This is a genomic window from Pseudomonas sp. GYB4201, from assembly GCF_056312595.1.
The window spans coordinates 57,208-113,608 of record NZ_JBWGIG010000010.1; the positions used below are offsets into that span (position 1 = coordinate 57,208).

Consider the following 56,401-nt stretch of genomic DNA (forward strand, 5'->3'; position numbering starts at 1 on the left):
CTGCAGGCCGCCCGCCAGCAGGTCCCACTTGGTGCCCAGTTCCCAGGTGCGGCTGGTTTCCGGATCAACCTTATGGGTGCCCTGGGTCACGCCGTAGCCACCGGTGACCAGGCTTTCGGCGGACGGGTTGAAGGAATTGCCATAGGCCAGGTAGATACGGCCGTTGGGCGCCGGCTTGTAGACCAGCCCGGCGCGGTGGCTGAGGAAGCCGTCGCGGGTGTCGTACTGGGTGCGGGTGTTGTCCGGCTTGCGTTCCAGGCTGCTGCCGTCGATCCAGTCCTGGCGCAGGCCCAGCATCAGGTCCCATTGCGGGTGCAGGCTCAAGGTATCCAGGGCGTAAACGCTGGTGGTCTGCAGGCGGTTGCGCAGGCTGGCTTCGCGGGTGCGGCTGGTGGGCCCGGCCCAGTAGCCTGGCGGGTTGGCCAGGTCGTACACGTGGTCGGCGGCCAGCTTGCGGATGTTGTAGTTGCTGGCGTCGCGGCGGTAGCGCTCGAAGGACAGGTCCATGCCGGTCACCAGCGTGTGGCCGATGCCGAAGGTGTCGAAGCGGCTGGTCAGCAGGGTGCTGTTGAGCCACTGGTCGGTGACGATCTCGCGGCCATAGCCCTGGGGCCCGGCAGGCCGGTATTTGCCCGGCGGCAGGCCGTCGCGGTCGACGTGGGAGGCCGACACCACGCCGCTGCGCTGCACCCGCGAGTAGCGCAGGGTGTTCTGCAGCGACAGGGCGTCGCTGAAGTCATGCTCGAACAGCGCGCTGAGACGATCGGTGGTGATCTGGTCCTTGTCCAGGTTGCGCCAGCCGAAATAGGCGTCGCGCTTCACCCCCTCGATCAGCTTGCCCTTGAAGGTGGGCAGGCCGTAGTCGGGCAGGTTGTCATCCCGCTGGTGCAGGTAGCTGAAGGTCAGGCGGGTGTCGTCGCCCAGGCCCAGCAGCACCGAGGGCGCCAGGCCCCAGCGCTCGCGCTCGATCTGCTGGCGGCCGGGTACGTCGTTGCCGTGGGCCATGAGGTTGAGGCGCACGGCGCTGCCGGTGCCCACCCCGGCCAGCGGCTGGTTGGTGTCGAGGGTCAGGCGCCGGTAATGGTTGGTGCCCAGGCCTGCGCCCAGTTCGGTGAAGGCTGCGCCGGCCTGCGGGGTCTTGCTGACCAGGTTGACCGTGCCGCCGGTGGTGCCGGCGCCGCCGAACACCGAGTTGGGGCCCTTGATGACCTCCACCGCCTGCAGGTTGAAGCTGTCGCTTCGGGTGGTCTGTGGGCTGTCGCGCAGGCCGTCGAGCAGCACGTTGTTGGTGGCGTTGAAGCCGCGGATGTTGAGCAGGTCGCCCGAGCCGCCGCCGCCCTCGCCGGCATCAAAGGTGATGCCCGAGACGTTGGACAGCACCTGGCGCAGGCTGAGCGCGTTCTGTTCGCGCATCACCTGCTCGCCGACCACGGTGACGGTCTGTGGGGTGTCCAGCAGCGACTCGGTGAGCTTGCCCGATGCCGAGCGCTCGGCCTTGTAGCGTTGCTGGCGCTCGCGCTCGGCCTCCACCTGCACGCTTTCCAGCTGCACCGGCGCGCCTTCGGCGAACGCCAGCCACGAGCAGGACATCAGTGCCAGGCCGCTGGCGGGCCGGCCCAAAGCCGATCGTTGATGTGCCATGAAATACTTCCTCCCCCAATAATTTGAGGGGGAAGTCTACGGGCGAAAAAGCCGGAAAAACCGTCGCCAAAAAAATCAGGAAACGTCCTACTTTACGTCTGTAGGACGCAAATCCCCACTATTTCAGTGCTTTCTTCGGGTAGATGTCGTAGCGGCTGGACTTGCCTTCCAGGCTGTGGCTGGGCTTCGGCCCTTCGATGCACGGTGCCTTGCGCGGGCGCTTTACCACCACCCGGTGGGTGGCCAGGGCCAGGGCTGCCGCCAGCAGGGCCGGGGCGTCCATGTCGTCACCCACCAGCGGGCGGAACAGGCGCATTTCCTTCTTCACCAGGGCACTTTTCTCACGGTGGGGGAACATGGGGTCCAGGTAGATGACCTGGGGCGGCTCCCCCTGCCATTGGCTGATCAGCTCGATGGAGTTGCCCTTGAGCAGGTGCATGCGGGCGACGATGGCGCCCACCTCGGCATCGCCCTGGGCGCGGGCCAGGCCGTCTTCCAGCAGGGCACCGATGATGGGCTGGCGCTCGATCAGGCTCATCTCGCAGCCCAGGCTGGCGAGCACGAAGGCGTCCTTGCCCAGGCCGGCGGTGGCGTCCAGCACGCGTGGGCGCACGCCCTGCTGGATGCCCACGGCCTTGGCGATCATCTGGCCGCTGCCGCCACCGAACAGCCGGCGGTGGGCCACTGCGCCCTCAACGAAGTCCACGCGCACCGGGCCCGGCGCGTCGGGGCCCAGTTGCTGCAGTTGCAGCCCGGCCTCGGTGGCCTGCAGGGCGAACTCGGCATCCGGCGCATCCAACGGCAGCGCCAGGCGCTGGGCCCATGCCTGGGCCTGGGGTTCAAGGGCGCTGGTGTGCGCCTCGACGCGGATGCATACCGCCGCTTGCTGCTCTGCCATGAAAATTCACTACTCAAAAAAATTTAAAGATCGACCCATTCGGCCGATAAGGAATATGTCAGGTATTTTGCCAGAGCCAGCGCCCTTTAGTGCCATGAGCAACCTTCAAACCACCTCCATTGGCTACATTTCGCCCCACGGCGACTTCAGCCGCCAGAACACCCAGGCATTGGGTGGCATCAGCCACCTGTGGTCGGACTTCTTCGCCCAGGCGATGGCAGACCAGGTGGGTGATGCGGCCGAGGGTAGCCTGGCGTTGCCCAGCCCGGCGGTGGACCCCGAGGTAGAGCCTGCCGGTGGTGGCGACGTGCTGGCGCAGATCACCTCGCAGCGCCTGTGCGACGTGCAGGATACCGAAATAGCCCCGCCCGAGCCGCTGTTCCTGCCCAAGGCCGAGCTTGAAGCCGACCTGCTGCAGAAAGCCGCGCCGCCCTACCCGCCTGAAGAAATCGTGGACCAGCAGAAGCAGCTGGACTTCGACAACGGCTGGGTGCGCCCCGTCGTGATGAACGCCAACCAGCCGCAGCCTGAGCCAGGGCCTGCGCCCGAGCCCAAATCCCTGTTCCTGCCGATCGCCGAGTTCGAGTGGGACCTGGCCGACAAGCATGTGCCGTATGACGCGCAGACGCTGGCCGAGCAGGACAAGCAGTTCGCCTTCGACACCAAGTGGGCGCGGCCGTTGGTGGTGAATAATTTGCGTTTGGCGGCGTGATGGCTGACGGGCGCATGCCAGTGCTTTTGTAGCGCCCTCTAGACCGAGCGCCGCCCGCGCGGCGCATCGCGGGCAAGCCCGGCTCCTACCGTTTGTTTCGGGCCAATTTTTCCTGCAAGGCCGTTACCACCGCGGCACCACCGCAGATTGGCAGCGAACAAACAAGGCGGACCTTCGGATGGCACAGGCATAACTGGCCCGAAACAGATGTAGGAGCCGGGCTTGCCCGCGATGCGCCGCGCGGGCGGCGCGCGGTCTCAAGGGCAGCAACACCCTCAAGACATGCACCTCCCAAATCCTCCGCCCGACAGCTTTTGAAACAACCCCACGGTTGTACCTCATCCCCCGCAGGGATAGGTTACCCCCGTCACTGCACATCAGTGACCGGGTGTGAGAGCCCGCACCGATGAACCCCAACGAAGCTCCAAACAGCTTTGCAAGGCGCCTGTTCGCCTGCAATATGCTCTATGGCGGCAGTGTACGGGCAAGCTCACGCTTGGCCGGGTTGGGGTTTTACCGGTGCTCTCACCCCGTGCACGGCCGCCACCTAATCGTGTGAGAGCGAATGTCGCGGACATCAAACCCCAATCGAGATCACATAATGTCTGATTTAGTACCCGCCCCACCGAAAAACCAACCCATCTTCACCGTCCACCCCAGCCTCCCCACCGAAGAAGTCCTGATGCACGCCGCGCACCTGCTCGACTGCATCGCCAGCACCGCCTACGAACACGCCGACGGCCTCCACGGCCACGAACGCCATCAAGGCATGGCGGTGTACCACCTGGTGGAAATGGCCCGGCCCCTGGTAAACGCGGCCATCGAAGGCCTCAACCCCGAACACCCATAACCCGTAGCAGCTGCCGAAGGCTGCGTCCGGCCACACCGCGGGTTGCGTTTGGGACGCGGCCTGTGGCCGCTGTTACAGCAGGCCCAATTGCTCCGCCACCGGCTCGCGCGGGTGTTCCGGCAGGGCCGGCAGGCCGGGCAGGCGCTGCATCAGCTGCTCATGGAAGCGCCGCGCCAGCAAGGGCGCGCGGTGGTTGTCGGAAGTGTGCAGGAAGATGTAGGGCGTGCGGCCTTCCTCGATCCATTCGGCGATCTTGCCCACCCAGGGCACCAGGAAGCTGTCATTGGCCGGCAGGTCCGGGTGGCCGATGAAGCGCACCTGTGGACACTGGCTGAACGCCGTGGGCCGCGGCGGCACCTTGGGTTTCTTCGCCTGGGCGTCGAGCACGGCGGCGCTCTGGTCGGTGCAGCTGAACAGTGCACGTGGGTCCAGGCAGATACGCTCCACCTGGCGCCCCATCAACAGGCGGTTGAGCACCCGCTCCTCATCACCCCGGGCAAAGAACGCCGGGTGGCGCACTTCAACGGCCACCGGCTGCTGCAACTCATCGATGAACGCCACCAGTTCGGCCAGGCGCTGCGGGCCGAAGGTGGCCGGCAGTTGCAACCAGAACGGCGCCACGCGGCCGCCCAGGGGCTTGAGCAGTTGCACGAAGGATTCAGCGGCCGGCAGCAGGTCGCGCAGGTCGCCGCCGTGGCTGATTTCCCGCGGGAACTTGGCGGTGAAGCGCAGGTGTTCGGGCATGCTGGCGGCCCACTTCGCCACGGTGGCGGGGGCAGGCTGGGCATAGAAGGTGGTGTTGCCTTCCACGGCGTTGAAGACCTGGCCGTACAGCTGCAGGAACGCAGTGGGCTTGGCATCCGCCGGGTACAGGTGGTCGCGCCAGGCCAGCTCGCTCCAGGAAGGACAACCGAGGTAGTACGGCAGCAGGGACACAGTCAGATATGAACGTCCAGCCCCAGCACGTCCGCGTCCCACTCCACGAAGGTGGCGGTGGTGAGGTAGCTGCTCAGGGCGGTGGCCACCCGGCGGCTCATGGAGCGGTGGAAGATCATGTCCTGCGGCCGCGCCGGCAGGTTGCTGACCGCGCCGCCACGGGGGGCGCTGCGCTGGGCAGACGGCTGCACCTCGAAGTCGCCTTCCAGGTCTTCGGCGTCGTCGGCCTGCGCCAGCGCCTTGCGGGGCTTGCGTTTGACTGGGTAGGAACTCGACGAAAAACCGTCTACGCGCATGACTGCTTACTCTGGACCAATGATGGCAATTTAGCGGCACTGATGCGGGTAAGCAAATGCCCTAGTGATAACTAGAGCACAGTTCCCGCAAAAGGTTTCATCTATGCCGCAGATACCCGATGAACTGCCGGTAAAACCGACAGTTAGCGGCGCCATTCGTCGGTCAACGAGCTTTTGGCGTGGCCACTTTGTCACGCAGGTACACCGGCTGCGCCAGGTCGGCGGCAACGGCCTCGCCACGGGCCCAGCCGCCTTGCGCCAGGGTCAGCAGGTCCAGCGCGTGGGGCAGCAGCGTGGCGTCGCAGGCCGACGCTTTCACGGCCAGGCGCTCGCCGTAGCCCCAACCGGTGCCGGCGCCGTACCAGTCGCCCTGGGCGCCAGCCGGCAGCGTCACCAACTCGGGTGCCAGAACGGCTTCGTCGCCCACCAGCTTCATTTCCCCGCCGTCGGCTTGGTAGCAGCCCCAATACACCTCGTCCATGCGCGCGTCGATGGCCGCAGCCACCTGCCGGGCGCCCTGTTCACGCAGCGCGCGCTGGGCCAGCAGGGCCAGGTTGGACACCGGCAGCACCGGGCGGTCGAGGCCGAAGGCCAGGCCCTGGACCACGCCAATGGCGATGCGCACGCCGGTGAAGGCGCCCGGGCCACGGCCAAAGGCGATGGCGTCCACGGCCGACAGGCCAATGCCCGCCTCGCCCAGCAGCGCCTGAATCATGGGCAGCAGCTTTTGCGCGTGCAGGCGCGGGATGACCTCGTAGTGGCTCAGCACCTTGCCATCATGCAGCAGGGCGACAGAGCAGGCTTCGGTAGCGGTATCCAGGGCCAGCAAGGTGGTCATTGCGCGAATCCATCAGAAAAAAGTGCAGCATTATAAACGTCAACGGCCCGCAAGCGGGCCGTCGGTGATCGAATGATTCGATCAGCTCAGGGCAGCCAGCACCTTGGCGGTGATGGAGTCTACCGAACCCACGCCTTCGATGTGGCTGTAGACCGGCTTGCCTTGGGCAGCGGACAGCTTCTGGTAGAAGGCCACCAGCGGCTCGGTCTGCGCGTGGTACACGGACAGGCGATGACGCACGGTTTCTTCGGTGTCGTCCTTGCGCTGGACCAGCTCTTCACCGGTCTCGTCGTCCTTGCCAGCCACTTTCGGCGGGTTGTAGACGATGTGGTAGACGCGGCCCGACCCTTCGTGGACACGGCGGCCGGCGATACGCTGGACGATTTCTTCGTCCTTGACCGCGATTTCAACCACGTGGTCCAGCTCCACGCCAGCGCTCACCAGGGCTTCGGCCTGGGGAATGGTGCGCGGGAAGCCGTCGAAGAGGAAGCCGTTGGCGCAGTCGGCCTGGGCAATACGCTCTTTGACCAGGGCGATGATCAGGTCGTCGGAGACCAGGCCGCCGGCGTCCATCACGCTCTTGGCCTTGATGCCCAGCTCGGTGCCGGCTTTAACGGCGGCACGCAGCATGTCGCCGGTGGAGATTTGCGGAATACCGAACTTTTCGGTGATGAACTTTGCCTGAGTACCTTTGCCGGCCCCGGGAGCTCCCAGCAGAATCACGCGCATCGATATGCTCCTCAACTTTTTATATGGAAATCGTCAGACCCGCCCCAGCGCAGCTAACTGCCTGAAGCCAATCCCAAAATCGGTTGGTGGCCACAAAAACGGCCAAAAGGCTGACCAAGATACACAGCGGCTCAAAGCCACACAAGCCGTCCAAAGCAGGAACAACCTGCGTCCCATGCGCACGCCCCCGGAAGGTGGCGCCCGGTGCAACCGTGACCGGTTGCTAGCCGGGGCCGCCGCCTGGCGCGCTCCCCTCACAGATAGTGGACGCGCCAGGGCACCTGCGCCAGCCTCAGCCGGTGTTGCGCAGACCGGCGGCAATACCCGCCACGGTGACCAGCAACGCCTGTTCCAGAGGGCTGTCCTGCGCCGCCTCCTGGCTGCGCGAACGGGCCAGCAGCTCGGCCTGCAGCAGGTGCAGCGGGTCGAGGTAGGTGTTGCGCAGGCTGATGAATTTCAGCGTCTCGGGGCTGTGGGCCAGCAACTGGGTCTGGCCAGTGAGGCCGAGCACCACCTTGCACGCCTGCGACAATAGGTCGCGCAGGCTCACCCCCAGGGGTTTCAGGGAATCCTGCACCAGGCGTTCGTCATAGAAACGGGCGATGTCGGCGTCGGCCTTGGCCAGCACCATTTCCAACATGTCGATGCGCGTGCGGAAGAACGGCCACTGCTCGCGCATGGTCGCCAGCAGCGGCCCTTCGCCGCGCTCCAGGGCCTTGTTCAGGGCCGCTTCCCAGCCCAGCCAGGCCGGCAGCATCAACCGCGTCTGGGTCCAGCCGAAGATCCACGGGATGGCCCGCAGGCTCTCGATGCCGCCCTGGCGGCGCTTGGCCGGGCGGCTGCCCAGGGGCAGGCGGCCCAACTCCTGTTCGGGGGTGGACTGGCGGAAGTACTCGACGAACTGCGGGTTCTCGCGCACCACGTCGCGGTAGGCCTTGACGCCGTCGGCGGCCAGTTCATCCATCAGCGCGCGCCAGGCCGGTTCCGGCGGCGGTGGCGGCAGCAGCGTGGCCTCCAGCACGGCGGCCAGGTAGAGGTTGAGGTTCTGCTCGGCGATGTCCGGCAGGCCGAACTTGAAGCGGATCATTTCGCCCTGTTCGGTGGTGCGGAAGCGGCCGTTCACCGAACCCGGGGGCTGCGACAGGATGGCCGCATGGGCCGGGCCGCCGCCACGGCCCACGGTGCCGCCGCGGCCGTGGAACAGCACCAGCTCGACGTTCTGTGCATGGCAGATGCGTACCAGGTTTTCCTGCGCGCGGTACTGGGCCCAGGCGGCGGCAGTGGTGCCGGCGTCCTTGGCCGAGTCGGAGTAGCCGATCATCACTTCCTGCGGGCCGTGCAGGCGCGTGCGGTAGCCGGGCAGGTGCAGCAGGCGCTCGATCACCGGGCCGGCGTTGTCCAGGTCGGCCAGGGTCTCGAACAGCGGCACCACGCGCATGGGCCGCAGCACCCCGGCTTCCTTGAGCAGCAGTTGCACGGCCAGCACGTCGGAGGCGGCGCCGGCCATGGAGATCACGTAGGAGCCCAGGGAGGCCGCCGGCGCAGCGGCGATTTCCCGGCAGGTGGCCAGCACTTCGGCGGTGTCTGCCGCCGGCTTGAAATGCGCCGGCAGCAACGGCCGGCGGTTGCCCAGTTCGTGCAGCAGGAAGGTGATGCGCGCTTCCTCGTCCCAGTCGGCGTAGCGGCCCAGGCCCAGGTAGTCGGTGATCTCACTCATGGCCGCGGTGTGCCGGGCCGAGTCCTGACGCACGTCCAGGCGCACCAGGAACAGGCCGAAGGTGACCGCGCGGCGCAGGCAATCCAGCAATGGGCCGTCGGCGATCACGCCCATGCCGCACGCGTGCAGGGACTGGAAGCACAACTGCAGCGGTTCCAGCAGTTCGCGGTTGTTGCTCAGCACCTCGGCGCTGGCCGGCTGCGGCTGCGCCAGTGAGGCGTGGGCCCAGTTGCGGGTGGCACGCAGGCGCTCGCGCAGTTGCTTGAGCAGGGTGCGGTAGGGCTCGGCGGTGTCGCCCACGGCTTCGCGCAAGGCGGCGCTGGCCTGCTGCATGGACAGCTCGCCGGCCAGGTGGTCGACGTCGCGCAGGAACAGGTCGGCGGCCATCCAGCGCGCCAGCAACAGCACTTCGCGGGTAACCGGCGCGGTGACGTTGGGGTTGCCGTCGCGGTCGCCGCCCATCCACGAGGCGAAGCGCACGGGCGCGGCCTCCAGCGGCAGGTGCAGGCCGGTGGCGGCGTGCAGCGCCTGGTCGACCTTGCGCAGGTGGTGCGGGATGGCATGCCACAACGAGTGCTCGATGACCGCAAAGCCCCACTTGGCCTCGTCCACCGGCGTGGGCCGGGTGCGGCGGATTTCCTCGGTGTGCCAGGCCTCGGCGATCAGCCGCTGCAGGCGCTGGCGGATGCCCTCGCGCTCGGCAGCGGTGAGGTCGCGGTGGTCCTGGGCGGCCAGCTGCGCGGCGATGGCGTCGTATTTCTGGATCAATGTGCGGCGTGCCACCTCGGTGGGGTGCGCGGTCAGCACCAGTTCGATGTCCAGGCGCCCCACCTGGCGCGCCAGGGATTCGCCACTGTGGCCGGCCTGCTTGAGGCGTTCAAGCAGTTGCGGCAGCACCACGTTCTCGAACGGCGGCGGCTGGTCGTCGTCGCGGCGGCGGATCAGCTGGTACTGCTCGGCGATGTTGGCCAGGTTGAGGAACTGGTTGAAGGCCCGTGCCACGGGCAGCAGCTCCTGCTCGTCGAGGTCGTTGAGGCGCGAGCTCAGTTGTTCGGTGGCGGTCTTGCCGCTGTCGGGGCCACTGCGGCGGTCGGCCTTGGCGTCGGCGCGGATGCGCTCGATGGTGTCCAGGAACGCCTCGCCGTATTGCTCGCGAATGGTGTTGCCGAGCAACTCGCCCAACAGGTGAACATCTTCGCGCAGGCGCGCATCGATCTCGGTCATTGGCACAGTCTCCTTGATTGTTCTTGGCGTGCCGTCCATCGCGGGGGTTTGTGGCCATGCGAGTGAACAAGCACAGGAAAAACCGCTCTATCCCCAAGAGTGCACAGCGGGCTCGGTTCTGACAAGGGCATTGACCGGCCATGTTCAAAAGGCCGATCGGGGCTACGCTCAACCTATGGACTGATGAAAGAGGTCGACATGAAAATCCGCGAGCTTGCACAACACTGGGAACAGAACGCCAAGGGCCGCCTGAGCCCCACCCGCTACAACATTCAGCTGGACATGGAATCGGCGGCGCGCCTGGCAGCCATCACCGAGATGTACCCCAAGCACCACCCCGAGGAACTGTTGGGCGAGTTGATTGGCGCAGCCCTGGAAGAGCTGGAAACCAGCTTCCCGTATATCAAGGGGCAGAAGGTGATCGCCACCGACGAGGAAGGCGACCCGTTGTACGAAGATGTCGGCCCTACCCCGCGTTTTCTGGCGCTGTCGCGGCGCTACCTGCATGACCTGGCGGCCAAGGCCGACGAACCGCAGCACTGACGCTCTCCCGCGCATCCGGGGCAGCCTGTAGCCGCTGCCGCCAGGCTGCGCGGGCCCTTCCCCACACTGCACCTCTCCTGTGAGGCTTATGGCCAGCGCAGCCTTCGGCAGCGGCTACGGGGTATGCGCGGCGGGTGAAAGCATCCTGTCTGCTGCGTCAGGAATTTCCTGATCTTCACCAAATTCGAGTGAACCAATTAAAAATCGGTTCGGTCCGAACCAATAAGCCATCACAGAAGACCCTTCGATCATGTGGCTCAGGCCTAGCAGTTGGGGCCCGCAAGGAAGATCTGTCATGGGTGAAGTTTTTCAGGAGTTTTCCAATGGAGTTGACACCATGAATACCAGCACAGCCAAACCTCTCAATCACCTGCGTGGGCTGAAACTGGCGGCCCTGGCCATCGGCACCAGCTTCATCCTCGCCGGTTGCGCAGGCAAGCCCCCTACCGAGCAGTACGCGGTCACCCAATCGGCGGTGAACAGCGCGGTCAGCGCTGGCGGCACCGAGTACGCCGCAGTGGAAATGAAGTCTGCCCAGGACAAGTTCAAGCAGGCCGAGATGGCCATGCATGACAAGCACTACACCGAAGCGCGGATGCTCGCCGAACAGGCCGAGTGGGACGCCCGCGTGGCCGAACGCAAGGCCCAGGCCGCCAAGGCGCAGAAGGCCGTGCAGGACGCCCGTGCAGGGGTCCAGGACGTGCGTGAAGAAGGCATGCGCAATACGCAGCAGCCGTGAGCCGTGGCCCAGCCGTCGTCACCCGTATTCGATTAAAGGATGAACACCATGCGTAAACATTTGATGATCCCTGCCCTGCTGGCCGCCAGCGTTGCCCTGGCCGCCTGCGCCACCAAACCCAACCCCAACCTTGAGTCGGCCCGCAGCAACTTCCAGGCCCTGCAAAGCAACCCGCAGGCCAGCCAGGTGGCAGCGCTGGAAACCAAGGACGCCTCGGACTACATGGACAAGGCCGACAAGGCCTTCCTCAACCATGACGACAGCCGCGACGTGGACCAGTTGGCCTACCTGACCAACCAGCGCGTGGAGCTGGCCAAGCAGACCATCGCCCTGCGCACCGCCGAGGCCAACCTGAAGAACGCTGCGGCCCAGCGCACCCAGGCGCGCCTGGATGCCCGTGACGCGCAGATCAAGAAACTGCAGGATAGCCTCAACGCCAAGCAGACCGACCGCGGCACCGTGGTCACCTTCGGCGACGTGCTGTTCGACGTGAACAAGGCCGGGCTGAAGTCCAGCGGCCTGGTGAACGTGAACAAGCTGGCGCAGTTCCTCCAGGAAAACCCAGACCGCAAGGTGATCGTCGAGGGCTACACCGACAGCACTGGCTCCGCGGCCTACAACCAGAGCCTGTCCGACCGCCGCGCCGGTTCGGTGAGCACCGCGCTGGTGAAAATGGGCGTGGACCCAAGCCGCGTGGTCTCCCAGGGTTACGGCAAGGAATACCCGGTAGCCGACAACGGCAGCGTCTCGGGCCGGGCCATGAACCGTCGCGTGGAAGTGACCATTTCCAACGACAATCAGCCGATTGCCCCGCGCAACTCGGTCAGCTCCAGCAACTGACGCTGGCAAGGCTGGCGGCGCCCCTGGCGCCTGCCAGCCGGCCCGTCAGGGCTTGGGCGTGAACCCCGTGGTCAACGGGAAGCCCGGGTGCAGCAACTGGGCGCTGGCAATCACGGCGATCATCACCAGCGCCGTCACCCACTGCCAGGTATCCCAGTCGAACACCCGCGCCACCGCCTGCCACGGCTTGCGCCAGTCCGGGGCCAAGGCCTCGGTATCCGGCTTGAGCCATTGGCGCACGCTCAGCGCCAGCCACCCCGCCACTCCCAGTATGCCCAAATTCAGCCCCACCCAGCCCGTCACCGCCAGCCACGGCACGCCATGGCGGATCAGCAGCGCCTGGCGTTGCGGGTCCAGGCGCTTGGGCAGCCGCTCGCTCAGCCACAGGTCGGGGGCCAGCAGCTCATGGCTGAAGCGCGCCCACAGGCCCATGACGAAGCGCACGATCCACACCACGATCAAACTCACGAACGCGCTGGCCACCACCTGTTCCCACCAGCCCTGCAGGCTGGTCTTGCCGGCCAGGTGGCCGAGCGCCAGGACCAGCATCGCGCCACCCCAGACCTTGGGCAGCTGCCGGGTCTCGAACGGCCGCGGCATCAGCCGCCGCCAGAAGAACGGGTCGCCCGACGGCAGGCGCTCAAGCAGTTGCGGGTACTGGTAGGCGAACTTCATCGACAGGTCATGGCAGGCCTGCCAGTCGGCGTGTTCGAAGGTGCGCACCCACTGGTATTGCTGCCACAGGGTGAGCGGCGTCAGCAGCAGCAACGCGGCCTTTTGCGCCGCGCTCGCCGACTGCCGGGTATCGGTGGCCATGGCTTGCAGTTGCTGGTACCAGGCCTGCTGTTCGCAGCGCTCTACCAGACGGTGCCAGCGCCACTGCGGCTCGGGAATGATGCCCTTGGCCTGGTCCCAGCCGAACAGCCGGCACACCCGTTCGAATAGCGCGCCGCTGATGTCCGGGTCGTCGTCCAGCAGCTCCAGCACCATGGCCTGCAGGTCCAGGCGCCGGTCGAAGGCGGCCAGCCACGGCTGCTGCGCCAGGTGCGTCAGGGCGTCCATGAACGGCCGCTCGTCACCCGCCTGCAGGCTGTGGCCCAAGGCCTGGCAATGGCGCACCATCAGCGAACGCACCAGCGCCTGCTGCTGGGATGGGGTCAGGCGCACCTGCTGGAAGGGCGTGAGCCACTGGCGTTGGCTGATGCCCCAGTCCAGCAATGCGGCCTCGGCGTGGGGGGCCTCCAGGCAGCGTTCGGCCAGGCGTTGCTCAAAGGTCTGGTCGCAGCCTAGTTGCAGCGCCTGTTGCCAACGCTCGGCGAGGTTGTGCGGGGTCAGGTCAAGCAGCAGGCCGTGGGCCTGCACGTCGGCCGACGGCGCTGGCTGGACGACGGCCATGGTCGGCACGGCCACGCTTGGCTCGGGGTGTTCCTGCACGGGAGGCTGTACCCACACGGCGCCCTGCTCGTGCTCATCGTCATCGCTTTCATCGCGCCAACGTGCCAGCTGCAGCGCACGTTCGTAGGCCTCGCGCAGGCGCTGGAAGGCTTCCGCATCCTCGTCAGGGCGGTGCACCTTGAGCAACCGCGCGTACTGGCGCTTGATGCTGCGCTCGTCGGCCTGGTCGTCCAGTTGCAGCACCTGCCAGCAATCCTGGTAAACCTCGCTCATTGCCACAGGCCCCGGTCCACTTCGCTCAGGCGCTCGGTGAGGTCATGGCGCACTTCGCGAATCTGGCGTTCGTCCTGGGTGTCCAGCACCTGCTGGAACTGGCTGGCCCAGTGGTTGATCTGCTGGCGCATGTCACCCAGGCTTTCCTGGTACAGGCGCTCCAGGCGCGCCACCAGCACGGTGTTCACCTGCTGGTCACGCGGGTGCACCTTGAGCTGCGACAGGGCCTGCAGGCGCTGCTGGATTTCCTCGGGGCTGAGGACGCCGGGGTTGTTCTCGATCACCAGGGCATGCTGCTCGCCGGTCAGCGGGATGCTCACCTGGGCTTCGAGAATGCCGTTGTTGTCGTAGGTAAAGCGCACGTCCAGGGTCACTTCGCCGGCCTTGCGCTTGGGCACCGGGATGTCCAGTTCGCCCAGTGCCACGTTGTCCTTCACCAGGCGGCTCTCGCCCTGGAAGATCTTCACCAGCACGTGTTCCTGGTTGTCGGTGAGGGTGTTGACGGTCTTCACCCGGCTCACCGGCACCACGCTGTTGCGCTCGATGATAGGCAGGTAATGCCCGGCTTCCTGGCGCTGGCCCATGGTTTGCGAGACCTCGATGCCCAGGGTGTAGGAACAGACGTCGGTGAGCACCACCTCTTCCAGCGCCGCCGAACGCGCCTTCAGTGCAGCCTGGACGGCGGCGCCGTGGGCCACCACTTCGTCGGGGTTGAGGGTGATGGAAGGGAACCGGCCGAACAGCCCGGCGGCCAGCTTGCGCACCAGCGGCATGCGCGTGGTGCCGCCCACCAGCAGCACTTCGTCGAGGTCGCTGACACGAATGCGCGCATCGCGCAGGGCGCGCTCGATGGGCGCACGCAGGCGCTCCAGCAGCGGCGCGTAAAGGTCGGCCAGTTGTTCTTGAGTGATGGTGTGCAGCCATTCACGGCCGCCCAGGCGCAGCACGAAGTCACTGCTGGCCTGCTGGCCCAGGCTCTTGCGCACCCGTTCGGCTTCGCGGCGCAAGGCCTGGCGCACGTTTTCCAGGGGCGGCAGGTCGGCGTGCTGGCGCACGAAGTGCTCCACCAGCAGGCTGTCGAAATCCTCGCCGCCGAGGAAGTTGTCACCGGCGCTGGCGCGCACCTCCATGACCCCATCGAACAGCTCCAGGATCGAGACGTCGAAGGTGCCGCCGCCCAGGTCGAAGATCAGGAACGAGGTTTCCTTGTCCTTCTGGTGCAGGCCATAGGCGAGCGCGGCGGCGGTGGGTTCGTTGATCAGTTTGTCCACCTTCAGCCCCGCCAGCTCGCCGGCGATGCGCGTGGCTTTGCGCTGGGCGTCGCTGAAATAGGCCGGCACGCTGATCACCGCCTCGGTGACCGGCTCGCCGAAGGCGCGCTCCACGTCTTCCTTGAGGCTCTTGAGCACCAGGGCCGACAGCTCCTCGGGCCGAAACTGGCGCTCGCCCAGGCGCACTTCCTGGGCACTGCCCATGTGGCGCTTGAACAGCGCCGCGGTCCTGGCGCGATGGGTATGCAGGCGCTCTTTCGCGGCCTGCCCCACCAGCACCCGGCCTTCGTCGTCCAGGCCTACCACGCTTGGGGTGAGCACGCTGCCCAGGGCGTTGGGCACCAGTTCCGTGGTGTCGCCGCGCCAGACGGCGATCAGGCTGTGGGTGGTGCCAAGGTCGATGCCGACGATCATGGGCGCAGAACTCCTTTTCCGGGGAAGGCGATGATGGCACTACCGTGGTGGCCACCATGTAAAAATGTGTCCGAATGGTAACGCAATCCACGAAACAGCGGGAGCCGCCCGGTTTTGATCTGCTTTCGATCTGCTTTTGATCTGGCCGTTGATCTTGATTTTGATCTGGCTTTTGATCTGGTTTTTGATCTTGATTGTCTGCCCCGTAAAGCGCCCGGGCCGACTGGAGGCGTCGCTCAACGGGCTGCCCGAAGGGCCGAGGCCGCAGGCCGAAGAGACGGTAACCCGCAGGCTTCTATAGCGGGTGCCGTCTGCCCGTTGAGCGGCGCCGGAAGGAGGGGACCCGTAGCGCAGCGGAGGGCCCAAGCAGGGGCAAGCGTTTTTTGCTTACTTTTTTTGGCGTCTGAAAAAAAGTGAGTCGCCGTAAGGGCGAAACAGTCGGTGGTCGCACCACGAAAATGGATATGTTCGAAATCGCCGAAGCGGGATCCAGAATCCGCGAACATATCCATTACTACGGGTGATGCAAAATCACCTTTTCGGCCTTACGCCGAGTCACTTTTTGACAAACGCCTCAAAAAGTAACCAAAAAAGGCTTGCCCCTGCTTGGTCCCTACGCTTCGCTGCGGGTCCCCTCCCTCCGGCGTCGCCCAAGCGGACGACGGCCCGGAATAGAAGCGCCTCCGGTTCCGTCTTCTTCGGCTACGCCTCAGCCCGCTTGGCCGACGCCTCCAGTCGGCCCTGGCGCTTTATGGGGCACACAATCAAGATCAAAGGCCGCACGGGATCAAGATCAAAGGCGGTCCGCGGCGCGACAGCGGCAGCGGCGCGCGCAGCAGCTACGGTACGGCTGGCGCGCAGTGCACCGCCTGCTTCTGACTGTTGACCAACACCCCACTCAGACCCTTCTGCTGGGTATCAAACAACACCAACACCCCATCAATACACTGCGCCACTTCATTGGCCGGGGTAGCCGAAACCTTGTAATCCTCGCCAGGAATGGTCTTGAGCATGGTGAAGTCACTCAGCAGCAAGGCGTCCTCGGGCTTGGCGAAGTGCAGGTAGCCGTAGTACCACAAGCACCCCACGGTAACGAAAATACTGCCGATGCCGGTCAGGATCATCGGGATGGCGTTGCGTTCGTCACTCATGGGGCGGCTCTTGTTGTTCGGGGTAGTTGGGCACTTCGCCCAGGCGGCGCAGGCCGTTGAAGTGTTGCGGGTCTTGCAGGAAGCGGATCATCACGGTACGCCAGGTGGGGTCGGCGAAGGTCTGCACATGGCCGCCACGGGTCAATTGCAGCACCCGCGGGGGTGGCGCGTGCTTGTACAGTTCCAGGCCGTTGGCCAGGGGCACGATGGGGTCGTCCATGCTCTGGTAGAACAGCATTGGCGTGCCCTTGAGCGCCGCGATGGAGTAGATGGCGCTGTCGCCGTCCGGCACCAGCCACGACAACGGCACCTGCAGCGGCCAGGTCAGCCACGAAGTGCTGAGGGCGAATTGCCCCACCCCGCGGTAGCTGGACGGCACGCCGTCGAACACCAGCGCCTGCAGGCGCTTGAGCTGTTGCGGGTGGCCGGCCAGGTAGTGCACGCCCATGGCGCCGCCCAGGCTCTGGCCCAGCAGCACCAGGGGTTTGCCCTGCACCTCGGGCTGCTGGGCCAGCCAGGTGAACGCCGCATCGATGTCCTGGTAGATGGCCGGCAGGCTCGGCTCGCCCTGGGACAGGCCGTAGCCACGGTAGTCCAGCAGCAGCACCTGGTAGCCCTGTTCCGGCAGCCACCAGCTGCCACCCAGGTGCCAGGCCATGTTGCCGCCGTTGCCGTGCAGGTGCAGCACCGTGCCTTTCACCGGCACGCCGGGTTTGGCCGGCAGCCACCAGCCGTGCAGGCGGGTGCCGTCGGCGGCGGTCAGGGTCACGTCGCGGTAGGCCAGCCCAGCCTTGTCGGGGGCGAACGGCTGGCCCTTTTCCGGGTAGAACAGCAGGCTGCTGCAACCGGCCAGCAGCGCCAGCGCCACCAGGCCGCTACAGAATGTTCGAATAGTCCGCTTCAATGCGATCCAGGCTCAGGTGGTTGAGGAAGTTGGAGAAGCACATCCACGCCGACAGCGCGTTGAGGTCGCGGAACTGCTCGGGCAGGTATTTGGGCGGCGTCACCAGGCCTTCGTCCACCAGTTGGCGCAGGGTGCGCATGTCTTCCAGGGTGGTCTTGCCGCAGAACAGCAGCGGGATCTGCTCCAGCTTGCCCTTGCGCACCGCCAACTGGATGTAGTTGTAGACCATGATGAAGCCCTTCAGGTACGAGAGGTCCTTGGTGAAAGGCAGGCCGGTGGGCGTGGAGCCACGGAACACCCGGCTGGCGTTGCCGTAGCTTTCCGGCAGGCCGAAGCCCTGCTCGCGGAAGAAGTCGAAGATCTGCAGGAAGTCGGCGCCCTCCTCCACCATGTGGATGGCGCGGGTGCGGTTGGTCAGCTTGCGCAGGCGGCTGGGGTAGGAGGCGAAGGCAATCACTTCCATCAGGATCGCCAGGCCTTCCTGGGTCACGGTCGACGAGGGCGGGCCCTTGGACAGGAAGGTGCAGATCGGCTGGTTCAGGCCGTTGAGGGTGGTGCCCACGTGCACCAGGCCTTCGTGCACTTCCAGGGCGCGTACGTCGCGCTCGTTGAACATCGCGTCGCTGCGGATCTTGATGTAGTCGGCGCCTGCCGCGGCGTCGGCGACGATGCCGTCGGACTCGAACACCCGGATGGTTTCCTCGGCCTCGCCGAAGGTGCGATTCAAGCGGCTTTGCAGCATACCCACGGCGTCCTTGGCGGTGAGGGTCTTGGGCTCGTCCTTGAGGTCGCCCCGGCCGTCGATGTTGTTCAGGTAGTCCGACAGCATCAGACCCAGGTCGGCCAGGGTCGGGTCACCGGCGTGGAAGGCATCGGAGGCGGCGCCGTACAGCTCCTGGGAAATCAGGCCGAAATCCTCGGTGCCGCGCGCTTCGAGCATGCGCACCACCATGCGGTATTCCTTGCACATGCGCCGCATGATCTGGCCCACCGGGTTGAACTGCCCCAGCTGGCGAGTGATGTCGCGCTCGATGTTCTGGAATTCCAGCTTCACCGCGCTGGAGTCGAACGACAGCGGGCGGTTCTGGTAGTAGGCGCGGTCCACGGCGGGCATGGCCTTGCCCTTGGCCTTGAGGAAATCCTGGCGGATGGTGTCATCCCATTTCACCGCGTCCAGCACGCGGATGGGTGCCTGGGCCAACACGATACGGTCGGAAAGGCCGCGAATCGTCTGCTGATAATCGTCCACCGGCGACTCCTTGCTATTACTGCGGTTTTGACTTGGCCCGGGTATAGCGGGCTATTTCGACGAACACGTCGGAGTTGGCCGGGTCGTCCAGGTAAGCGAAGACCTGGTCCAGCCCGCTGTCCACCCGCACCCCCTCGCCTTGCGGGGTGTCCAGCCCGGCGCCGCTCAGCGCGTGCTGGGCAATGGCCTGCTGGATGCGCTCGACATCGAGGTTATAGACCACCAGCGCGCCATCGTCGGCCAGCTCGAAGCCTACCAGGGCATACTGACCACCATAATCGGCCGGCATTCGCGCCGAGGCGTACCAGCGGCTGCCATGGCCGGCCACGGTGAAGCCTACCTCATCGCGCGGCTGCCCGGCGGGGGTGCTGATGGCAAGGTAATGGTTGGCGTCCTGGCGCTTGATAGTCAGGGCCAGGTGTTGGCCCCAGGCGGTCCGGCTCACCCAGCGCCCCACCAGCCCGGCTGGCGCGGCCTGGCTTGGCGGCAGCGGGTCCTTGAAGCTGACCAGGCAGCCGCTGAGGAGCAGCGACCACAGGGCGATGAGCAACAGGCGCCAGGCTTTCATCAAGCACTCCTTGGGCGGTGGGGACAGGCGCATTCCTGCGCCTGGGGTCAGGCCGAGGCCAGGACCAGGTGCATGTAGCGGGTGAGGATCGCCAGCATCTCGTCATCGGCCATGGGTGCCTGGCTGTCGAGCAGGCCCTGATATTCCATGCGGCCGATGATGGCCGTCAACACCTTGGCATCCTGGTGCGGCTCGCGCGAGCCCAGCACCTGCAGCAGCTGGCAGGTGCCCTGCAGCAGGATCTGCTGGTGCGAGGTAACCAGTTTTGCCAGCCGCGGGCTGAGCAGCGCTTCCTGGCGGAAGGCCTGCTCGGCCATCAGGTAGTCGCGGCGGGTGAGCAGCTGGCGGTGCACGTACTCGGCGGTCATGCGCGCGATTTCGTCGGCCAGCTGGGCGCGGGACGCCGGGCTGCCGTCGTTGCGCGCCAGGATGTTGCGCAGCAGTTCCTCGGTGCTGGCCCACAGCTTGGCCATGTACGCGGCGCTTCGCTCCACGTACTGGGCGAAGGTGTCGGTGAGCAGGTCTTCGATGTCCTTGAAATAGTAAGTGGTGGCCGACAGCGGCACGCCGGCTTCCGCCGCCACCGCCCGGTGCCGAACCCCGCGTACGCCGTCGCGTACGACAATGCGCATGGCCGCGTCGAGAATCTCCTGACGACGCTGCTCACTTCCCTGGCGGCTGGCCTTGCGACCCTGATACTGCACACTTTCCGCCACTGCTGTCGCTACACCGGCAGCACCTTGTTGAGCCATTGCAGGAGTCACTTCTACTGTCCTCTGTAGTTTTGTGCGCTGTGGTGGCGCGCACCGTAGCCGCTGCCGCAGGCTGCGCTGGCCCTGTGCCTCGCTGGTGATGTTCACCGACCCCCCCCGCCCCCCGCGCCCGGGGGGCGCGGCTACAGGGTTCACCACGTAATCATTGTATTGCGTTGTCTGTGCACCGTGCATAAAAAAGCCGCCCCGGGGGGCGGCTCGTTCAGCTGACTCAGGCCTGCGGACGCATGTGCGGGAACAGGATCACGTCGCGGATCGACGGCGAGTTGGTCAGCAGCATCACCAGGCGGTCGATGCCGATGCCTTCACCGGCCGTTGGCGGCATGCCGTACTCCAGCGCGCGCACGAAGTCGGCGTCGTAGTGCATGGCTTCGTCGTCGCCGGCGTCCTTGTCGGCCACCTGGGCCATGAAGCGCTCGGCCTGGTCTTCCGCGTCGTTCAACTCGGAGTAGGCGTTGGCGATTTCACGGCCGCCGATGAACAGCTCGAAGCGGTCGGTGACGTTGGGGTTGTCGTCGTTGCGACGGGCCAGCGGCGACACTTCGAACGGGTACTGGGTAATGAAGTGCGGCTGCTCCAGCTTGTGCTCGACCAGCTCTTCGAAAATCATCACCTGCAGCTTGCCCAGGCCTTCGAAGCCCAGCACCTTGGCGCCGGCTTTCTTGGCGATTGCGCGGGCCTTGTCGATGTCGTTGAGGTCGTCGGCGGTCAGGTCCGGGTTGTACTTGAGGATCGAGTCGAACACCGACAGGCGCACGAACGGCTCGCCGAAGTGGAACACCTTGTCGCCGTACGGCACGTCGGTGGTGCCCAGCACCAGCTGCGCCAGCTCGCGGAACAGTTCTTCGGTCAGGTCCATGTTGTCTTCATAGTCAGCATGGGCCTGGTAGAACTCGAGCATGGTGAACTCGGGGTTGTGCCGGGTCGAGACGCCTTCGTTGCGGAAGTTGCGGTTGATCTCGAAGACCTTCTCGAAGCCACCCACCACCAGGCGCTTGAGGTACAGCTCCGGCGCGATGCGCAGGAACATGGCCATGTCCAGGGCGTTGTGGTGGGTTTCGAACGGCTTGGCCGCGGCGCCGCCAGGAATGGTCTGCAGCATCGGCGTTTCCACTTCCAGGAAGTCACGCTGCATCAGGAAGCTGCGGATGTGGGCGATGACTTGCGAACGCACGCGGAAAGTCTGGCGCACGTCTTCGTTGACGATCAGGTCAACGTAGCGCTGGCGGTAGCGCTGCTCGGTGTCCGACAGGCCGTGGTGCTTGTCCGGCAGCGGGCGCAGGGACTTGGTCAGCAGGCGCACGTGGGTCATTTCCACGTACAGGTCGCCCTTGCCCGAACGGGCCAGGGTGCCTTCGGCGGCGATGATGTCGCCCATGTCCCAGGTTTTCACCGCGGCCAGGGTGTCTTCGGACAGGGTCTTGCGGTTGACGTAGACCTGGATGCGACCGGTCATGTCCTGGATCACCATGAACGAGCCACGGTTGAGCATGATGCGACCGGCAACCTTGACCGGGATGGCCAGGGCTTCCAGTTCTTCCTTGGTCTTGTCGACGTACTGCTTCTGCAGGTCGGCTGCGTAGCTGTCACGGCGGAAGTCGTTGGGGAAGGCCTGGCCCTTGGCACGCTCGGCAGCAAGCTTTTCCTTGCGCAGGGCGATCAGGGAGTTTTCTTCCTGTTGCAGGGCTTGCGGGTCGAGTTGTTGGTCGCTCATGTCTTGAAAAATTCCATCACGGGGTTGTTGCCCCCGCCTTGCGGCGGGGATCGCGGGCGGTCACGCCCCGAAGGGCGCGCGCCTTACAGGCCTTGCTTGAGGCTGGCCACCAGGTATTCGTCGATGTCGCCGTCCAGTACCTTGTCGCAGTCGCTGCGCTCGATGCTGGTGCGCAGGTCCTTGATGCGCGAGGCATCCAGCACGTAGGAGCGAATCTGGTGCCCCCAGCCGATGTCGGACTTGCTGTCTTCCATGGCCTGGGACGCGGCGTTGCGCTTCTGCACTTCCTGCTCGTAAAGACGGGCCCGCAGCATTTTCATGGCGGTGTCCTTGTTCGCGTGCTGGGAACGTTCGTTCTGGCAGCTGACCACGGTGTTGGTCGGCACGTGGGTGATACGCACCGCGGAGTCCGTGGTGTTAACGTGCTGGCCACCGGCGCCCGAGGAGCGGTAGGTGTCGATGCGCAGGTCCGCCGGGTTGATCTCGATCTCGATGTTGTCGTCGATTTCCGGCGACACGAACACGGCCGAGAACGAGGTGTGGCGGCGGTTGCCGGAGTCGAACGGGCTCTTGCGCACCAGGCGGTGCACGCCGATCTCGGTGCGCAGCCAGCCGAAGGCGTACTCGCCCTTGATGTGCAGGGTAGCGCCCTTGATACCAGCCACTTCACCGGCCGACAGCTCCATGATGGTGGTGTCGAAGCCGCGCTTGTCGGCCCAGCGCAGGTACATGCGCAGCAGGATGTTGGCCCAGTCCTGGGCTTCGGTACCGCCGGAGCCGGCCTGGATGTCCAGGTAGGCGTTGTTGGCGTCCATCTCGCCGCTGAACATGCGGCGGAATTCCAGCTTCTCCAGCGACTCGCGCAGGCGGTCGACTTCCTCGGTCACGTCGGCGACAGCGCCTTCGTCTTCTTCCTCGGCAGCCATCAACAGCAGGTCCTTGGCATCGGCCAGGCCCGCGTTCATTTCATCCAGGGTGTCGACGATCTGCGCCAGCAGCGCGCGCTCGCGGCCCAGGTTCTGGGCGTATTCAGGGTTGTTCCAGACTGCCGGATCTTCAAGCTCGCGGTTGACCTCGGTCAGACGCTCATGCTTTTGATCGTAGTCAAAGATACCCCCGAATGGTTTCGGAGCGCTCGGACAGGTCCTTGATGGTGTTCAGGATCGGGTTGATTTCCATGGCGGGCAGCACTCGTACGTATTGTGTCAAAAGCCGGAGAGTATAACGCACTCGCAGCCCCGAGGCAGCCCGCCGGGCGGGTTTGATAAAGATTGCCTTGTTTCCAAAGCAACCCACCGCGTCGTCTGCGTCGCGACCAAGGTCGGCTCCTACACCGACCGCGTAGGAGCCGACCTTGGTCGCGATGCAGGCAACACGGTGTCAGTCGCTGATGCCGACCTGGTTGCGGCCGTTGTGCTTGGCCTGGTAAAGGCCCTTGTCGGCGGCCGAGATCAGCTGCCGGCAGTGGGAGCCGCCCTGGGGGATCTGGGTGGACAGGCCGATGCTGACGGTCAGGTGCGAGCCTTCGCTGGGGGCGATGTGCGGGATTTTCAGCGCGGCGATGGTCTGCCGCAGCTTTTCCGCCACCAGGCGGGCGCCGCCGGGCGAGGTGTTGGGCAGCACCAGGGCGAATTCCTCACCGCCGTAGCGCGCCGGCAGGTCGGTGGAGCGGCTGCAGCTGTCGCGGATGGCGTCGGCCACGCGGCGCAAGGCTTCGTCGCCGTCCAGGTGGCCGAAGCTGTCGTTGAACGACTTGAAGTAGTCGACGTCGATCATCAGCAGCGACAGCTGGGTCTGGTCGCGCAGGGCGCGGCGCCATTCCAGCTCCAGGTATTCGTCGAAGTGGCGACGGTTGGACAGGCCAGTGAGGCCGTCGGAGTTCATCAGCCGTTGCAGCACCAGGTTGGTGTCCAGCAGCTGCTGCTGGCTGACGCGCAGGGCGCGGTAGGCCTCGTCGCGCTGCAGCAGGGTCTGGTAGGAGCGCGAGTGGTAGCGGATGCGCGCCACCAGCTCGATATTGTCCGGCAGCTTCACCAGGTAGTCGTTGGCACCGGCGGCAAACGCCGCGCTTTTCACCAGCGGGTCTTCCTTGGTGGACAGCACGATGATCGGGATGTCCTTGGTGGCCGGGTGGTTGCGGTAGTCGCGCACCAGGGTCAGGCCGTCCAGGCCGGGCATTACCAGGTCCTGGAGGATCACCGTGGGCTTGAGGCGCACGGCCTGCTCGATGGCATGGTGGGGGTCGGCGCAGAAATGGAAGTCGATGTTGGCTTCGTTGGCCAGCCCCCGCCGCACTGCTTCGCCGATCATGGCCTGGTCGTCGACGAGCAGCACCATGGCCTTGTTCTCGTCGGTGGCCTTGAACTCTTCGATCTGCAAATCAATCATGCGTTGTCACCTGATCGCTGCCTGTACGCTGGCAGGGCTTAATACTCGGGGTCATGGCTGGATAATTTCCATCAGTCTGGGAGCAATCCGCTCCAGGGGGCGGATTTCCACCGCTGCATCAATGGCCGCTGCCGCCTTGGGCATGCCATACACCGCACTGCTTGCCTGGTCCTGGGCGATGGTCAGGAAGTTCTGCTGGCGCAACAGCTTCAGGCCCTGGGCGCCATCGCGGCCCATGCCGGTCAACAGCACGCCAACCGCGTCGCCACGCCAGAAACGCGCCACGCTTTCAAAGAATACGTCGATGGACGGCCGGTAGATCTCGTTCACCGGCTCCTCCGTGTAGGCCAGTGTTCCGTCGCTGAGCAGACGGAGGTGATGATTGGTACCCGCCAGCAATACTACGCCAGGTTGCGGAGGTTCGCCTTCGCGGGCAAGGCGCACGTTGAGGCCGCTGGCCCCGGACAGCCAGTCGGCCATGCCGGCGGCGAACACCTGGTCCACGTGCTGCACTAGCACAATGGCCGCCGAAAAGGTTTTCGGCAAGCCCTTGAGCAATACTTCCAGGGCAGCCGGGCCGCCGGCGGAGGAGCCGATGGCGATCAGCGTCTGCCGTTGCACGCCGGTGCGCAGTGGCGTGGGTACGGCCTTGACCGAGGTGCCGCGCTGGCCGATCAGCCAGCCGATGTTGAGGATCTTGCGCAGCAGCGGCGCCGCCGCCTCGCGCGGGTTGCCAGCACCCACTGCCGGGGTGTCGACCACGTCCAGGGCGCCATGACCCATGGCCTCGAACACCCGGTGCACGTTCTGCTGGCGGTCGACGGTGACGATGACGATGGCGCAGGGGGTGGCGGCCATGATCTGGCGGGTGGCCTCGACGCCGTCCATGACCGGCATGATCAGGTCCATCAGGATCAGGTCGGGCAGCTGTTCGGCGCACTTGGCCACCGCCTCGGCGCCGTTGCCCGCCACCCAGATGATCTGGTGCGCCGGCTCGAACGCCACCGCCCGGCGCAGGGCCTCGACGGCCATGGGCATGTCGTTGACGATGGCGATCTTCATCCCTGGGCACTCCCGATCAGCTCGACCACGGCGTCCAGCAGGGCGTCGTCGTGGAAACTGGCTTTAGCCAGATAGTAGTCGGCCCCGGCGTCCAGGCCACGCCGCCGGTCTTCTTCGCGGTCCTTGTAGGACACCACCATCACCGGCAGTGACTGCAGGCGCGTGTCGCGGCGCACCAGGGTGACCAGCTCGATGCCATCCATGCGCGGCATGTCGATGTCGGTAATCAGCAGGTCGAAGTCCTCGCCGCGCAGGGCGTTCCAGCCGTCCATGCCGTCCACCGCCACGGCCACGTCGTAGCCACGGTGGCTGAGCAGCTTGCGCTGCAGCTCGCGCACGGTCAGCGAGTCGTCCACCACCAGCACGCGCTTGCGCGCTTGTTCCACGCCCGGGCGGTTGCGCCGGTCGATGCGTTCCAGGCGGCCGGTGGTCAGCAGTTTTTCCACCGAGCGCAGCATGTCCTCGACGTCGATGATCAGCACCACCGAGCCGTCGTCCAGCAAGGCCCCGGCGGAAATGTCCTGGACCTTGCCCAGCCGCGCATCCAGCGGCAGCACCACCAGGGTGCGCTCGCCGATGAAACGTTCCACCGCCACGCCATAGATGGCGTCGCGCTCGCGGATCACCACCACCCGCAGCGAGTCCTCGCTGCTTTGCCCGGCCGGGCGCTGCAGCAACTGGCTGGCGGCTACCAGGCCGACGTGGCGGCCCTCGTACCAGAAGTGCTGGCGGCCTTCGAGCTGGACGATGTCCTCGGCCGGCAGGTCGAGGGTGTGTTCAATGTGCGCCAGGGGGAAGGCGTAGGCCTCCTCGCCCACTTCCACCACCAGGCTGCGCACCACCGACAGGGTCAGCGGCACTTCGATGTGGAAACAGCTGCCCTGGCCGCGCACCTGGGTCAGCTCCACCGAGCCGCGCAGCTGGCGCATCATGTGCTGCACCGCGTCCAGGCCGACGCCGCGGCCGGACACTTCGGTGACCTTGTCGCGCAGGCTGAAGCCGGGCAGGAACAGGAAGCTCAGCAGTTCTTCCTCGCTGAGCTGCGCGGCGGTCTCGGCCGGTGACAGTTGGCGGTCGACGATGCTGCGGCGCAGGCGCTCAAGGTCGACGCCGCCGCCGTCGTCAATCAGCTCCAGCACCAGCAACCCGGCCTGGTGCGAGGCGCGCAGCAGCACCCGCCCCTCGGCCGGCTTGCCCGCCAGCAGGCGCTGCTCGGGCGATTCGATGCCGTGGTCGACGGCGTTGCGCAGCAGGTGCGTCAGCGGCGCCTCGAGCTTTTCCAGCACGTCGCGGTCGACCTGGGTCTTCTCACCTTCGATCTCCAGGCGCACCTGCTTGCCCAGCTCGCGGCCCAGGTCACGGACCATGCGCCCCTGCCCGCCCAGCACGTCGGCGAACGGCCGCATGCGGCACGCCAGGGCAGTGTCGTAGAGCAGCTGCGCGCGCTGGCTGGCCTGCCAGCCGAACTCGTCCAGCTCGGCGGTCTGGTGCACCAGCATCTGCTGGGTCTCGCCCAACAGGCCTTGCACCAGGGCCAGGGCTTCGAGCACTTCCTCGGATTGGTGGGTGGCCTGCAGGTGCTCTTTCAGGCCATCCAGGGCACGCTGGCTCTGGCCCTGCATGCGCTTGAGGCGCTGCATGGTGGCCAGGTACGGCTTGAGCCGCTGGGTTTCCACCAGCGATTTGCTGGACAGGTCCAACAGGCTGTTAAGGCGTTCGGCCGTGACCCGCAGCACGCGCTCGCCGCCTTCCACCGGCGCGCCCTTGGCCTTGCGCGGCTCGGGGCTGGCGGGGGCTTCGGCGGCCGCTTCCGGCTCGGGCGGCGGCGCGGCCACCACCGGCTCCGGCGCCGGGGCGGCGGGCCGTGGCGGCGGGGGCACCGCCGAAGGGTCCAGCAACACGGTCATGCGCACCGAATAGGCAGCAATGTCTTCGGTGGTGGGCGCCGTGTCGGGGGTGGCGATGCGCATCAGCAGGTCGGTGCCGTGCAGCAGCGCGTCAATGTGTTCGGGGGTGAGCAGCAGCCGGCCTTCCTGGGCGCTTACCAGGCAGTCTTCCATCACGTGGGCGACGCTGACGCCGGCATCGACGCCGACGATACGCGCAGCGCCCTTGAGCGAGTGCGCGGCGCGCATGCAGGCTTCCAGCTGGTCGGCCTGAGTGGGGTTGCGTTCCAGTTCCAGCAGGCCGGTGCTCAGCACCTGGGTCTGGGCTTCGGCTTCCAGGGCGAAGAGTTCAAGCAGCGAGGCGTCGCGCATCTGGTCCGGGGTCATGTCAGGCTCCGGGCAACGGCGTCCAGCAGTTGGGTTTCGTCCAGCACCCGCACACTACGGCCCTTGAACGGCAACACCGACTCGGTGAAGCGCTTGCCGGCCTGGCCGGCGGCGGGCGAGGCGTTTTCCAGGTCCGCCAGGTCGATGCGGTGGATGCCGTCGACTTCATCCACCGGCACCACCACCGAGCCACCGGCGGCGGCCAGGATCAGCATGCGCGGCATCACCCGCGCCGAGGCCTGGGGGCTGACGCTGACGTCCACCCCCAGCAGTTCGGCCAGGGACAGGCACGCCACCAGCGCCCCACGCACGTTGGCCACGCCCTGCAGCGCCCGCGAGCGCTGGTGCGGCAGCGAATGCACCGGCTGCACCGGGGCGATCTCCACCAGGCAGCGGGTGGCCAGGGCCAGCCATTCCTCGGCCAGGCGGAACACCACCAGCGAGCGCGAGGCCACCTGGCCCAGCTCCTCCAGGGTTTCGCCGCGCACGCTTTCGCGGGCCAGGGAATAGCGGTCCAGCAGGCGCACGGCGGCGCCGGCATAGACCTGGCAGTTACGGCAATGAATATGGTCGGCCAGCAACGGGCACGACTTGTCGCCGTGAATCCCGATCCGGTTCCAGCAATCGTCAATCGCTTCGCCATCCCCCTGGATGACGTTCAGCGAAGCCAGGCCAATCATCGTTTACGCTCACTGTCAGCGGTTCGGTCACTGCGCGCGGCGCGTTCCTGCAGGCGCCTGGCCCCGACGCTGTCGCCCTGGGCGGCCAGCAGCATGGCCAGGTGGGCCAGCGCTTCGGGGTGCTGCGGTTGCAGGTACAGCGCCTTGCGGTAAAAATCCTGGGCCTTGCGCGCATCGCCACCGACGTCGTTGAGCAAACCGAGCCAGTAGTACGCCTGCGCATGCGGCCCCTGATGCTTGAGATACAGCTCGCACGCCTGCATGGCCGCCTGGCTCTTGCCTTCGTTGGCCAGGCTGGCGATCTGTTCGAGCGTCACCTGTACCTGTTTTTCGGCCGCCGGCGCGGCCACTTGAGGCAGCGGCGGGGCAATGAGCGTGGCGCGTGGCCGGGGCGGCATGGCAGCCGGCAGCACACGCGGCGGCGGCGCCACCCACGGCGTCATCGGTTGCGGCTCTGGCGCGGGGTTCTCGTCGCGCACGAAGGCGAACGACTGCGCGATGCCAATGGGGCGCATGCCCAGGCGCGCCAGCAGGCTGCCCTCGGCAGGGCCGATGAACAGGGCGCCGTCCTTGTCGGTCAGGCTCTTGAGCACCTCGAACACGCGCTGCTGGGTTTCCACGTCGAAATAGATCAGCAGGTTGCGGCAGAACACGAAATCGTAGGGCGGCTCGCCCTTGAGCAGCGCCGGGTCGAGCACATTGCCCGGCTGCAGGCGCACCTGCTGGCGCACCCGCTCGCCCAGCCGATAACCGTCCTCTTCCACCTCGAAATAGCGCTCGCGAAAGCCCAGCTCGGCGCCGCGGAACGAGTTGCGCCCGTACAGGCCACGCTGGGCCTTGGCCACCGACAGCGGGCTGATGTCGACGCCGTCGACGCGGAACTGGCTGGCCAGCACGCCGGCGTCAAACAGCGCCATGGCGATGGAATAGGGTTCCTCACCCGTCGAGCAAGGCAGGCTGAGCAGGCGCACCGGGCGGGTGCCCTTGAGCGCCAGCAGCCGCGCCTGCACCAGGCGCGCCAGGGCCGCGAACGACTCGGGGTAGCGCAGGAACCAGGTCTCCGGGACGATCACCGCTTCAATCAAGGCCTGCTGCTCGGTGCCACTGCCCTGCAGCAACTGCCAGTAGGCATCGGCGCTGGTGCAGCCGCTGGCCGTGCGGCGTTGCTGCACGGCGCGCTCGATCAGCGCCGGGCCCACCGACGCCACGTCCAGGCCGATGCGGTCACGCAGGTACTTGAAGAAACGTGGATCGTCGCCCATCAGTCATCCCCATCCTTGAGGCTGGCGGCCAACTGCGGTGCAAACAGCAGCTGGCGCACCTGGTCATCGAGCAGGTCCTGCACGCCTACCCACTGCAGCAGGCCTTGCTCGTCCTCACGCACCGGCCCCAGGTAGGGCGTGTTGGCGTTGGACACCTCGTACGGGCGAAAATCCCGTGGGTCGCAGCGCAAGGTGTTGGTGGCGTGTTCCAGGATCAGCCCCAGGCGCAGGTCCGGGCGCGCGGGGTCGGCACGGTAATGCACCAGCACCAGGCGCGTGCTGGTGCGCTGCGGCGCCGGCTTGCCGAACATCAGCTGGCCGACGTCGATCACCGGCACCACGCGGCCGCGGTGGGCGAAGATGCCCGCCACCCAGGCCGGCGCCTGGGCTACCGCCTTGAGCGGCACGCAGGGCAGCACTTCGCCGATGTCGGTGGCGGCCAGGGCGAAGCGCTCGGCGCCCACCTGGAAAATCAGGAACAGCTTGCCCTGGCAGGTGATGGCCGCCCTGGACGGGCGCAGCGCCTCGCTCATCAGACTTTGAAACGCGACACGCCGCCACGCAGGCCGGTGGCCACCTGGCTGAGCTCGTCGATGGCGAAGCTGGCCTGGCGCAGCGATTCCACGGTCTGGCTGCTGGCGTCGCTGAGTTGCGACAGGGCGTGGTTGATCTGCTCGGCACCGGTGGCCTGGGCCTGCATGCCCTCGTTGACCATCAGCACGCGCGGCGCCAGGGCCTGCACCTGCTGAATGATCTGCGACAGCTGGTCACCCACCTGCTGCACCTCGAACATGCCGCGGCGCACTTCCTCGGAGAACTTGTCCATGCCCATGACCCCGGCGGACACGGCGGACTGGATCTCGCGCACCATCTGCTCGATGTCATAGGTGGCGACCGCGGTCTGGTCGGCCAGGCGACGCACTTCGGTGGCCACCACGGCGAAACCGCGGCCGTATTCGCCGGCTTTTTCCGCTTCGATGGCGGCGTTGAGCGACAGCAGGTTGGTCTGGTCGGCGACCTTGACGATGGTCACCACCACCTGGTTGATGTTGCTGGCCTTCTCGTTGAGGATCGCCAGCTTGGCGTTCACCAGGTCGGCGGCGCCCATCACCTGGTGCATGGTGTCTTCCATGCGCGACAGGCCCTGCTGGCCGGAGCCGGCGAGCATGGACGCAGCGTCGGCGGCCGAGGTGACCTCGGTCATGGTGCGCACCAGGTCGCGGGAGGTGGCGGCGATTTCCCGAGAGGTGGCGCCGATCTCGGTGGTGGTGGCAGCGGTTTCGGTGGCGGTGGCCTGCTGCTGCTTGGAGGTGGCGGCGATCTCTGTCACCGAGGTGGTCACCTGCACCGACGAGCGCTGGGCCTGTGACACCAGGGCGGTGAGTTCGGTCATCATGTCGTTGAAGCCGGTCTCGACCATGCCGAACTCGTCGCGGCGCGACAGGTTCAGGCGCGAGCTGAGGTCACCGGTGCGCATGGTTTCCAGGATGGCGACGATCTTCTGCATCGGTTGCATGATGGCGCGCAGCAGCAACAGGCCGCAGATACCGGCGGCGATGATGGCCAGCACCAGGGCAATGCCCATGGTCAGCTTGGCGTCGCTGACCGCCTGGGAGCTGGCCTGGGAGGCGTGCTCGGCAGAGTCGCGGTTGCGCTCGATGAGATTGTTCAGTTGCTTGCGGCCGGCGATCCAGGCCGGCGTCACCTGGTCGTTGAGCAGGTCCTGGGCCAGGGAGAAGTGCTTCTGGTGGTAGGCGTCGAGCACCTTGGCCAGGGCCTGGTCATAGGCGACGCGCGTCTTCGAGAACTCGTCGAAACTGGCCTTGTCCTCGGCGTCGAACACGGTTTTCTGGTAGTTGCCCATCTGCTCGCTCAAGCGGTCGGCGAAGGCCTTGTACTGGTCCTCGTCGGCCGTGACGAACTCACGCTGGTAGCTCAAGCCCACCAGTTGCTGGGTGTAGACGAAGCTCTCGACCCAGGCGCTGCGGATCATCGAGCTGTAGTAGACGCCGGGGACGCTGTCGGCGCGCACGTTTTCCTGTGCGTCGTCGATGGCCTTGAGGCGCGTATAGGAGGCCACCACCATCAACAGCATGATGGCGATAATCACGGCGAAGCTCGCCAGGATCCGTTGGCGCAATGTCCAGTTCTTCACAGTCATCCCTCGAAAGTGCTACGTCTACCGGCAAATTGGCCGAGTATAGCCCACAGATAACCCTGCTGACTGTGTCGTTTTTGCCTAGGTTTCCATATCTTTTCGACATGATGGCGCGAAGCCACAGATTCCCCGTAGCAGCGGCCGTAGGCCGCGTCCGGTCTCACCGCGGTGTGCCAGGAAAGCCGCGGCGCGCTGGACGCGGCCTGCGGCCGCTGCTACGGGGCCGTTGGGGCCAGGCGCTGGTCGATGGCGGTGATGACGGGGGCGAACACGGCGGCCGGCAGGGCGGCCACGGCTTCGCGGATCTTGGCAAGGAACGCCGGGGTGGCCGTGCGCGTTGCGCGCATGACCCACTGGGCCGCCTCGTCGAGGTTGCCCTGGCGCACCAGCATCGCCGCGTAGCTGCACTGGCCGCGAAAATCCCCGGCCAGGGCCGAGCGCTGGAACCAGTCGAACGCCAGTGCGGCGTTTACCGGGATGCCCCAGCCCTCTTCGTGAAAGCGCCCCACCAGGTTCATGGCCTTGGCGTGGCCGCTGTCGGCGGCGCGCTGGTACCAGGCCAGCGCCTGCGCCATGTCGCGCGGCACGCCGCGGCCCTGGCTGAGCAGGTTGGCGTAGTTGTACTGGCCCCAGTCCAGCCCGCGCTGGGCGGCGGCGCGGTAATGCACCGCCGCCGCGGGCAGGTCCGGGGCACAGCCCCAGCCCAGTTCCAGGCAGCGGCCGACCATGTTCAGCGCCACCAGGTGCCCGCGCCCCGCCGCGATGCGAAACCAGCGCAAGGCCAGCGCCGCGTCGCGCTCGATGCCGTGGCCGTCGAGCAGCGCCTGGCCCAGGTGCGCCTGGGCCTCGGGGTTGCCGGTGGCAGCCTGGTCCAGCAGCAGGCGTGCCACCGCGGTGCGGTCCTGCACGCCCAGGCGCAGGACGGGATCGGCCAGCATCAGAAGCGGTACTCGGCGGTCAGCGTGGCGCCGCGGCCATCACCCGGAATACCGTAGCCACGGCCGTTGTATTCGGTGAAGTAACGCTTGTCGAAGATGTTGGTGACGTTCAGGCGCAGATCGATGTTCTTGTTGACCGCGTGGGTGAACGCCACGTCATGCACCACGTAGTCCGGCAGGGTGGTCTTGGTCGCCGCGCTGGTGACCGAGTCGGCGCCGGTGCCGGTGCCCTGGTAGATGTCCACGGTGTCTTCGTAGCGCACGCCATAGCTGAAGGTGTTGTCGCCCGGCAGCTTCCAGGTGTTCCATAGGCTGATGGTGTGCTTGGGCGTGTTGGCGATGCCGACCGTGCCATCTTCAGAGGTGGCGTTGGCGGCTTTCAGGGTCACGGCGTTCTGGTAGGCATAGCCGGCATAGATCGACCATTTGTCGGTGATGTTGCCCACCACGCCCAGTTCCAGGCCGCGCACGCGCTGCTCGCCGCCCACGTTCAGCGTGGCGCCGGTGTCGTCGTCGGTGTAGGTCAGGCTGCGCTTGGTTTCATACAACGCCGCGGTCAGGCTGAGGTTTTCGTTGAATACATCCCACTTGGTACCCAGCTCGATGGTCTTGCCGCGCTGGGTGCTGTCGCCGGTGCTGGCGCCGGTCTGGGCGATGGCGGTCAGGCTGCTGGGCTGGCGGGCGTTGGCGTAGCTGAGGTAGATGCTGCCCTCTTCCACCGGCTTGTAGACCAGGGCGGTGTGCACGCTGGTGACTTTTTCCGAGTCCGACGAGTTGCCACCGTCCACCCAGGCTGCGGTCTGGCTGCTGCGCGACCAGTTGCTGGTGATGCGCGAGTCGTAGTGGTCCTGGCGGCCGGCCAGGTGCAGTTGCCAGTGGTCGTTGAAGGTCAGGGTGTCGAGCACGTAGAAGGCCTTGTCGACCTGCTCGGCGCCTACTTCGGCGCTGGTGTAGGTGTCAGCCGAGTACGGGTACTTGGACCAGCTGTTGCTCTCGGCCGTGAGGTTGCTCATGGTCGCGGCATCGGCGGCGGTGAGCTTGCCGGTGTCTTCCTGCAGGGTCTGCTTGCTGTACTCGATACCGGTGACCAGGGTGTGGCCGATGCCGAAGGTGTCGAAGCGCAACGTCAGGTTGCTCTGGTCGCTCCAGGTGGCGTTGGTCTGGTCGCGCGACGGGGTGTTGAGGTAGCGACGGTACACACCCTTGTTGGCCATCACGCCCGGCGCCGGGCTGTTGGCGGCGTAGTAGGTGCCACCCGGGGTGGTGACGAAGTAGTCGTGGTCCAGGTGGAAGTAAGTCAGCTGGTTGTCGAAGGTGACGTTGTCGTTGAAGTCATGGGCGAACTTCAGGTTCAGGCGGTGCGACTCGTTGTTTTCCTTGTCCAGGTTGCGCCAGCCCCAGTAGCTGCTCCAGCTGCCCAGGCGGTGCGGGCTGCTGCCGTTGCTGCCGTCGACGGTCGGAATGCCGTAGTCGGTGTTGCCGTTGTCGTGGATGTATTCGTAGGCAATGGTGAAGCGGGTGTCGGTGCCCAGGCCCAGGGACAGCGACGGCGCAAAGCCGTTGCGCTCGCGCTGGATCCAGTCACGGCCGTTCTCGCCGCCCTTGTAGCCCACCACGTTGAGGCGGAAGGCCGCGCCCTCGCCCAGGCCGTCGATGGTGTGGTTGATGTCCAGGGTGCTGCGCTTGTAGTTGGCCGTGCCCACGCCCACGTCCAGGGTGTCGAAGTCCTTCAGCTCCGGGCTCTTGGTGACCATGTTGATGGCCCCGCCAATGGCGCCAACGCCCCAGCCCGAACTGCTGGAACCCTTGAGCACTTCCACCTGTTCGGTGTTGAACAGCTCCGAGCGGGTGTATTTCGCCGGGTCGCGCACGCCGTCGCGGTAGATGTTGCCGTCGGCGCTGAAGCCACGGATGTTGATGCTGTCGCCAACGCCGCCACCGCCCTCGCCCGAGTTGAAGGTAATGCCGGGCACGTTGCGCAGCACGTCCTTGAGGTCCTGGGCGTTCTGCTCTTCCAGCACGCGCTTGGGCACCACGCTGATGCTCTGCGGGGTGTCGCGCAGGGCCTCGGTGAACTTGCTGCCCGAGAGCTTTTCAGTCTGGTAGGGCGCCGTGTTGTCCTGGGGCGCGTCGATGACGGTCTGGTCCAGCTGCAAGGTGTTGGGCACCTGGTCGGCGGCGTAGGTCAGGCTGCTGAGGGTGGCGACGGCCATGCCCAGGGAAACGTCCAGGCGAGGTTGGAGGGTGGATTGACGGCTCATGGGGTTCTCGAAGGAGGGGCCAACGGGTTAAAGTAATTAACAACGATTCTCTTTCGCGCATTGTGCGATAACGCTTCTCAAGTTCTTGTTAAGAAGTTTTTACAATCGTTACATTTCCATGAAATCTGGACCGCCCATGCGCATTCTGGTCATCGAAGACGACCTGGTTATCCTCGAGAACATCACCCGCTACCTCAGCCGCCGCGACTACATCGTCGACTGCGCGGAGAACGGCGCCCAGGGCCTGGAGATGGCCCGCAGCGGCGACTTCGACCTGATCGTGCTCGACCTGATGCTGCCGCGCCTGGACGGCTACAGCCTGTGCCGGCGCCTGCGCGAGGAAGGTGGGCGGCGCATTCCGGTGATCATGGTCACCGCCCGCGACACCCTGGACAACCGCCTGGAAGGCTTCGAGGCCGGCGCCGACGACTACCTGGTGAAGCCCTTCGCCCTTGCCGAGCTGGCCGCGCGGGTGAACGCCGTGCTGCTGCGTGCCGCGCCCCAGCACAAGGCCGTGCTGCAGGTGGCCGACCTGTGCCTGGACACCACCACCCTGGCCCTGAGCCGGGCCGGCCAGCCGCTGAAACTGCCGCCCGCCCCGCTGCGCCTGCTGATGGCGCTGATGCAGGCCAGCCCTGCGGTGGTGGCACGGCGCAAGCTGGAAGAACTGCTATGGAGCGACTCGCCGCCCGACAGCGACAGCCTGCGCACCCACATTCATCAACTGCGCCACGTGGTCGACAAGCCCTTCGCCCTGCCCCTGCTGCGCACCGTGCACGGCATCGGCTACCGGCTGGCCGATGACTGAGCGCCGCCGCCATAGCCTGGGCCGCCGGCTGATCCTGATCTACGGGCTGGTGAGCCTGCTCACCGGCGCGCTGGTGCTGGCCCTGTCGGACCTGAGCCTGAACCGCCTGGAGGTGCGCCTGCAGGAAATCGACATGGGCATCGCCATCCAGCGCGTGCGTGAAGAAATCGCCAGCGGTGGCGCCGGCCGTCCGGGGCGCTTCTTTGTCGGCCAACCAGGCTCGGCGCAGTTTCCCGCCGACCTGCGGCAACTGTCCCCCGGCTTCTACAAGCTGATGCGCGGCCAGCGCCTGTGGCACGTGCGCGTGGTGGACGACGGCGCCCAACGCTACCTGCTAATGCGCGACTACACCGACTACGAACACGGCCTGTCGACCCTGTTGATTGTCGGCGTCACCAGCCTCGGCGGCCTGGTGCTGCTGGCCGTGCTGCTGGGGGTGATCACCACCCGGCGCCTGGTGCGGCCCATCGAGCGCCTGGCCGCGGGCATGAGCGCGCGCACCGCCCTGCCCCCTTCCAGCCGCCTGGCGCCGGACTTCCCGGCCAATGAAATCGGCACCGCCGCCCAGGCCTTCGACGACACCTACAACCACCTGGAACTGGCCCTGCAGCGCGAGCGCCTGTTCACCGCCGACGTCGGCCATGAACTGCGCACACCGATGATGGCAGCGCTGAGCGCCTGCGAGGTGCTGCGCGACGAGGAGCCGCTGAGCCCCGCTGCCGATGCCCAGTTGGCCCAGGTGGAGGCATCGATCAAGGACATGCGCCAGCGCCTGGACACCTACCTGATGCTGGCCCGTGGCGAGGCCGACTGCCTAGGGTTCGCCCACGCCAGCCTGGCCCAGGCGGTGGCTGAACAGGTGCAGCAGGCCTGCCCCCAGGCGCGGCGCCTGCATTTGGCGCTGCTGGTGGAACCCCAGGGCAGCTCGGCCACCCCGCCGGCCTATCCATTGCCGCTGCTGCGCACGGTGCTGGGCAACCTGTTGCGCAACGCCCTGCAGTACGCCGGCACCGGCAGTGAGATTCGCCTGCGGGTGGGCGACAGCTGGGTGGAGGTGCAGGACAACGGCCCCGGCGTGCCCGCCGACCAGCACGAGGCGATTTTCCTGCCCTTCACCCGGGGTGCTCAGCCCAGCGTCGACAACCTCGGCCTGGGCCTGTCACTGGTCAAGCGTATCTGCCTGAACCAGGGCTGGGCCATCAGCGTCGATTCCCCCGAGGGCGGGCCGACATGCTTTCGCCTGGACTGCGCATCGTCCCCAAAACAGAAACAATAAGTTCACCCTCTGGATAATTGTTCCTGAAACGGTTTCGCGGCCACAATGGCCGCGCCTCCCAACCTCAAGGAACGACCCACCATGCGCCCCGTACCCACCTCCCTCGCCCCGGCCCTGAGCTTCAACGGTGGCTTCGTCGACACCGTGGGCTTCCTGGCCCTGCAGGGCCTGTTCACCGCCCACGTCACCGGCAACTTCGTCACCCTGGGGGTGAGCATCGTGCACGGCACCTCGGGGGCGCTGGCGAAATTGCTGGCGTTGCCGGTGTTCGCCATGGTCGTGGGCTTCACCCACCTGGCCGCCACCGCGCTGCACCGGCGCAACCTGGCGTCGCTGCACCTGCTGATGCTGGCGCACACCCTGCTGCTGGCGCTGTTCATGGCCTGCGCGGTCTGCCTGGGGCCGTTCACCGACGGTGATTCGCTGGTGGCACTGCTCACCGGCATGGTCGGCGTGGCGGCCATGGCCATCCAGAACGCGCTGTCGCGCCAGCACCTGAAAGCCGCGCCACCGACCACGCTGATGACCGGCAACGTGACGCAACTGGCGATCGACCTGTTCTCGCTGATCGGCCTGCGCGACCGCGGCGAACGCGACGTGGTGCTGGCGCGCATGGGGCCCATTGGCCGCAACCTGCTGGGCTTCACCGTGGGCTGTATTGGCTCGGCGCTGCTCTACCTGGCCGTGGGGCTGTGGTGCCTGGTGATTCCTGTGGCCGTGGCCGCCTGGGGCTGCGTGATGGTGTACGAAGGCAAGACCGACCTGGCGTAAGCCGTCAGGCGCAGCGCAGGCAATCGCGCCCGGCGGCCTTGGCGGCGTACAGGGCCTGGTCCGCCGCGGCAATCAGGGCATCGGCGCCCGTGCGCGGGGCCATGGCCGCCGCCACGCCCAGGCTGGCCGTCACCCGCGCCCCGGCGCCCAGCACCGGGTGCGCAATGGCCAGCGCGGCCACCGCCTGGCGCAACGCCTCGCCCAAGGCCTGCGCCTGGCCGGCATCGGCGCCCACCTGCAGAATCAGCAGCTCTTCCCCGCCAAAGCGAAACACTAGGGCATCCTGCGCCTGCGCGGCCTGCTGGATAGCCTGGCTGACCTGGGCCAGGCAGGCATCGCCCTGCAGGTGGCCGTAGTTGTCGTTGTAGGCCTTGAAGTGGTCGATATCCAGCAGGATCACCGCCACGCTCACCGGCCTTGCCGCCGCCTCTTCCCACACCTGGGTCATGACTTCGCCCTGATAACGACGGTTGAACAATTGGGTCAGAGCGTCGGTGCGGGCGATGTCCAACAACTGCTCGCGCAGCAGGCGCCCACGCAAGGCAAACAGGTAGCTCAGCCGGCTGGCGCGCTCTTGGAAATACGAGGCCATCAACAGCAGCGCCACCGTGGACACGAACAGCAGCGCATTGGCCTGCCAGATTCTGAAGTCGGCAAAGTCGGCAAGGTAGGTGGTGACCAGCTGGATCGCCAGCATGCACAGCATGGCCACCGAGGCGAAGCGCATGGGCAACTGCTGGATCATGGTGCAGTAGACCATGATCAGCAGCATCCCCAGCTGGTAATGCAGCCGGTACGGGCTGTGGCTGTAGATCATCGCCACCAGCGGTATCAGTGACGACACCACGGTGCCCGCCGCCGCGGCCGTTTCCACGGCCCACCGGCGGGTGAGGCGCTGCCCCAGCACCAGCAAGGCGATGAACAGCGGCGTGACCAGCAGCAGGCGGCCGGCGGCCACGTAGGCGAACATGTCCCGCAGGGTCAGCCAGTCGCTGAGCAGGAACAGGTTGTACACCACCGCGCCGCCGATGCCCACGGCGGTGATGAACTGCAGGCGCTGCCTGACGGTGTCGGCCTGGTAGCGACGCTCCAGCCCATCGCTGAACCGCAGGATGCGCACCCCGGAGGCAATCGTGCGCTCGACTTCGGCCAGGGTTTGCGCGTCGTGTGCTGGGTGGGGAACAGACATTGGGCACCGGGTACGAGTTGAGTCCGACTACCATAGACCAACAGGCAGCCGTTCGAAAAAAAAGATATACACTCGCCCCATCAGCTTTATAGATCCCGTAGCAGCTGCCGCCAGGCTGCGTCCCGTGCGCCAGACGCCGCCTGCGGCAGCTGCTACGGACTTTGCGAGTGCCCTGTCCATGATGACCCTGCGCCAGATCCGCCATTTCATTGCCGTGGCCGAGACCGGTTCGATCTCGGCCGCCGCCCAGGCGGTGTTCATTTCCCAGTCGACGCTTACCCTGGCCATCCAGCAGCTGGAGCAGGAGATCGGCGTCAGCCTGTTCAACCGCCACGCCAAGGGCATGACCCTGACCCACCAGGGCCATCAGTTCCTGCGCCAGGCGCACCTGATCCTGGCCACCGTCGACAACGCCAAGCGCAGCCTGCAGCAGAGCACCGACCAGGTAGCCGGGCAGTTGATCATCGGCGTGACCAGCCTGGTGGCCGGCTATTACCTGGCCGACCTGCTGACCCGCTTCCAGCGCGCCTACCCCAACGTGGAGCTTCGCGTCATGGAAGACGAGCGCCCGTACATCGAGCACCTGCTGGTGAGCGGCGAGATCGACGTGGGGGTGCTGATCGTCTCCAACCTGGAAGACCGTCACGCCCTGCAGACCGAAGTGCTGACCCACTCGCCCCACCGCCTGTGGCTGCCGGCCCAGCACCCGCTGCTGGACCACGACAGCATCACCCTGGCCGACGTGGCCCGCGAGCCGCTGATCCAGCTCAACGTCGACGAGATGGACCGCAACGCCCAACGCCTGTGGACCCACGCCAGCCTGACGCCGCGCATCAGCCTGCGCACCGCCTCCACCGAGGCCGTGCGTAGCCTGGTGGCGGCGGGCCTGGGGGTGTCGATCCAGCCGGACATGACCTACCGGCCCTGGTCGCTGGAAGGCGACATCATCGAGGCACGGCCGCTGGCCGACCTGACCCAGACCCTGGACGTGGGCCTGGCCTGGCGCCGTGGCACCGCGCGGCCGGCGCTGGTGGACCCGTTCCTGACCGTGGCCCGCGAACAACCCAACGCTGGGCGCAGGCTATCGATTTAATCGAATGCTGCATTCAGTATTTAGAATTTGTAGCCCACTCGCCCGCGCACTAGTCTCTAACCACCGAGACAATCCGTGCCCGGGCTGCCTGTATCAAGGAGCCTGCCCGTGAGCCCAAAAGAAAAGAGACCTCGCAAGATGGCCGGCACTTCCCCCCCTACCCTGTGCACCGCACTGCTGATCGACGGCGAGCTCGTCGCGGGGCAAGGCCTGGTGGAACCGATCATCAACCCGGCCACCGCCGAGGTGCTCACCCACATCGCCGAGGCCAGCAGCGAGCAGGTGGAGCACGCCATCATGGCCGCCCACCGTGCCTTCGCCGGCTGGTCGCGCACCACCCCGCAGCAACGCGCCAGCCTGCTGCTGCAGATCGCCGACGCCGTGGCCCGCCAGGCCGACAGCCTGGCGCAGCTGGAAGCGCTGAACTGCGGCAAGCCGCTACACCTGGCGCGCCAGGACGACCTGGCGGCCACCGTCGATGTGTTCCGCTTCTTCGCCGGCGCCGTGCGCTGCCAGACCGGCCAGCTGGCCGGTGAATACGTGCCCGGCTACACCAGCATGGTGCGCCGCGACCCGATTGGCGTGGTGGCGTCCATCGCGCCATGGAACTACCCGATCATGATGGCCGCGTGGAAGATCGCCCCGGCGCTGGCAGCGGGCAACACCCTGGTGTTCAAGCCGTCCGAGCACACGCCGCTGTCGATCCTGGCACTGGCCCCGGCGCTGGCGCAGATCCTCCCGCGCGGGGTGCTGAACATCGTCTGTGGCGGCGGCGAGGGCGTGGGCGGCCACCTGGTCAGCCACGCCAAGGTGCGCATGGTGTCGCTGACCGGCGACATCGTCACCGGCCAGAAAATTCTCCAGGCCGCCTCGAAAACCCTCAAGCGCACCCACCTGGAACTGGGCGGCAAGGCGCCGGTGATCGTCTGCAACGACGCCGACCTGCGCGCCGTGGTCGACGGCGTGCGCAACTACGGCTACTACAACGCCGGCCAGGACTGCACGGCGGCCTGCCGGGTGTACGCCCAGGCGGGCATCCACGACCAGCTGGTGAGCGAACTGGGCGCCGCGGTGGGCAAGCTGCGCTTCGCCGGCAAGCGCGATGCCGACAACGAGCTGGGGCCACTGATCAGCTCGCGCCAGCGCGACCGCGTGGCCAGCTTCGTCGAACGCGCGCTGAGCCAGCCACACATCGAACGCATCACCGGCGCCGCCGTGCATTCGGGCCCCGGCTTCTTCTACCAGCCGACGCTGCTGGCCGGCTGCCGCCAGAATGACGAGATCGTCCAGCGCGAGGTGTTCGGCCCGGTGGTCACCGTCACCCGCTTCGACGAGCTGAGCCAGGCCGTGGACTGGGCCAACGAATCGGAATACGGCCTGGCCTCGTCGGTATGGACCCAGAACCTCGACAAGGCCATGCAGGTGGCCGCGCGCCTGCAGTATGGCTGCACCTGGATCAACAGCCATTTCATGCTGGCCAGCGAAATGCCCCATGGCGGCCTCAAGCGCTCGGGCTACGGCAAGGACCTGTCCAGTGACTCGCTGCAGGACTACAGCGTGGTGCGCCACATCATGGCGCGCCACGGGGAGCACCTCTGACCCGCCAGGCGTTATCACCACTACTCTAATAATCAGCCTCGACGAAGGCCCGCTGCACCGTTCGAACACTGCCCCGACCATAATTTAAAGAAGAGGGATACCATGCACGCGCACAAGACCGCACTGCTCAGCGCCTTGACCACCGCCCTGCTGGCCAGCGCCAGCCTGCAGGCCGCCGAACCGCTCAAGGCGGTGGGTGCCGGTGAAGGGCAACTGGATATCGTTGCCTGGCCGGGCTACATCGAACGGGGCGAGAGCGACAAGAACTACGACTGGGTGACCGGCTTCGAGAAGGAGACCGGCTGCAAGGTCAACGTCAAGACCGCCGCCACCTCGGACGAGATGGTCAGCCTGATGGCCAAGGGCGGCTACGACCTGGTCACCGCCTCGGGCGACGCCTCGTTGCGGCTGATTGCCGGCAAGCGCGTGCAGCCGATCAACACCGCGCTGATCCCCAACTGGAAGAACATCGACCCGCGCCTGAAGGACGGCCCCTGGTACGTGGTCAACAAGCAGACCTACGGCACCCCGTACCAGTGGGGGCCCAACGTGCTGCTGTACAACACCAACGTGTTCAAGACCCCGCCCACCAGCTGGGGCGTGGTGTTCAACGCCCAGGACCTGCCGGACGGCAAGCCCAACAAGGGCCGCGTGCAGGCCTACGACGGCCCGATCTACATCGCCGACGCGGCGCTGTACCTCAAGAGCGCCAAGCCCGAGCTGGGCATCCAGAACCCCTACGAGTTGAACGAAACCCAGTACAAGGCCGTGCTCGACCTGCTGCGCGCCCAGCACGCGCTGGTGCACCGCTATTGGCATGACGCCACGGTGCAGATGAGCGACGTGAAGAACGAAGGCGTGGTGGCCTCCAGCTCCTGGGGCTACATGGTCAACGGCCTGAAGGCCGACAACCAGCCCGTGGCCTCGACCATTCCGCAGGAAGGCGCCACCGGCTGGGCCGACACCACCATGCTGCACGCCGAGGCCGCGCACCCCAACTGCGCCTACAAGTGGATGGACTGGTCGCTGCAACCCAAGGTGCAGGGCGACGTGGCGGCCTGGTTCGGCTCGCTGCCGGCGGTACCGGCGGCGTGCACCAGCAGCGAACTGCTGGGGGCCGAGGGCTGCAAGACCAATGGCGTCGACCAGTTCGACAAGATCGCCTTCTGGAAAACCCCGCAGGCCGAGGGCGGCAAGTTCGTGCCGTATAGCCGCTGGACCCAGGATTACATCGCGATCATGGGCGGCCGTTAATCACGCGCCGTTCCTGACGCGGCCTTCGGCCGCTGCTACAGGGGACGCGCTTGTAGCAGCGGCCGGAGGCCGCGTCCCTTACGTATTTCGGAGTAGCGCATCATGACGCTTGCAGTCCAGTTCACCCAGGTTTCCCGCGTGTTCGGCGAAGTGAAGGCCGTCGACCGGGTATCCATCGATATCCAGGACGGCGAGTTCTTTTCCATGCTCGGCCCCTCCGGCTCGGGCAAGACCACCTGCCTGCGCCTGATCGCAGGCTTCGAGCAGCCCAGCAGCGGTTCGATTCGCATTCATGGCGCCGAGGCCGCCGGCCTGCCACCCTACCAGCGTGACGTCAACACCGTGTTCCAGGACTACGCCCTGTTCCCGCACATGAACGTGCTGGACAACGTGGCGTACGGCCTCAAGGTCAAGGGCGTGGGCAAGCAGGAGCGCCAGCAGCGCGCCGAGGAGGCCCTGGCGATGGTGGCCCTGGGCGGCTACGGCCAGCGCAAGCCGGTGCAGCTGTCGGGCGGCCAGCGCCAGCGCGTGGCCCTGGCCCGCGCGCTGGTCAACCGCCCACGGGTGCTGCTGCTGGACGAACCCTTGGGTGCCCTCGACCTGAAGCTGCGCGAGCAGATGCAGGGCGAGCTGAAGAAGCTGCAGCGCCAGCTGGGCATCACCTTCATCTTCGTCACCCACGACCAGACCGAAGCGCTGTCCATGTCCGACCGCGTGGCGGTGTTCAACAAAGGCCGCATCGAGCAGGTGGACAGCCCGCGCAACCTGTACATGAAGCCCGCCACCCCCTTCGTCGCCGAGTTCGTCGGCACCTCCAACGTGTTGCGCGGCGAGGCGGCGCGCCTGGTGTGCGGCAGCGACCTGCCCTTCTCCATCCGCCCGGAGCACATCCGCTTCGGCGAGGCCTCCACCAGCCATGAAGTGCAGGTGGACGGCGTACTGCACGACATCCAGTACCAGGGCAGCTCCACCCGTTACGAGCTGAAGCTTGAAAGCGGCCAGGTGATCGCCATCAGCCAGGCCAACAACCAATGGCAGGAGCCGAGCATCGTGCTGCAGCCCGGCCAGCGCCTGAGCGCGCGTTGGGCACGCGAGGCGATGACCGCGCTGCGCGACAGCGAGGGCCTGTGACATGAGCCTGGCCCTGGAAAAACCGGCGCCGCTGGCGGACTACTCGCCCCTGCGGCGGCTGTGGAACCTGCTGTACCGCAAGCCCAACCTGTACCTGTCGTTGCTGCTGGTACCGCCGCTGCTGTGGTTCGGCGCCATCTACCTGGGCTCGCTGCTGAACCTGTTGTGGCAAGGGTTCTACACCTTCGACGACTTCAGCATGACGGTCACCCCGGAGCTGACCCTGGCCAACTTCGCTGCGCTGTTCAACCCGGCGAACTTCGACATCATCCAGCGCACCCTGGTAATGGCCGTGGCGGTGTCGCTGGCCAGCGCCCTGGTGGCCTTCCCCATCGCCTATTACATGGCGCGCTACACCACGGGCAAGACCAAGGCGTTTTTCTACATCGCGGTGATGATGCCCATGTGGGCCAGCTACATCGTCAAGGCCTACGCCTGGACCCTGCTGCTGGCCAAGGGCGGCGTGGCCCAGTGGTTCGTCCAGCACCTGGGGCTGGAGCCGCTGCTGCAGGCGGTGCTGGGCATTCCTGGCATTGGCGGCAGCACCCTGTCCACCTCGCACCTGGGGCGTTTCCTGGTGTTCGTGTACATCTGGCTGCCGTTCATGATCCTGCCCATCCAGGCCTCGCTGGAACGCCTGCCGCCGTCGCTGCTGCAAGCCTCGGCCGACCTGGGCGCCAAGCCACGGCAGACCTTTCTGCAGGTGATTCTGCCGCTGTCGGTGCCGGGCATCGCCGCCGGTTCCATCTTCACCTTCTCGCTGACCCTGGGCGACTTCATCGTGCCGCAGTTGGTCGGGCCGCCCGGCTACTTCATCGGCAGCATGGTCTACGCCCAGCAGGGCGCCATCGGCAACATGCCCATGGCCGCAGCGTTCACCCTGGTGCCCATCGTGCTGATCGCGGTGTACCTGTCCATCGTCAAACGCCTGGGGGCCTTCGATGCGCTCTGAACAACCCTCCATCGGGCTACGCCTGGCTGCCTGGGGCGGGCTGGTGTTCCTGCACTTCCCGATCCTGATCATCTTCCTGTACGCCTTCAACACCGAAGACGCCGCCTTCAGCTTTCCGCCCCAGGGCTTCACCCTGAAGTGGTTCAGCGTGGCCTTCGCCCGCACCGACGTGGTGGAGTCGATCAAGCTGTCGCTGCAGGTGGCCTGCGTGGCCACGCTGATTGCCATCGTGCTCGGCACCCTGGCCTCCGCGGCGCTGTACCGGCGCAACTTCTTCGGCAAGGAAGGCATCTCGCTGATGCTGATACTGCCCATCGCCCTGCCCGGCATCATCACCGGTATCGCCCTGCTGTCGGCGTTCAAGAGCCTGGGCATCGAGCCGGGGCTGATGACCATCGTCGTCGGCCACGCCACCTTCTGCGTGGTGATCGTCTACAACAACGTCATCGCCCGCCTGCGGCGCACCTCCCACAGCCTGATCGAGGCGTCCATGGACCTGGGCGCGGACGGCTGGCAGACCTTCCGCTACATCATCCTGCCCAACCTGGGCTCGGCGCTGCTGGCCGGCGGCATGCTGGCGTTCGCGCTGTCGTTCGACGAAATCATCGTCACCACCTTCACCGCCGGCCACGAGCGCACGCTGCCAATCTGGTTGCTCAACCAGCTCAGCCGCCCGCGCGACGTGCCGGTGACCAACGTGGTCGCCATGCTGGTGATGCTGGTGACCATGCTGCCGATCCTGGGCGCCTACTACCTGACACGCGGCGGCGAAAGCGTGGCCGGCAGTGGCGGCAAATAACACCTTCAAGGGGACAACAACCATGCAAACCCAACTGCTGATCAACGGCCATTTCGTCGCGGGCGAAGGCCCGCTGCAAGCGGTGTTCAACCCGGCCCTGGGCCGCGTGCTGGTGGAAATCCACGAGGCCAGCGAAGCCCAGGTCGACGCCGCCGTGCGCGCTGCCGACGCCGCGTTCGACAGCTGGTCGCAGACCACGCCCAAGGACCGCGCCCTGCTGCTGTTGAAACTGGCCGACGCCATCGAGGCCCACGGCGAAGAGCTGGCCAAGCTGGAATCGGACAACTGCGGCAAGCCCTACAGCGCCGCGCTGAATGACGAGATCCCGGCCATCGCCGACGTGTTCCGCTTCTTCGCCGGCGCCACCCGCTGCATGAGCGGCTCGGCGGCGGGTGAGTACCTGCCGGGCCACACCTCGATGATCCGCCGCGACCCGGTGGGCGTCATCGCCTCCATCGCGCCATGGAACTACCCGCTGATGATGGTCGCCTGGAAGATCGCCCCGGCCCTGGCCGCCGGCAACACCGTGGTGCTGAAACCTTCGGAGCAGACGCCGCTGACCGCCCTGCGCCTGGCGCAGCTGGCCAACGACATCTTCCCCGCCGGCGTGCTCAACCTGGTGTTCGGCCGCGGCCCCAGCGTGGGCAGCCCGCTGGTCAACCACCCCAAGGTGCGCATGGTCTCGCTGACCGGCTCCATCGCCACCGGCGCGCACATCATCGCCGACACCGCCGACAGCGTGAAACGCATGCACATGGAACTGGGCGGCAAGGCGCCAGTGATCATCTTCGACGACGCCGACATCGACGCCGCCGTGGAAGGCATCCGCACCTTCGGCTTCTACAACGCCGGCCAGGACTGCACGGCCGCCTGCCGCATCTACGCGCAAGCGGGCATCTACGAACAGTTCGTGGAGAAACTGGGCGCCGCAGTCAGCAGCATCAAATATGGCCTGCAGGACGATCCCGACACCGAGCTGGGCCCACTGATCACCGCCCAGCACCGCGACCGCGTGGCCGGCTTCGTGGAGCGCGCCCTGGCGCAGCCGCACATTCGCCTGGTCACCGGTGGCAAGGCGGTGGATGGCAACGGCTTCTTCTTCCAGCCCACGGTGCTGGCCGACGCCCAGCAGGACGACGAGATCGTGCGGCGCGAGGTGTTCGGCCCGGTGGTGTCGGTGACTCGTTTCGACGACGAAGCCCAGGTGCTGGGCTGGGCCAACGATTCCGACTACGGCCTGGCCTCGTCGGTGTGGACCCAGGACGTCGGCCGCGCCCACCGCCTGAGTGCGCGCCTGCAATACGGCTGCACCTGGGTGAACACCCACTTCATGCTGGTGAGCGAGATGCCCCATGGCGGGCAGAAGCTGTCGGGGTATGGCAAGGACATGTCCATGTATGGCCTCGAGGATTACACCACCGTGCGCCACGTCATGTTCAAACACTAAGCAACCCTGTAGCAGCGGGCGCCCCGGCCCCGCCCGGCCCCCCCCCGGGGTTAAACAGACGCCCGCCGGGGGGGCGCAACCCCCACCCACCCGTGGCGCGGCGCCCGCCGGCCCGCGTCCGGCGCCACCACGGTGATAACCCTGACGCGGCCTGGCGGCCGCTGCTACACAAGCGCGACGCGTGACTACAACAACGACCTGGGGTGTGCCTTTGGGCACCACCCCCGGGCACCTGCAACCTGAATCTGCCGATTCCTTCGGAGCACACACATGAGCGTCACCCCTGACATGGCAGCCGTCGACCACGATGCCGAGCAGCTCAGGCAACTGGGCTACACCTCCAACTTCAACCGCAGCATGAGCCTGTGGGAAAACTTCGCCCTGGGCTTCACCTACCTGTCGCCCGTGGTGGGCGTGTACACCCTGTTCGGCCTGTGCCTGGCCGCCGGCGGCCCGCCGATGTTCTGGGCCTACCTGCTGGTGGGCCTGGGGCAGATGCTGGTGTGCCTGATCTTCGGCGAAGTGGTGTCGCAGTTCCCGATTTCCGGCGGCGTCTACCCCTGGGCGCGCCGGCTGGTGGGCAAGCGCTGGGCGTGGATGGTGGGCTGGATCTACTCCATCGCCCTGTGCGTGACCATCGCCGCCGTGGCGGTGGGCGCTGGCCCCTACCTGGCGGTGATGCTGGGCTTCGAGCCGAGCAACAACACCAACATCGTCATCGCCCTGGTGCTGACCCTGTTCGCCACCCTGGTCAACCTCAGCGGCACCAAGATGCTCGCACGCATCGCCATGTTCGGTTTCCTCTGCGAGCTGGTGGGCGCGCTGATCGTCGGCATCTACCTGCTGATCTTCGAGCGCCACCAGCCGTTCAGCGTGCTGTGGAACACCTTCGACATCAGCGTCGACGGCTCCTACCTGCCGGCCTTCCTCACCGCCTCGCTGGCGGGGATGTTCCTCTACTACGGTTTCGAAGCCTGTGGCGACGTGGCCGAGGAAACCCCCAACCCCAGCAAGCGCATCCCGGTGGCCATGCGCATGACCATCTACATTGGCGGCATCTCGGCGATGTTCGCCTGCCTGGCGCTGATCCTCGCCGTGCCGGACATGCAGGCGGTGATCAACGGCACCGACAAGGACCCGGTCACCACCGTGCTCAACAACGCCTTCGGCAGCGTCGGCTCGCGGGTGATCATGGCGGTGGTGATGGTCTCGTTCATCTCCTGCGTGATCAGCCTGCAGGCCGCCGCCAGCCGCCTGCTGTACTCCTACGCCCGCGATGAGATGGTGATCGGCAGCGGCCTGCTCAAGCGCCTGTCGGCCACCACCCAGGTGCCGGTCAACGCGCTGTTCGTGGCCGGCGTGCTGCCGGCGCTGATCATCATCCTCGGCTTCTTCCTGCAGGATGCCGTGGCCACCATCGTCAGCTTCGCCGCCATCGGCATCTACCTGGCCTTCCAGATGATCGTGCTGGCTGCACTCTATGCGCGCCTGCGCGGCTGGAAACCCAGTGGCCAGTTCAACCTGGGCCGCTGGGGCCTGCTGGTGAACGTCGGCGCGCTGGTGTACGGCATTGGCGCCATCATCAACATGGCCTGGCCACGCACGCCGGATGCGGCCTGGTACGTGAACTACGCCATGGTGGTGACCACCGTGGTGGTGATCGGCCTGGGCCTGCTGTACATGTGGCTGGCCAAGCCCTACGACCGCGGCAACGCGCCGGCGGGCGATGCCTGGAAAATCGGCCGCTGAAGCCTTGCGGCCTCAGCTCAACTCACGGGCCAGCAGGCGAAAGCAGCGGGACTCATCGTAGTAGTTGGCCAACTCGCCGCGCCACTCGTGAATCACCTGCTGCAGCGCCTGCGCCACCCGCGGGCGCTGCACCGGGCGCTGGTAGGCCCGGTCGGCGTACGGCAACAGGCGGCTGAGCTGCAGCTTGCGCCAGTCGCTGCCATCGAAAATGCTCGCGCTGAAATACCCCGGCTGCCCCTGCCGGGCCGGCTTGCCCGCATCCTGCGCGGGCGCGCTGACGTCACACCAATACAAGTAAATATCCCCACAGCCCCCGAAATGGTGATCGAACACCACGTGGCCGGTCACGGTAATTCGCGTTGGTCTTACCCTGGGCATCAAGCGCTTCCTCGCTGGTCTGGGTGAGTCGAGGGGGGATTATTGCGGGTGTGGCTGGGGGGATAACGAGGAAGGATCTGGCGTTTTTGTAGGATTTTTCTGAAGCACCGTTTTTGGCCTACCGCTCGCCGCCGAAATCCTTGAAAATGCTCCATCGCGTATATACTTCGCGTATATCCATCCGTGAGGCACACCAAATATGACTTTCGCTCGCGTCTTCCAATCCGGTAACAGCCAAGCCGTGCGCCTGCCCAAGGAATTTCGCCTTGAAGTCGACCGCGTCGAAATATTCCGCCGGGGCGATGAAATCATTTTGCGTGAACACCCACTCAACGCCTCGGCCATCTTCGACGCACTGGCCCGGCTGCCAGAGGACTTCATGGGAGAAGGTCGCGGGGATGAACCTCCACAGGAACGTGAGGACTTCTGATGACGGTGCGTTACCTGCTCGACACCAATATCTGTATCTACATTGCCAAGCACAACCCTGCCACTGTTCGCGAACGCTTCGAACGTCACCATGCCTCGGAATTGGCAATGTCTGCGATCACACTCGGGGAGCTCAGATACGGTGCGGAAAAAAGCCAGGCGAAGGAGCGCGCCCTTGGCGTGATCCAGCAACTGGCGACACTCATCCAGGTGATCTCCATTGATAAAAGCACCGGCGTCCACTACGGCCAGATCCGCGCAGTACTGCAGGCCAGCGGCCAAATAATTGGCAATAATGACCTTTGGCTAGCCGCCCACGCGCGCAGCAACGATTGGGTCCTGGTCACCAATAATGTCAGGGAGTTCAACCGGGTGCCTGGCCTGCAGGTGGAAAACTGGGTTGAAGGCCCTGCGTGAGATATCTCGCTCCGCAGGACTTTTTTTCCCTCTCCTTGCGAACCCCACGCCCACTTTGTTATCTGTTATGAGTTGATTGCGTTTGGCCGAGGGCATGTCCAGACCTTTATCTCGATCCAGCCCGGCAGCCAGGAGGCGGCCCGGATTATTTGCAGACAGGTTTATTTATGCACCGTAGGCACCTTCTCAAGGCCTCGATGGCGCTCGCCGCCTACACCGGGCTGTCCGGCACCGGCCTGTTGGCCGCGCAGGCGATGGCGGCCACCGCCGACGGCGATGCCGAGCCGTTCAGTTTCGATCTGCTGCAGGCCCAGGCCCGGCAGCTGGCCACCCAGGGCTACACCGACCGCAAGCAGGTGCTGCCGCCGACCCTGGCGAACATGACACCCCTGCAGTTCAACGCCATCCAGTACGACCCCAAGCATTCGCTGTGGTACGACAACAAGGGCCAGTTGGACGTGCAATTCTTCCACGTGGGCATGGGCTTCAAGCTGCCCGTGCGCATGTACAGCGTCGACGCCGGCAAGCAGCAGGCGCGCGAGGTGCACTTCCACCCGCCGCTGTTCCGCTACGACAACACCGGCGTGGACACCAAGCAGCTCAAGGGCGACCTGGGCTTTGCCGGGTTCCGCCTGTTCAAGGCCCCGGAGCTGGACAAGCACGATATCCTGTCCTTCCTGGGCGCCAGCTACTTCCGCGCGGTGGACTCCACCGGCCAGTACGGCCTGTCGGCGCGCGGCCTGGCCATCGACACCTACGCGAAGAAGCGCGAGGAATTCCCCGACTTCACCAAGTTCTGGTTTGAAACCCCGGACAAGGAAAGCACCCGCTTCACCGTCTACGCCCTGCTGGAGTCGCCCAGCGCCACCGGTGCCTACAAGTTCGACATCGACTGCCAGGCCCAGCAGGTGGTGATGGCCATCGACGCTCACGTGTTCGCCCGCACCGACATCGAACAGCTGGGCATCTCGGCCATGACCAGCATGTTCAGCTGCGGCACCCAGGAACGGCGCATGTGCGACACCATCCACCCGCAAATCCATGACTCCGACCGCCTGGCCATGTGGCGCGGCAACGGCGAGTGGATCTGCCGCCCGCTGAACAACCCGGCCACCCTGCAGTTCAACGCCTTCGCCGACAACAACCCCAAGGGTTTCGGCCTGGTGCAGACTGACCACGCGTTCAGCAGCTACGAAGACACCGTCGACGGCTACGACAAGCGCCCGAGCCTGTGGGTGGAACCGACCACCAACTGGGGCGAGGGCTCGGTCAGCCTGATGGAGATCCCGACCACGGGCGAAACCCTGGACAACATCGTCGCCTTCTGGACGCCCAAGCAGCCGGTCAAGGCCGGTGACGCCCTGAACTTCGGCTACAAGCTGTACTGGAGCGCCCTGCCGCCCGTGGGCACGCCGCTGGCGCGGGTGCATGCCACCCGTTCGGGCATGGGTGGCTTCACCGAGGGCTGGGCCCCCGGCGAGCACTACCCGGAAGTATGGGCGCGGCGTTTTGCCGTGGACTTCAAGGGCGGCGGCCTTGAGCGGCTGCCCGAAGGCACCGGCATCGAGCCGGTGGTGACGGTGTCCAGCGGCAAGGTGCAGGACTTCAACATCCTGGTGCTGCCGGACAAGGGTTACCGCGTGACGTTCGACTGGTACCCCACCAGCGACAGCGTCGCGCCGGTGGAGATGCGCCTGTTCATCCGCACCCAGGACCGTACGCTGAGCGAGACGTGGTTGTACCAGTACTTCCCGCCGGCGCCGGAGAAACGCAAGTACACGTGACGCGGCGCCTGGGACGCGGCCTCCGGCCGCTGCTACAGGCGTAGGTGGGAGCAATGTAGCAGCGGCCGCAGGCCGCGTCCCGGGGCCACTCAATCACGCAGGTCGGACTCATGTATCGGCTGGTCGCGATGGGTCGCGCGCTGGTACTGCGCCGGCCACGTCGCCTGGCGGCCGCCCAGGTCGTCGTCGGCGTGCAGCGGCCAGTACGGGTCGCGCAGCAGTTCGCGCGCCAGCAGGATAATGTCCGCCTGGCAGGTGCGCAGAATGTGCTCGGCCTGGGCCGGCTCGGTAATCATGCCCACGGTGCCGGTGGCAATGCCCGACTCCTTGCGCACCCGCTCGGCAAACCGCGTCTGGTAACCCGGCCCGGTAGGAATCTCGGCGTTCGCCGCAGTGCCGCCTGACGACACGTCGATCAAGTCCGCGCCCAAGGCCTTCAGGCGCTTGGCCAACTCCACGGTTTCATCAGGGTTCCAGCCATCCTCCACCCAGTCGGTGGCCGACACCCGCACGAACACCGGCAGCTCTTGCGGCCACACGGTGCGAATTGCCTCGGTCACCTGCAGGGTCAGGCGGATACGGTTCTCGAACGAGCCGCCGTAGCTGTCCTGGCGCTGGTTGCTGATGGGCGACAGGAACTGGTGCAGCAGGTAGCCATGGGCCGCGTGCACCTCCACCACCTTGAAATTGGCTTTCAAGGCACGCCGGGCCGCCTCCACGAACGCCAGGATGACTTCCTGGATCTGCGCTTCATCCAGCGCCGTGGGCGCGGTGTGGCGGGGGTCGAAGGCGATTTTCGACGGCCCCACCGGCACCCAGCCACCCTCGTTCACCGGAATGCTGCCGGCCTTGCCCAGCCACGGCCGCCAGGTACTGGCCTTGCGCCCGGCGTGGGCCAGCTGGATGCCCGGCACGGCGCCCTGGGCGGTGATGAAACGGGTGATGCGCTGCAGCGGTTCGATCTGTTCGTCGTTCCACAGGCCCAGGTCTTCGGGGGTGATGCGGCCGTCGGCGGTGACTGCCGTGGCTTCGGTGAACACCAGGCCGGCGCCCCCCACGGCGCGGCTGCCCAGGTGCACCAGGTGCCAGTCGTTGGCCAGGCCGTCGACGCTGGAGTACTGGCACATGGGCGACACGGCGATGCGGTTGGGCAGGGTCAGTTGACGCAGGGTATAGGGTTCGAGCAGCAGGCTCATGGGGCACCTCTCAAGGCATGTGATCGGGCGCAGACAATGTCTAGAGCCTAGTCGACAACGCCGCCTTGAGCAGGGTTCAGCCGTTTCTCAGCGTGGTTCCATGTGGGCGATCAGCAATTGCACGGTTTCCTGGCCGCGGAATTCGTTGACGTCGAGCTTGTAGGCCAGCTCCACCCAGCGCACGGTGGGGTTGGGCCACACCTCGCGGTCGATGCCAAAGGCGATGCCGTCCAGGCGCACCGAGCCGCACTCGCTCTTGAGCACCACTTTCAGGTGGCGCTCGCCGACGACCCGCTGCTCGGCCAGCTGGAACACACCGTGGAACAGCGGCTCGGGGAAGTGCTGCCCCCAGGGCCCGGCGTTGCGCAGGGCGCGGGCCAGCTCTAGGTGAAACTCTTCCACGGCCAGGCTACCGTCGGTGAGCAGGCGCCCGGTGAGGTCGTCTTCCTGCAACTGCCGACGCACTTCCTCGTCGAAGGCCGCGGCGAACGCCGGGAAGTTGGCCTCGGGCAGCGACAGGCCGGCCGCCATGGCATGGCCGCCGAACTTGCTGATCAGCTGCGGGTGGCGCGCGGCCACGGCGTCCAGGGCGTCACGGATGTGGAACCCCGGCACCGAACGGGCCGAGCCCTTGAGCATGCCCTCGCCGGCGTCGGCAAAGGCGATGGTGGGCCGGTGGTAGCGCTCTTTCAGGCGCGAGGCGAGGATACCGATCACGCCCTGGTGCCAGTCGGCGTCGAACAGGCACAGGCCGAACGGCATGGACTCCACGGGCAGGTCCTTGAGCTGGGCCAACGCTTCGCGCTGCATGCCCTGCTCGATGGATTTGCGGTCCTGGTTCAGCTCGTCCAGCTGCGCCGCCATGGCCTGGGCCAGGGCGGTGTCGTCGCTGAGCAGGCACTCGATGCCCAGGCTCATGTCGTCCAGGCGGCCGGCGGCGTTCAGGCGCGGGCCGAGGATGAACCCCAGGTCGGTGGAGGTGATGCGCCGATGATCGCGCTTGGCCACTTCCAGGATCGCCTTCAGCCCCGGCCGCGCACGGCCGGCGCGAATGCGCTCCAGGCCCTGGTGCACCAGGATGCGGTTGTTGGCGTCCAGCGGCACCACGTCGGCGACGCTGCCCAGGGCCACCAAGTCCAGCAGCTCGCCGATGTTGGGCTGTGGGCGGTTGTCGTAATGGCCCAGGCTGCGCAGGCGCGCGCGCAAGGCCATCAGCACGTAGAAAATCACCCCGACGCCTGCCAGCGACTTGCTGGGGAATTCGCAGCCTGGCTGGTTGGGGTTGACGATGGCATCGGCGGCCGGCAGCTCGTGGCCAGGCAAGTGGTGGTCGGTGACCAGCACTTTCAGGCCGGCAGCCTTGGCGGCGGCCACGCCCTCGACGCTGGAAATGCCGTTGTCCACGGTCACCAGCAGGTCGGGTTGCCGTTGCAAGGCCACCGCGACGATTTCCGGGGTCAGGCCATAGCCGTATTCAAATCGGTTGGGCACCAGGTAATCGACATGGGCCGCGCCCAGCAGGCGCAGGCCCAGCACGCCGACGCTGCTGGCGGTGGCGCCGTCGGCGTCGAAGTCACCGACGATGAGGATGCGCTGGCGGGTGGCCAACGCGCCCACCAGCAGGTCCACCGCCGCGTCGATGCCCTTGAGCTGCTGGAACGGAATCAACCGCGCCAGGCTCTTGTCCAGTTCAGCCGCCGACAGCACGCCCCGCGCCGCGTACAGGCGGGTCAGCAGGGGCGGCAGGTCGCCGAGGAAGGGCAGGATGGCAGGCAGTTGACGCGGTTCGATACGCATGGGGCTTCTTATCTGTGAGGCAAGGTCAGGAAAAGGACGTGGCGGCTTAGCCGCGTTCGCCCATCAACCACTCCAGTTGCACTTCGTGCTGGCCGCGGTCGTCGGTAACGAAGATGGTGCCTTCGCTGATCATCACGTCCCACTTGATGGCGCGGGGCATGTCCTTGGCCAGGGTTTCCAGCACTTCCTGGGGCACGGCGGCGATGTTGACGTTCTTCAGGTTCTTCACCGCGTCCACCACCTTGGTCTGCCACACGCGCAGGCTGCCGTAGGCCAGCAGGCTGGTGCGCTCGGTGCGGCGCGAGCACCAGGTGAGGCGGTCGGCGTCGGGCTGGCCCACTTCGATCCAGTGCACCACGCGGTCGTCCAGGCTCTTTTCCCACAGGGCCGCTTCGTCCACGTCCGACAGGCCACGGCCGAAGGACAGCTGCTCGTTGTACCAGAAGGCGTAGGCCAGCAGGCGCACGGCCATGCGTTCTTCGGTTTCCGAAGGGTGACGGGCGATGGTCTGCTTGACGCTTTCGTAGACCCCACGGTCAAGGTCGGTCAGATTGAGTTCGAATTTGTAGGTCGTGGAGGGCTGGGCCATGAAGGGGCTTCTTGCTACGAGGAAAAGTCGCACAGTCTAACCGATCATGGCCTAATCAACTAAGACCGATGGCCGACAACTTACCCAGCAGGCGCAGACCTGTGTTATCTAGACATTCAGCTGTTTCGGAGCCCGTATCATGGAAGGTCGCCGCCGATTGACGTTGCTGTTGTTGTACCTGGGCCTGCCACTGGTCGCCCAGGCTGGGGAACCACTGACGTGGCTGGTGCGCGATCTGCCGCCCCTGACCATCGAGAGTGGCCCGCGCGAAGGCCAGGGGGCCGTGGACCGCATGCTGCCGCTGCTGATGCAGGCGCTGCCGCAGTACGAGCACAGCGTGGTGCGGGTCAACCGCGCCCGCGCCTCGCAGATGCTCCAGGACGCGCCGCTGAGCTGCGACCCGACCCTGCTGTGGACCGCCGAGCGCAGCCAGTCGGTGGTGTATTCCATGCCGGTGCTGGCCAGCCAGACCAACGGCCTGATCATCCGTCGCCAGGACCGCCACGGTTTCAACACCTTCATCCACCACGGCGAGCTGGACCTGCCGGCGGTGCTGGCCAGCCCCAACATCAAGATCGGCCGCGTGGCCGAGCGCAGCTACGGCATGGCCATCGACACCATGCTGGCAGCAGCGCCCCAGGGCGCAGTCAACGCCCACCACGGCAACGACGCGGTGGCCAGCCTGCTGCAGATGCAGCAGCACGGGCGCCTGGACGGCGTGTTGGGGTACTGGCCGGAGGCGTTGTACCTGGCGCCCCAGGAGCAGATCAGCGCCAACGACCTGCTGTTCCTGCCGGTGCGCGGGGTGCCGCGCTACCAACCGGTGTACGTGGGCTGTTCGAACACCCCGGCCGGCAGGGCCGTGGTCGAGCAACTGAACCGAGTGCTGGTGGGCCTGCGCAGCACCACATTGCCGGGGTTCTATGCCGACTGGCTGGACACCGCAAGCCGTGCGGATTACCTGCGCGATTCCCGGCGCTTCTTCGAGGAATCGGCCCGCGCCAGCCCCTGAATCGCAGGCAAAAAGAAACCCCGGGCAGTGGGGA

General features: G+C 66.3%; 49 protein-coding genes and 1 pseudogene (1 of these 50 cut by a window edge). 20 read left to right on the plus strand and 30 right to left on the minus strand.

The window, feature by feature from the left end:
• Positions 1–1,641: pseudogene (locus tag AC0Z2B_RS11720) on the minus strand (TonB-dependent receptor) (it extends 539 nt beyond the left edge of the window).
• A 118-nt stretch (positions 1,642–1,759) separates the two neighbouring features.
• A complete protein-coding gene (locus tag AC0Z2B_RS11725; RefSeq protein WP_416422823.1) occupies positions 1,760–2,539 on the minus strand; it encodes a class I SAM-dependent methyltransferase in 780 nt (259 codons plus the stop codon).
• Between the two features lie 94 nt (positions 2,540–2,633).
• On the opposite strand from AC0Z2B_RS11725, the gene AC0Z2B_RS11730 reads away from it, so the two are divergent.
• Both AC0Z2B_RS11730 and AC0Z2B_RS11735 read left to right on the plus strand, forming a co-directional pair.
• Positions 2,634–3,251, plus strand: a complete 618-nt coding sequence (locus AC0Z2B_RS11730; RefSeq protein WP_476296803.1) for an energy transducer TonB — start codon at positions 2,634–2,636, stop codon at positions 3,249–3,251.
• Positions 3,252–3,852: 601 nt separating this feature from the next.
• Positions 3,853–4,101 (plus strand): DUF6124 family protein, encoded by a 249-nt coding sequence (locus AC0Z2B_RS11735; RefSeq protein WP_416422820.1) that lies wholly within the window; start codon positions 3,853–3,855, stop codon positions 4,099–4,101.
• A 72-nt stretch (positions 4,102–4,173) separates the two neighbouring features.
• Here the strand turns inward: AC0Z2B_RS11735 and AC0Z2B_RS11740 are convergent, their stop codons facing one another.
• The 5 genes from AC0Z2B_RS11740 to ppc all read right to left on the minus strand — a co-directional run bounded on the left by AC0Z2B_RS11740 (position 4,174) and on the right by ppc (position 9,841).
• On the minus strand, positions 4,174–5,043 hold the full coding sequence (locus tag AC0Z2B_RS11740; protein ID WP_476296957.1) for a DUF72 domain-containing protein: 870 nt from the start codon (positions 5,041–5,043) through the stop codon (positions 4,174–4,176).
• Complete coding sequence (locus AC0Z2B_RS11745) at positions 5,040–5,333, minus strand: hypothetical protein (protein ID WP_416422819.1); 294 nt, start codon at positions 5,331–5,333, stop codon at positions 5,040–5,042. The genes AC0Z2B_RS11740 and AC0Z2B_RS11745 overlap by 4 nt, the downstream gene beginning before the upstream one ends.
• 163 nt (positions 5,334–5,496) lie before the next feature.
• Positions 5,497–6,171, minus strand: coding sequence for a tRNA (adenosine(37)-N6)-threonylcarbamoyltransferase complex dimerization subunit type 1 TsaB (gene tsaB / locus AC0Z2B_RS11750; RefSeq protein ID WP_473005583.1), 675 nt, complete (start codon positions 6,169–6,171; stop codon positions 5,497–5,499).
• 81 nt (positions 6,172–6,252) lie between these two features.
• Positions 6,253–6,900, minus strand: coding sequence for an adenylate kinase (gene adk / locus AC0Z2B_RS11755; RefSeq protein WP_416422817.1), 648 nt, complete (start codon positions 6,898–6,900; stop codon positions 6,253–6,255).
• Positions 6,901–7,192: 292 nt separating this feature from the next.
• Positions 7,193–9,841, minus strand: coding sequence for a phosphoenolpyruvate carboxylase (gene ppc / locus AC0Z2B_RS11760; RefSeq protein ID WP_476296805.1), 2,649 nt, complete (start codon positions 9,839–9,841; stop codon positions 7,193–7,195).
• Between the two features lie 198 nt (positions 9,842–10,039).
• Between ppc and AC0Z2B_RS11765 the strand changes: the two genes are divergently transcribed.
• The 3 genes from AC0Z2B_RS11765 (at position 10,040) to lptF (ending at position 11,963) form a co-directional block, all read left to right on the plus strand.
• On the plus strand, positions 10,040–10,384 hold the full coding sequence (locus AC0Z2B_RS11765; RefSeq protein WP_416422815.1) for a pilin assembly protein: 345 nt from the start codon (positions 10,040–10,042) through the stop codon (positions 10,382–10,384).
• 337 nt (positions 10,385–10,721) lie between these two features.
• Positions 10,722–11,123 carry a DUF4398 domain-containing protein gene (locus tag AC0Z2B_RS11770; RefSeq protein WP_416422814.1) on the plus strand — a complete coding sequence of 134 codons (402 nt, stop codon included), beginning with the start codon at positions 10,722–10,724 and terminating at the stop codon, positions 11,121–11,123.
• Positions 11,124–11,171: 48 nt separating this feature from the next.
• Positions 11,172–11,963: a lipotoxin F family OmpA-related lipoprotein LptF gene (gene lptF / locus AC0Z2B_RS11775; protein WP_416422813.1), complete on the plus strand. Its 792-nt coding sequence runs from the start codon at positions 11,172–11,174 to the stop codon at positions 11,961–11,963.
• A 45-nt stretch (positions 11,964–12,008) separates the two neighbouring features.
• Here lptF and AC0Z2B_RS11780 read toward each other — a convergent pair whose 3' ends face one another.
• From AC0Z2B_RS11780 to AC0Z2B_RS11865, 18 genes are all read right to left on the minus strand, one after another.
• Positions 12,009–13,631 carry a J domain-containing protein gene (locus AC0Z2B_RS11780; protein ID WP_476296807.1) on the minus strand — a complete coding sequence of 541 codons (1,623 nt, stop codon included), beginning with the start codon at positions 13,629–13,631 and terminating at the stop codon, positions 12,009–12,011.
• The gene (locus AC0Z2B_RS11785) at positions 13,628–15,316 is read right to left on the minus strand and encodes a molecular chaperone HscC (protein ID WP_416422811.1); all 1,689 of its coding nucleotides are present in this window, start codon (positions 15,314–15,316) and stop codon (positions 13,628–13,630) included. Before AC0Z2B_RS11785 ends, AC0Z2B_RS11780 begins: the two co-directional genes overlap by 4 nt.
• Positions 15,317–16,155: 839 nt before the next feature.
• Positions 16,156–16,467 (minus strand): hypothetical protein, encoded by a 312-nt coding sequence (locus tag AC0Z2B_RS11790; RefSeq protein ID WP_476296809.1) that lies wholly within the window; start codon positions 16,465–16,467, stop codon positions 16,156–16,158.
• Positions 16,460–17,371: an alpha/beta hydrolase gene (locus AC0Z2B_RS11795; RefSeq protein WP_476296811.1), complete on the minus strand. Its 912-nt coding sequence runs from the start codon at positions 17,369–17,371 to the stop codon at positions 16,460–16,462. The genes AC0Z2B_RS11790 and AC0Z2B_RS11795 overlap by 8 nt, the downstream gene beginning before the upstream one ends.
• Complete coding sequence (locus tag AC0Z2B_RS11800) at positions 17,343–18,620, minus strand: flavohemoglobin expression-modulating QEGLA motif protein (protein WP_476296813.1); 1,278 nt, start codon at positions 18,618–18,620, stop codon at positions 17,343–17,345. The genes AC0Z2B_RS11795 and AC0Z2B_RS11800 overlap by 29 nt, the downstream gene beginning before the upstream one ends.
• 16 nt (positions 18,621–18,636) lie before the next feature.
• Positions 18,637–19,188 (minus strand): hypothetical protein, encoded by a 552-nt coding sequence (locus AC0Z2B_RS11805; RefSeq protein WP_476296815.1) that lies wholly within the window; start codon positions 19,186–19,188, stop codon positions 18,637–18,639.
• A 47-nt stretch (positions 19,189–19,235) separates the two neighbouring features.
• Positions 19,236–19,940 (minus strand): TetR/AcrR family transcriptional regulator, encoded by a 705-nt coding sequence (locus tag AC0Z2B_RS11810; RefSeq protein ID WP_476296817.1) that lies wholly within the window; start codon positions 19,938–19,940, stop codon positions 19,236–19,238.
• 232 nt (positions 19,941–20,172) lie between these two features.
• Positions 20,173–21,675, minus strand: coding sequence for a lysine--tRNA ligase (gene lysS / locus AC0Z2B_RS11815; RefSeq protein ID WP_416422805.1), 1,503 nt, complete (start codon positions 21,673–21,675; stop codon positions 20,173–20,175).
• A gap of 83 nt (positions 21,676–21,758) precedes the next feature.
• Positions 21,759–22,854, minus strand: a protein-coding gene (gene prfB / locus AC0Z2B_RS11820; RefSeq protein WP_416422804.1) for a peptide chain release factor 2 whose coding sequence is annotated in 2 segments (ribosomal slippage) — positions 21,759–22,781 and positions 22,783–22,854 — 1,095 coding nt in all. Because the reading frame shifts where the segments join, the coding sequence is not laid out codon by codon here.
• A 201-nt stretch (positions 22,855–23,055) separates the two neighbouring features.
• A complete protein-coding gene (locus tag AC0Z2B_RS11825) occupies positions 23,056–24,063 on the minus strand; it encodes a diguanylate cyclase domain-containing protein (RefSeq protein ID WP_416422803.1) in 1,008 nt (335 codons plus the stop codon).
• A 51-nt stretch (positions 24,064–24,114) separates the two neighbouring features.
• Positions 24,115–25,125 (minus strand): chemotaxis response regulator protein-glutamate methylesterase, encoded by a 1,011-nt coding sequence (gene cheB, locus AC0Z2B_RS11830; protein WP_416422802.1) that lies wholly within the window; start codon positions 25,123–25,125, stop codon positions 24,115–24,117.
• On the minus strand, positions 25,122–27,398 hold the full coding sequence (locus AC0Z2B_RS11835) for a response regulator (protein ID WP_476296820.1): 2,277 nt from the start codon (positions 27,396–27,398) through the stop codon (positions 25,122–25,124). Before AC0Z2B_RS11835 ends, cheB begins: the two co-directional genes overlap by 4 nt.
• On the minus strand, positions 27,395–28,078 hold the full coding sequence (locus AC0Z2B_RS11840) for a chemotaxis protein CheW (protein WP_476296822.1): 684 nt from the start codon (positions 28,076–28,078) through the stop codon (positions 27,395–27,397). The genes AC0Z2B_RS11835 and AC0Z2B_RS11840 overlap by 4 nt, the downstream gene beginning before the upstream one ends.
• The gene (locus AC0Z2B_RS11845; RefSeq protein ID WP_476296824.1) at positions 28,075–29,340 is read right to left on the minus strand and encodes a CheR family methyltransferase; all 1,266 of its coding nucleotides are present in this window, start codon (positions 29,338–29,340) and stop codon (positions 28,075–28,077) included. Before AC0Z2B_RS11845 ends, AC0Z2B_RS11840 begins: the two co-directional genes overlap by 4 nt.
• Complete coding sequence (locus AC0Z2B_RS11850) at positions 29,340–29,873, minus strand: chemotaxis protein CheW (RefSeq protein WP_416422798.1); 534 nt, start codon at positions 29,871–29,873, stop codon at positions 29,340–29,342. The genes AC0Z2B_RS11845 and AC0Z2B_RS11850 overlap by 1 nt, the downstream gene beginning before the upstream one ends.
• Positions 29,873–31,495, minus strand: a complete 1,623-nt coding sequence (locus tag AC0Z2B_RS11855) for a methyl-accepting chemotaxis protein (RefSeq protein ID WP_476296826.1) — start codon at positions 31,493–31,495, stop codon at positions 29,873–29,875. The genes AC0Z2B_RS11850 and AC0Z2B_RS11855 overlap by 1 nt, the downstream gene beginning before the upstream one ends.
• Before the next feature lie 218 nt (positions 31,496–31,713).
• Positions 31,714–32,436 carry a tetratricopeptide repeat protein gene (locus AC0Z2B_RS11860; protein ID WP_476296828.1) on the minus strand — a complete coding sequence of 241 codons (723 nt, stop codon included), beginning with the start codon at positions 32,434–32,436 and terminating at the stop codon, positions 31,714–31,716.
• Positions 32,436–34,697, minus strand: a complete 2,262-nt coding sequence (locus AC0Z2B_RS11865; RefSeq protein ID WP_476296830.1) for a TonB-dependent receptor — start codon at positions 34,695–34,697, stop codon at positions 32,436–32,438. The genes AC0Z2B_RS11860 and AC0Z2B_RS11865 overlap by 1 nt, the downstream gene beginning before the upstream one ends.
• A gap of 136 nt (positions 34,698–34,833) precedes the next feature.
• On the opposite strand from AC0Z2B_RS11865, the gene AC0Z2B_RS11870 reads away from it, so the two are divergent.
• The 3 genes from AC0Z2B_RS11870 (at position 34,834) to AC0Z2B_RS11880 (ending at position 37,552) form a co-directional block, all read left to right on the plus strand.
• Positions 34,834–35,505 carry a response regulator transcription factor gene (locus tag AC0Z2B_RS11870; protein WP_416422794.1) on the plus strand — a complete coding sequence of 224 codons (672 nt, stop codon included), beginning with the start codon at positions 34,834–34,836 and terminating at the stop codon, positions 35,503–35,505.
• Complete coding sequence (locus AC0Z2B_RS11875; protein WP_476296832.1) at positions 35,498–36,781, plus strand: sensor histidine kinase; 1,284 nt, start codon at positions 35,498–35,500, stop codon at positions 36,779–36,781. Before AC0Z2B_RS11870 ends, AC0Z2B_RS11875 begins: the two co-directional genes overlap by 8 nt.
• Positions 36,782–36,862: 81 nt before the next feature.
• Complete coding sequence (locus AC0Z2B_RS11880; RefSeq protein WP_476296834.1) at positions 36,863–37,552, plus strand: YoaK family protein; 690 nt, start codon at positions 36,863–36,865, stop codon at positions 37,550–37,552.
• A gap of 4 nt (positions 37,553–37,556) precedes the next feature.
• Here the strand turns inward: AC0Z2B_RS11880 and AC0Z2B_RS11885 are convergent, their stop codons facing one another.
• On the minus strand, positions 37,557–38,741 hold the full coding sequence (locus tag AC0Z2B_RS11885; RefSeq protein WP_476296836.1) for a GGDEF domain-containing protein: 1,185 nt from the start codon (positions 38,739–38,741) through the stop codon (positions 37,557–37,559).
• A 178-nt stretch (positions 38,742–38,919) separates the two neighbouring features.
• On the opposite strand from AC0Z2B_RS11885, the gene AC0Z2B_RS11890 reads away from it, so the two are divergent.
• The 8 genes from AC0Z2B_RS11890 (at position 38,920) to AC0Z2B_RS11925 (ending at position 48,765) form a co-directional block, all read left to right on the plus strand.
• Entirely contained in the window at positions 38,920–39,834 is a 915-nt protein-coding gene (locus AC0Z2B_RS11890; RefSeq protein WP_476296838.1) for a LysR family transcriptional regulator, read from the plus strand.
• Between the two features lie 138 nt (positions 39,835–39,972).
• Entirely contained in the window at positions 39,973–41,433 is a 1,461-nt protein-coding gene (locus tag AC0Z2B_RS11895) for a gamma-aminobutyraldehyde dehydrogenase (protein ID WP_476296959.1), read from the plus strand.
• Positions 41,434–41,535: 102 nt separating this feature from the next.
• Positions 41,536–42,687 carry a putative ABC transporter substrate-binding protein YdcS gene (gene ydcS / locus AC0Z2B_RS11900; RefSeq protein WP_416422789.1) on the plus strand — a complete coding sequence of 384 codons (1,152 nt, stop codon included), beginning with the start codon at positions 41,536–41,538 and terminating at the stop codon, positions 42,685–42,687.
• Positions 42,688–42,789: 102 nt separating this feature from the next.
• Positions 42,790–43,818, plus strand: coding sequence for an ABC transporter ATP-binding protein (locus AC0Z2B_RS11905; RefSeq protein ID WP_476296840.1), 1,029 nt, complete (start codon positions 42,790–42,792; stop codon positions 43,816–43,818).
• 1 nt (position 43,819) lies between these two features.
• Positions 43,820–44,770, plus strand: coding sequence for an ABC transporter permease (locus AC0Z2B_RS11910; protein WP_476296842.1), 951 nt, complete (start codon positions 43,820–43,822; stop codon positions 44,768–44,770).
• The gene (locus AC0Z2B_RS11915; RefSeq protein WP_476296844.1) at positions 44,760–45,569 is read left to right on the plus strand and encodes an ABC transporter permease; all 810 of its coding nucleotides are present in this window, start codon (positions 44,760–44,762) and stop codon (positions 45,567–45,569) included. The genes AC0Z2B_RS11910 and AC0Z2B_RS11915 overlap by 11 nt, the downstream gene beginning before the upstream one ends.
• A 22-nt stretch (positions 45,570–45,591) precedes the next feature.
• Entirely contained in the window at positions 45,592–47,016 is a 1,425-nt protein-coding gene (locus tag AC0Z2B_RS11920) for a gamma-aminobutyraldehyde dehydrogenase (protein ID WP_476296846.1), read from the plus strand.
• Positions 47,017–47,286: 270 nt separating this feature from the next.
• Positions 47,287–48,765, plus strand: a complete 1,479-nt coding sequence (locus tag AC0Z2B_RS11925; RefSeq protein WP_476296848.1) for an APC family permease — start codon at positions 47,287–47,289, stop codon at positions 48,763–48,765.
• A 12-nt stretch (positions 48,766–48,777) separates the two neighbouring features.
• Here AC0Z2B_RS11925 and AC0Z2B_RS11930 read toward each other — a convergent pair whose 3' ends face one another.
• Positions 48,778–49,143, minus strand: a complete 366-nt coding sequence (locus AC0Z2B_RS11930; RefSeq protein ID WP_416422783.1) for an MBT domain-containing protein — start codon at positions 49,141–49,143, stop codon at positions 48,778–48,780.
• Positions 49,144–49,342: 199 nt separating this feature from the next.
• Between AC0Z2B_RS11930 and AC0Z2B_RS11935 the strand changes: the two genes are divergently transcribed.
• From AC0Z2B_RS11935 to AC0Z2B_RS11945, 3 genes are all read left to right on the plus strand, one after another.
• Entirely contained in the window at positions 49,343–49,573 is a 231-nt protein-coding gene (locus tag AC0Z2B_RS11935) for an antitoxin (RefSeq protein WP_476296850.1), read from the plus strand.
• Positions 49,573–49,989: a type II toxin-antitoxin system tRNA(fMet)-specific endonuclease VapC gene (gene vapC / locus AC0Z2B_RS11940; RefSeq protein ID WP_476296852.1), complete on the plus strand. Its 417-nt coding sequence runs from the start codon at positions 49,573–49,575 to the stop codon at positions 49,987–49,989. Before AC0Z2B_RS11935 ends, vapC begins: the two co-directional genes overlap by 1 nt.
• A 167-nt stretch (positions 49,990–50,156) precedes the next feature.
• A complete protein-coding gene (locus AC0Z2B_RS11945; RefSeq protein ID WP_476296854.1) occupies positions 50,157–51,773 on the plus strand; it encodes a glucan biosynthesis protein D in 1,617 nt (538 codons plus the stop codon).
• Positions 51,774–51,862: 89 nt separating this feature from the next.
• Here the strand turns inward: AC0Z2B_RS11945 and AC0Z2B_RS11950 are convergent, their stop codons facing one another.
• The 3 genes from AC0Z2B_RS11950 to AC0Z2B_RS11960 form a co-directional block, all read right to left on the minus strand.
• Positions 51,863–52,969: an NADH:flavin oxidoreductase/NADH oxidase gene (locus AC0Z2B_RS11950; protein WP_416422781.1), complete on the minus strand. Its 1,107-nt coding sequence runs from the start codon at positions 52,967–52,969 to the stop codon at positions 51,863–51,865.
• An 87-nt stretch (positions 52,970–53,056) separates the two neighbouring features.
• Positions 53,057–54,766, minus strand: a complete 1,710-nt coding sequence (gene recJ, locus AC0Z2B_RS11955) for a single-stranded-DNA-specific exonuclease RecJ (protein WP_476296856.1) — start codon at positions 54,764–54,766, stop codon at positions 53,057–53,059.
• A 46-nt stretch (positions 54,767–54,812) separates the two neighbouring features.
• Entirely contained in the window at positions 54,813–55,355 is a 543-nt protein-coding gene (locus AC0Z2B_RS11960) for a YaeQ family protein (RefSeq protein WP_416422779.1), read from the minus strand.
• 139 nt (positions 55,356–55,494) lie between these two features.
• Between AC0Z2B_RS11960 and AC0Z2B_RS11965 the strand changes: the two genes are divergently transcribed.
• Complete coding sequence (locus tag AC0Z2B_RS11965) at positions 55,495–56,367, plus strand: TIGR02285 family protein (protein ID WP_476296858.1); 873 nt, start codon at positions 55,495–55,497, stop codon at positions 56,365–56,367.
• Positions 56,368–56,401 lie beyond the last annotated feature (34 nt).

Coding starts and splice junctions, on each gene's coding strand:
- AC0Z2B_RS11725 (WP_416422823.1), bottom strand. CDS start 2,539: ATGGCAGAGCAGCAAGCGGCGGTATGCATCCGCGTCGAGGCGCACACC.
- AC0Z2B_RS11730 (WP_476296803.1), top strand. CDS start 2,634: ATGAGCAACCTTCAAACCACCTCCATTGGCTACATTTCGCCCCACGGC.
- AC0Z2B_RS11735 (WP_416422820.1), top strand. CDS start 3,853: ATGTCTGATTTAGTACCCGCCCCACCGAAAAACCAACCCATCTTCACC.
- AC0Z2B_RS11745 (WP_416422819.1), bottom strand. CDS start 5,333: ATGCGCGTAGACGGTTTTTCGTCGAGTTCCTACCCAGTCAAACGCAAG.
- tsaB (WP_473005583.1), bottom strand. CDS start 6,171: ATGACCACCTTGCTGGCCCTGGATACCGCTACCGAAGCCTGCTCTGTC.
- adk (WP_416422817.1), bottom strand. CDS start 6,900: ATGCGCGTGATTCTGCTGGGAGCTCCCGGGGCCGGCAAAGGTACTCAG.
- ppc (WP_476296805.1), bottom strand. CDS start 9,841: ATGACCGAGATCGATGCGCGCCTGCGCGAAGATGTTCACCTGTTGGGC.
- AC0Z2B_RS11765 (WP_416422815.1), top strand. CDS start 10,040: ATGAAAATCCGCGAGCTTGCACAACACTGGGAACAGAACGCCAAGGGC.
- AC0Z2B_RS11770 (WP_416422814.1), top strand. CDS start 10,722: ATGAATACCAGCACAGCCAAACCTCTCAATCACCTGCGTGGGCTGAAA.
- lptF (WP_416422813.1), top strand. CDS start 11,172: ATGCGTAAACATTTGATGATCCCTGCCCTGCTGGCCGCCAGCGTTGCC.
- AC0Z2B_RS11780 (WP_476296807.1), bottom strand. CDS start 13,631: ATGAGCGAGGTTTACCAGGATTGCTGGCAGGTGCTGCAACTGGACGAC.
- AC0Z2B_RS11785 (WP_416422811.1), bottom strand. CDS start 15,316: ATGATCGTCGGCATCGACCTTGGCACCACCCACAGCCTGATCGCCGTC.
- AC0Z2B_RS11790 (WP_476296809.1), bottom strand. CDS start 16,467: ATGAGTGACGAACGCAACGCCATCCCGATGATCCTGACCGGCATCGGC.
- AC0Z2B_RS11805 (WP_476296815.1), bottom strand. CDS start 19,188: ATGAAAGCCTGGCGCCTGTTGCTCATCGCCCTGTGGTCGCTGCTCCTC.
- AC0Z2B_RS11810 (WP_476296817.1), bottom strand. CDS start 19,940: ATGGCTCAACAAGGTGCTGCCGGTGTAGCGACAGCAGTGGCGGAAAGT.
- lysS (WP_416422805.1), bottom strand. CDS start 21,675: ATGAGCGACCAACAACTCGACCCGCAAGCCCTGCAACAGGAAGAAAAC.
- AC0Z2B_RS11825 (WP_416422803.1), bottom strand. CDS start 24,063: ATGATTGATTTGCAGATCGAAGAGTTCAAGGCCACCGACGAGAACAAG.
- cheB (WP_416422802.1), bottom strand. CDS start 25,125: ATGAAGATCGCCATCGTCAACGACATGCCCATGGCCGTCGAGGCCCTG.
- AC0Z2B_RS11835 (WP_476296820.1), bottom strand. CDS start 27,398: ATGACCCCGGACCAGATGCGCGACGCCTCGCTGCTTGAACTCTTCGCC.
- AC0Z2B_RS11840 (WP_476296822.1), bottom strand. CDS start 28,078: ATGATTGGCCTGGCTTCGCTGAACGTCATCCAGGGGGATGGCGAAGCG.
- AC0Z2B_RS11845 (WP_476296824.1), bottom strand. CDS start 29,340: ATGGGCGACGATCCACGTTTCTTCAAGTACCTGCGTGACCGCATCGGC.
- AC0Z2B_RS11850 (WP_416422798.1), bottom strand. CDS start 29,873: ATGAGCGAGGCGCTGCGCCCGTCCAGGGCGGCCATCACCTGCCAGGGC.
- AC0Z2B_RS11860 (WP_476296828.1), bottom strand. CDS start 32,436: ATGCTGGCCGATCCCGTCCTGCGCCTGGGCGTGCAGGACCGCACCGCG.
- AC0Z2B_RS11865 (WP_476296830.1), bottom strand. CDS start 34,697: ATGAGCCGTCAATCCACCCTCCAACCTCGCCTGGACGTTTCCCTGGGC.
- AC0Z2B_RS11870 (WP_416422794.1), top strand. CDS start 34,834: ATGCGCATTCTGGTCATCGAAGACGACCTGGTTATCCTCGAGAACATC.
- AC0Z2B_RS11875 (WP_476296832.1), top strand. CDS start 35,498: ATGACTGAGCGCCGCCGCCATAGCCTGGGCCGCCGGCTGATCCTGATC.
- AC0Z2B_RS11880 (WP_476296834.1), top strand. CDS start 36,863: ATGCGCCCCGTACCCACCTCCCTCGCCCCGGCCCTGAGCTTCAACGGT.
- AC0Z2B_RS11885 (WP_476296836.1), bottom strand. CDS start 38,741: ATGTCTGTTCCCCACCCAGCACACGACGCGCAAACCCTGGCCGAAGTC.
- AC0Z2B_RS11890 (WP_476296838.1), top strand. CDS start 38,920: ATGATGACCCTGCGCCAGATCCGCCATTTCATTGCCGTGGCCGAGACC.
- AC0Z2B_RS11895 (WP_476296959.1), top strand. CDS start 39,973: ATGGCCGGCACTTCCCCCCCTACCCTGTGCACCGCACTGCTGATCGAC.
- ydcS (WP_416422789.1), top strand. CDS start 41,536: ATGCACGCGCACAAGACCGCACTGCTCAGCGCCTTGACCACCGCCCTG.
- AC0Z2B_RS11905 (WP_476296840.1), top strand. CDS start 42,790: ATGACGCTTGCAGTCCAGTTCACCCAGGTTTCCCGCGTGTTCGGCGAA.
- AC0Z2B_RS11910 (WP_476296842.1), top strand. CDS start 43,820: ATGAGCCTGGCCCTGGAAAAACCGGCGCCGCTGGCGGACTACTCGCCC.
- AC0Z2B_RS11915 (WP_476296844.1), top strand. CDS start 44,760: ATGCGCTCTGAACAACCCTCCATCGGGCTACGCCTGGCTGCCTGGGGC.
- AC0Z2B_RS11920 (WP_476296846.1), top strand. CDS start 45,592: ATGCAAACCCAACTGCTGATCAACGGCCATTTCGTCGCGGGCGAAGGC.
- AC0Z2B_RS11925 (WP_476296848.1), top strand. CDS start 47,287: ATGAGCGTCACCCCTGACATGGCAGCCGTCGACCACGATGCCGAGCAG.
- AC0Z2B_RS11930 (WP_416422783.1), bottom strand. CDS start 49,143: ATGCCCAGGGTAAGACCAACGCGAATTACCGTGACCGGCCACGTGGTG.
- AC0Z2B_RS11935 (WP_476296850.1), top strand. CDS start 49,343: ATGACTTTCGCTCGCGTCTTCCAATCCGGTAACAGCCAAGCCGTGCGC.
- vapC (WP_476296852.1), top strand. CDS start 49,573: ATGACGGTGCGTTACCTGCTCGACACCAATATCTGTATCTACATTGCC.
- AC0Z2B_RS11945 (WP_476296854.1), top strand. CDS start 50,157: ATGCACCGTAGGCACCTTCTCAAGGCCTCGATGGCGCTCGCCGCCTAC.
- AC0Z2B_RS11950 (WP_416422781.1), bottom strand. CDS start 52,969: ATGAGCCTGCTGCTCGAACCCTATACCCTGCGTCAACTGACCCTGCCC.
- recJ (WP_476296856.1), bottom strand. CDS start 54,766: ATGCGTATCGAACCGCGTCAACTGCCTGCCATCCTGCCCTTCCTCGGC.
- AC0Z2B_RS11960 (WP_416422779.1), bottom strand. CDS start 55,355: ATGGCCCAGCCCTCCACGACCTACAAATTCGAACTCAATCTGACCGAC.
- AC0Z2B_RS11965 (WP_476296858.1), top strand. CDS start 55,495: ATGGAAGGTCGCCGCCGATTGACGTTGCTGTTGTTGTACCTGGGCCTG.